62 protein-coding genes are annotated in these 48,050 nt (G+C 29.3%); 4 read left to right on the forward strand and 58 right to left on the reverse strand.

Annotated elements, in window-relative coordinates; all coding sequences use genetic code 11:
- Window positions 1–232: 232 nt before the first annotated feature.
- The 5 genes from buk to cdaA all read right to left on the reverse strand — a co-directional run bounded on the left by buk (window position 233) and on the right by cdaA (window position 6,176).
- The gene (buk, locus tag RGC78_RS11670) at window positions 233–1,300 is read right to left on the reverse strand and encodes a butyrate kinase (protein ID WP_252225108.1); all 1,068 of its coding nucleotides are present in this window, start codon (window positions 1,298–1,300) and stop codon (window positions 233–235) included.
- A 23-nt stretch (window positions 1,301–1,323) separates the two neighbouring features.
- Complete coding sequence (ptb, locus tag RGC78_RS11675; RefSeq protein ID WP_252225111.1) at window positions 1,324–2,232, reverse strand: phosphate butyryltransferase; 909 nt, start codon at window positions 2,230–2,232, stop codon at window positions 1,324–1,326.
- A gap of 173 nt (window positions 2,233–2,405) precedes the next feature.
- Window positions 2,406–4,001, reverse strand: a complete 1,596-nt coding sequence (locus RGC78_RS11680; RefSeq protein WP_252225116.1) for an NAD(P)/FAD-dependent oxidoreductase — start codon at window positions 3,999–4,001, stop codon at window positions 2,406–2,408.
- Window positions 4,002–4,119: 118 nt separating this feature from the next.
- Window positions 4,120–5,346, reverse strand: a complete 1,227-nt coding sequence (locus RGC78_RS11685) for a CdaR family protein (RefSeq protein ID WP_252215101.1) — start codon at window positions 5,344–5,346, stop codon at window positions 4,120–4,122.
- Window positions 5,316–6,176 carry a diadenylate cyclase CdaA gene (gene cdaA, locus RGC78_RS11690; protein ID WP_252215099.1) on the reverse strand — a complete coding sequence of 287 codons (861 nt, stop codon included), beginning with the start codon at window positions 6,174–6,176 and terminating at the stop codon, window positions 5,316–5,318. Before cdaA ends, RGC78_RS11685 begins: the two co-directional genes overlap by 31 nt.
- Window positions 6,177–6,360: 184 nt before the next feature.
- Between cdaA and RGC78_RS11695 the strand changes: the two genes are divergently transcribed.
- Together RGC78_RS11695 and RGC78_RS11700 are read left to right on the forward strand one after the other, a co-directional pair.
- On the forward strand, window positions 6,361–7,347 hold the full coding sequence (locus RGC78_RS11695) for a hypothetical protein (protein ID WP_252215097.1): 987 nt from the start codon (window positions 6,361–6,363) through the stop codon (window positions 7,345–7,347).
- Between the two features lie 69 nt (window positions 7,348–7,416).
- The gene (locus RGC78_RS11700) at window positions 7,417–8,046 is read left to right on the forward strand and encodes a cell wall hydrolase (protein WP_252225123.1); all 630 of its coding nucleotides are present in this window, start codon (window positions 7,417–7,419) and stop codon (window positions 8,044–8,046) included.
- Between the two features lie 100 nt (window positions 8,047–8,146).
- Here the strand turns inward: RGC78_RS11700 and iadA are convergent, their stop codons facing one another.
- The 10 genes from iadA to RGC78_RS11750 form a co-directional block, all read right to left on the reverse strand.
- Window positions 8,147–9,319 carry a beta-aspartyl-peptidase gene (gene iadA, locus RGC78_RS11705; RefSeq protein WP_309556692.1) on the reverse strand — a complete coding sequence of 391 codons (1,173 nt, stop codon included), beginning with the start codon at window positions 9,317–9,319 and terminating at the stop codon, window positions 8,147–8,149.
- Between the two features lie 46 nt (window positions 9,320–9,365).
- Complete coding sequence (locus tag RGC78_RS11710) at window positions 9,366–10,640, reverse strand: tetratricopeptide repeat protein (RefSeq protein WP_252225130.1); 1,275 nt, start codon at window positions 10,638–10,640, stop codon at window positions 9,366–9,368.
- A gap of 167 nt (window positions 10,641–10,807) precedes the next feature.
- Entirely contained in the window at window positions 10,808–11,332 is a 525-nt protein-coding gene (locus RGC78_RS11715) for a chromate transporter (RefSeq protein ID WP_252215087.1), read from the reverse strand.
- A gap of 3 nt (window positions 11,333–11,335) precedes the next feature.
- The gene (locus RGC78_RS11720) at window positions 11,336–11,869 is read right to left on the reverse strand and encodes a chromate transporter (protein WP_252225134.1); all 534 of its coding nucleotides are present in this window, start codon (window positions 11,867–11,869) and stop codon (window positions 11,336–11,338) included.
- A gap of 142 nt (window positions 11,870–12,011) precedes the next feature.
- On the reverse strand, window positions 12,012–13,631 hold the full coding sequence (gene ptsP, locus RGC78_RS11725) for a phosphoenolpyruvate--protein phosphotransferase (protein ID WP_252215081.1): 1,620 nt from the start codon (window positions 13,629–13,631) through the stop codon (window positions 12,012–12,014).
- Between the two features lie 192 nt (window positions 13,632–13,823).
- Window positions 13,824–14,858, reverse strand: coding sequence for a ribonucleotide-diphosphate reductase subunit beta (locus RGC78_RS11730; protein WP_252225137.1), 1,035 nt, complete (start codon window positions 14,856–14,858; stop codon window positions 13,824–13,826).
- Between the two features lie 73 nt (window positions 14,859–14,931).
- On the reverse strand, window positions 14,932–17,157 hold the full coding sequence (locus RGC78_RS11735; protein WP_252225140.1) for a ribonucleoside-diphosphate reductase subunit alpha: 2,226 nt from the start codon (window positions 17,155–17,157) through the stop codon (window positions 14,932–14,934).
- A gap of 201 nt (window positions 17,158–17,358) precedes the next feature.
- Window positions 17,359–19,215: a sensor histidine kinase gene (locus tag RGC78_RS11740; protein WP_252225143.1), complete on the reverse strand. Its 1,857-nt coding sequence runs from the start codon at window positions 19,213–19,215 to the stop codon at window positions 17,359–17,361.
- Window positions 19,187–19,879: a response regulator transcription factor gene (locus RGC78_RS11745; RefSeq protein ID WP_252215068.1), complete on the reverse strand. Its 693-nt coding sequence runs from the start codon at window positions 19,877–19,879 to the stop codon at window positions 19,187–19,189. Before RGC78_RS11745 ends, RGC78_RS11740 begins: the two co-directional genes overlap by 29 nt.
- 77 nt (window positions 19,880–19,956) lie before the next feature.
- Window positions 19,957–20,676, reverse strand: a complete 720-nt coding sequence (locus RGC78_RS11750) for a tetratricopeptide repeat protein (protein WP_252225164.1) — start codon at window positions 20,674–20,676, stop codon at window positions 19,957–19,959.
- A 274-nt stretch (window positions 20,677–20,950) separates the two neighbouring features.
- Between RGC78_RS11750 and RGC78_RS11755 the strand changes: the two genes are divergently transcribed.
- Window positions 20,951–21,808, forward strand: a complete 858-nt coding sequence (locus RGC78_RS11755) for a YitT family protein (RefSeq protein WP_252215065.1) — start codon at window positions 20,951–20,953, stop codon at window positions 21,806–21,808.
- A 134-nt stretch (window positions 21,809–21,942) separates the two neighbouring features.
- Here RGC78_RS11755 and RGC78_RS11760 read toward each other — a convergent pair whose 3' ends face one another.
- Window positions 21,943–22,500, reverse strand: coding sequence for a Fe-S-containing hydro-lyase (locus tag RGC78_RS11760; protein WP_252225149.1), 558 nt, complete (start codon window positions 22,498–22,500; stop codon window positions 21,943–21,945).
- A 27-nt stretch (window positions 22,501–22,527) separates the two neighbouring features.
- Complete coding sequence (locus RGC78_RS11765; protein WP_252215062.1) at window positions 22,528–23,370, reverse strand: fumarate hydratase; 843 nt, start codon at window positions 23,368–23,370, stop codon at window positions 22,528–22,530.
- A 134-nt stretch (window positions 23,371–23,504) separates the two neighbouring features.
- On the opposite strand from RGC78_RS11765, the gene RGC78_RS11770 reads away from it, so the two are divergent.
- Entirely contained in the window at window positions 23,505–24,275 is a 771-nt protein-coding gene (locus RGC78_RS11770; RefSeq protein WP_252225152.1) for a hypothetical protein, read from the forward strand.
- 97 nt (window positions 24,276–24,372) lie between these two features.
- Here the strand turns inward: RGC78_RS11770 and cwlD are convergent, their stop codons facing one another.
- From cwlD to RGC78_RS11975, 41 genes are all read right to left on the reverse strand, one after another.
- Window positions 24,373–25,038: an N-acetylmuramoyl-L-alanine amidase CwlD gene (gene cwlD / locus RGC78_RS11775; protein ID WP_252215058.1), complete on the reverse strand. Its 666-nt coding sequence runs from the start codon at window positions 25,036–25,038 to the stop codon at window positions 24,373–24,375.
- A 134-nt stretch (window positions 25,039–25,172) separates the two neighbouring features.
- The gene (locus tag RGC78_RS11780) at window positions 25,173–26,786 is read right to left on the reverse strand and encodes a Na/Pi cotransporter family protein (protein WP_434062237.1); all 1,614 of its coding nucleotides are present in this window, start codon (window positions 26,784–26,786) and stop codon (window positions 25,173–25,175) included.
- A 329-nt stretch (window positions 26,787–27,115) separates the two neighbouring features.
- Window positions 27,116–27,508 (reverse strand): 30S ribosomal protein S9, encoded by a 393-nt coding sequence (rpsI, locus tag RGC78_RS11785; protein WP_090090856.1) that lies wholly within the window; start codon window positions 27,506–27,508, stop codon window positions 27,116–27,118.
- Window positions 27,509–27,535: 27 nt separating this feature from the next.
- Window positions 27,536–27,970: a 50S ribosomal protein L13 gene (gene rplM / locus RGC78_RS11790; protein WP_252225154.1), complete on the reverse strand. Its 435-nt coding sequence runs from the start codon at window positions 27,968–27,970 to the stop codon at window positions 27,536–27,538.
- Window positions 27,971–28,128: 158 nt separating this feature from the next.
- Complete coding sequence (truA, locus tag RGC78_RS11795; protein ID WP_252215054.1) at window positions 28,129–28,863, reverse strand: tRNA pseudouridine(38-40) synthase TruA; 735 nt, start codon at window positions 28,861–28,863, stop codon at window positions 28,129–28,131.
- A gap of 16 nt (window positions 28,864–28,879) precedes the next feature.
- The gene (locus RGC78_RS11800; protein WP_252215052.1) at window positions 28,880–29,683 is read right to left on the reverse strand and encodes an energy-coupling factor transporter transmembrane component T family protein; all 804 of its coding nucleotides are present in this window, start codon (window positions 29,681–29,683) and stop codon (window positions 28,880–28,882) included.
- 85 nt (window positions 29,684–29,768) lie between these two features.
- Window positions 29,769–30,635, reverse strand: coding sequence for an energy-coupling factor transporter ATPase (locus tag RGC78_RS11805; protein WP_252215050.1), 867 nt, complete (start codon window positions 30,633–30,635; stop codon window positions 29,769–29,771).
- The gene (locus RGC78_RS11810; RefSeq protein ID WP_252215045.1) at window positions 30,620–31,471 is read right to left on the reverse strand and encodes an energy-coupling factor transporter ATPase; all 852 of its coding nucleotides are present in this window, start codon (window positions 31,469–31,471) and stop codon (window positions 30,620–30,622) included. Before RGC78_RS11810 ends, RGC78_RS11805 begins: the two co-directional genes overlap by 16 nt.
- A gap of 254 nt (window positions 31,472–31,725) precedes the next feature.
- Window positions 31,726–32,067, reverse strand: coding sequence for a 50S ribosomal protein L17 (gene rplQ / locus RGC78_RS11815; protein WP_252215042.1), 342 nt, complete (start codon window positions 32,065–32,067; stop codon window positions 31,726–31,728).
- Between the two features lie 12 nt (window positions 32,068–32,079).
- Complete coding sequence (locus RGC78_RS11820) at window positions 32,080–33,027, reverse strand: DNA-directed RNA polymerase subunit alpha (RefSeq protein WP_252215040.1); 948 nt, start codon at window positions 33,025–33,027, stop codon at window positions 32,080–32,082.
- A 111-nt stretch (window positions 33,028–33,138) separates the two neighbouring features.
- The gene (rpsD, locus tag RGC78_RS11825; protein WP_252215036.1) at window positions 33,139–33,759 is read right to left on the reverse strand and encodes a 30S ribosomal protein S4; all 621 of its coding nucleotides are present in this window, start codon (window positions 33,757–33,759) and stop codon (window positions 33,139–33,141) included.
- A 26-nt stretch (window positions 33,760–33,785) separates the two neighbouring features.
- Complete coding sequence (gene rpsK, locus RGC78_RS11830; RefSeq protein WP_252215034.1) at window positions 33,786–34,178, reverse strand: 30S ribosomal protein S11; 393 nt, start codon at window positions 34,176–34,178, stop codon at window positions 33,786–33,788.
- 19 nt (window positions 34,179–34,197) lie between these two features.
- Window positions 34,198–34,566, reverse strand: coding sequence for a 30S ribosomal protein S13 (rpsM, locus tag RGC78_RS11835; protein ID WP_003372942.1), 369 nt, complete (start codon window positions 34,564–34,566; stop codon window positions 34,198–34,200).
- A 205-nt stretch (window positions 34,567–34,771) separates the two neighbouring features.
- On the reverse strand, window positions 34,772–34,885 hold the full coding sequence (gene rpmJ, locus RGC78_RS11840; RefSeq protein ID WP_003373491.1) for a 50S ribosomal protein L36: 114 nt from the start codon (window positions 34,883–34,885) through the stop codon (window positions 34,772–34,774).
- Window positions 34,886–34,938: 53 nt separating this feature from the next.
- Window positions 34,939–35,157, reverse strand: coding sequence for a translation initiation factor IF-1 (infA, locus tag RGC78_RS11845; protein ID WP_002582630.1), 219 nt, complete (start codon window positions 35,155–35,157; stop codon window positions 34,939–34,941).
- 7 nt (window positions 35,158–35,164) lie between these two features.
- Window positions 35,165–35,446: a KOW domain-containing RNA-binding protein gene (locus RGC78_RS11850; RefSeq protein ID WP_252215031.1), complete on the reverse strand. Its 282-nt coding sequence runs from the start codon at window positions 35,444–35,446 to the stop codon at window positions 35,165–35,167.
- Between the two features lie 88 nt (window positions 35,447–35,534).
- On the reverse strand, window positions 35,535–36,284 hold the full coding sequence (map, locus tag RGC78_RS11855) for a type I methionyl aminopeptidase (protein ID WP_252215028.1): 750 nt from the start codon (window positions 36,282–36,284) through the stop codon (window positions 35,535–35,537).
- A gap of 3 nt (window positions 36,285–36,287) precedes the next feature.
- Window positions 36,288–36,935: an adenylate kinase gene (locus tag RGC78_RS11860; protein WP_252215026.1), complete on the reverse strand. Its 648-nt coding sequence runs from the start codon at window positions 36,933–36,935 to the stop codon at window positions 36,288–36,290.
- Between the two features lie 25 nt (window positions 36,936–36,960).
- Window positions 36,961–38,241: a preprotein translocase subunit SecY gene (secY, locus tag RGC78_RS11865; protein ID WP_252215024.1), complete on the reverse strand. Its 1,281-nt coding sequence runs from the start codon at window positions 38,239–38,241 to the stop codon at window positions 36,961–36,963.
- Between the two features lies 1 nt (window position 38,242).
- The gene (gene rplO, locus RGC78_RS11870) at window positions 38,243–38,683 is read right to left on the reverse strand and encodes a 50S ribosomal protein L15 (protein ID WP_252215022.1); all 441 of its coding nucleotides are present in this window, start codon (window positions 38,681–38,683) and stop codon (window positions 38,243–38,245) included.
- Window positions 38,684–38,706: 23 nt separating this feature from the next.
- Window positions 38,707–38,886: a 50S ribosomal protein L30 gene (gene rpmD, locus RGC78_RS11875; RefSeq protein ID WP_003372301.1), complete on the reverse strand. Its 180-nt coding sequence runs from the start codon at window positions 38,884–38,886 to the stop codon at window positions 38,707–38,709.
- Window positions 38,887–38,897: 11 nt separating this feature from the next.
- On the reverse strand, window positions 38,898–39,395 hold the full coding sequence (gene rpsE, locus RGC78_RS11880) for a 30S ribosomal protein S5 (RefSeq protein WP_003373238.1): 498 nt from the start codon (window positions 39,393–39,395) through the stop codon (window positions 38,898–38,900).
- 19 nt (window positions 39,396–39,414) lie between these two features.
- Window positions 39,415–39,774, reverse strand: a complete 360-nt coding sequence (gene rplR / locus RGC78_RS11885) for a 50S ribosomal protein L18 (RefSeq protein ID WP_003369785.1) — start codon at window positions 39,772–39,774, stop codon at window positions 39,415–39,417.
- An 18-nt stretch (window positions 39,775–39,792) separates the two neighbouring features.
- Window positions 39,793–40,335: a 50S ribosomal protein L6 gene (gene rplF / locus RGC78_RS11890; protein WP_252215020.1), complete on the reverse strand. Its 543-nt coding sequence runs from the start codon at window positions 40,333–40,335 to the stop codon at window positions 39,793–39,795.
- A 72-nt stretch (window positions 40,336–40,407) separates the two neighbouring features.
- Window positions 40,408–40,806 carry a 30S ribosomal protein S8 gene (rpsH, locus tag RGC78_RS11895; RefSeq protein WP_003372441.1) on the reverse strand — a complete coding sequence of 133 codons (399 nt, stop codon included), beginning with the start codon at window positions 40,804–40,806 and terminating at the stop codon, window positions 40,408–40,410.
- A 32-nt stretch (window positions 40,807–40,838) separates the two neighbouring features.
- The gene (locus RGC78_RS11900; RefSeq protein WP_003372253.1) at window positions 40,839–41,024 is read right to left on the reverse strand and encodes a type Z 30S ribosomal protein S14; all 186 of its coding nucleotides are present in this window, start codon (window positions 41,022–41,024) and stop codon (window positions 40,839–40,841) included.
- A 16-nt stretch (window positions 41,025–41,040) separates the two neighbouring features.
- Window positions 41,041–41,580 carry a 50S ribosomal protein L5 gene (gene rplE / locus RGC78_RS11905; RefSeq protein WP_003374539.1) on the reverse strand — a complete coding sequence of 180 codons (540 nt, stop codon included), beginning with the start codon at window positions 41,578–41,580 and terminating at the stop codon, window positions 41,041–41,043.
- A gap of 23 nt (window positions 41,581–41,603) precedes the next feature.
- Window positions 41,604–41,918, reverse strand: coding sequence for a 50S ribosomal protein L24 (rplX, locus tag RGC78_RS11910; RefSeq protein ID WP_252215018.1), 315 nt, complete (start codon window positions 41,916–41,918; stop codon window positions 41,604–41,606).
- Between the two features lie 15 nt (window positions 41,919–41,933).
- Complete coding sequence (rplN, locus tag RGC78_RS11915; protein ID WP_003373072.1) at window positions 41,934–42,302, reverse strand: 50S ribosomal protein L14; 369 nt, start codon at window positions 42,300–42,302, stop codon at window positions 41,934–41,936.
- A gap of 28 nt (window positions 42,303–42,330) precedes the next feature.
- The gene (gene rpsQ, locus RGC78_RS11920) at window positions 42,331–42,585 is read right to left on the reverse strand and encodes a 30S ribosomal protein S17 (RefSeq protein ID WP_252215016.1); all 255 of its coding nucleotides are present in this window, start codon (window positions 42,583–42,585) and stop codon (window positions 42,331–42,333) included.
- Window positions 42,586–42,608: 23 nt separating this feature from the next.
- Window positions 42,609–42,821 (reverse strand): 50S ribosomal protein L29, encoded by a 213-nt coding sequence (gene rpmC, locus RGC78_RS11925; protein WP_012423239.1) that lies wholly within the window; start codon window positions 42,819–42,821, stop codon window positions 42,609–42,611.
- Entirely contained in the window at window positions 42,821–43,255 is a 435-nt protein-coding gene (gene rplP, locus RGC78_RS11930; RefSeq protein WP_252215013.1) for a 50S ribosomal protein L16, read from the reverse strand. The genes rpmC and rplP overlap by 1 nt, the downstream gene beginning before the upstream one ends.
- A 17-nt stretch (window positions 43,256–43,272) precedes the next feature.
- Window positions 43,273–43,938, reverse strand: a complete 666-nt coding sequence (gene rpsC / locus RGC78_RS11935; protein ID WP_252215010.1) for a 30S ribosomal protein S3 — start codon at window positions 43,936–43,938, stop codon at window positions 43,273–43,275.
- An 18-nt stretch (window positions 43,939–43,956) separates the two neighbouring features.
- Window positions 43,957–44,292 (reverse strand): 50S ribosomal protein L22, encoded by a 336-nt coding sequence (gene rplV, locus RGC78_RS11940; RefSeq protein WP_252215007.1) that lies wholly within the window; start codon window positions 44,290–44,292, stop codon window positions 43,957–43,959.
- A 20-nt stretch (window positions 44,293–44,312) separates the two neighbouring features.
- Entirely contained in the window at window positions 44,313–44,591 is a 279-nt protein-coding gene (rpsS, locus tag RGC78_RS11945) for a 30S ribosomal protein S19 (RefSeq protein WP_003373804.1), read from the reverse strand.
- Window positions 44,592–44,658: 67 nt separating this feature from the next.
- Window positions 44,659–45,492: a 50S ribosomal protein L2 gene (gene rplB, locus RGC78_RS11950; protein ID WP_252215003.1), complete on the reverse strand. Its 834-nt coding sequence runs from the start codon at window positions 45,490–45,492 to the stop codon at window positions 44,659–44,661.
- Between the two features lie 58 nt (window positions 45,493–45,550).
- The gene (gene rplW / locus RGC78_RS11955) at window positions 45,551–45,847 is read right to left on the reverse strand and encodes a 50S ribosomal protein L23 (protein ID WP_012423941.1); all 297 of its coding nucleotides are present in this window, start codon (window positions 45,845–45,847) and stop codon (window positions 45,551–45,553) included.
- Window positions 45,847–46,467 carry a 50S ribosomal protein L4 gene (gene rplD, locus RGC78_RS11960; RefSeq protein WP_252215000.1) on the reverse strand — a complete coding sequence of 207 codons (621 nt, stop codon included), beginning with the start codon at window positions 46,465–46,467 and terminating at the stop codon, window positions 45,847–45,849. Before rplD ends, rplW begins: the two co-directional genes overlap by 1 nt.
- Window positions 46,468–46,492: 25 nt before the next feature.
- Window positions 46,493–47,122: a 50S ribosomal protein L3 gene (gene rplC / locus RGC78_RS11965; protein ID WP_252214997.1), complete on the reverse strand. Its 630-nt coding sequence runs from the start codon at window positions 47,120–47,122 to the stop codon at window positions 46,493–46,495.
- Window positions 47,123–47,192: 70 nt separating this feature from the next.
- Window positions 47,193–47,501 (reverse strand): 30S ribosomal protein S10, encoded by a 309-nt coding sequence (gene rpsJ / locus RGC78_RS11970; RefSeq protein WP_002582605.1) that lies wholly within the window; start codon window positions 47,499–47,501, stop codon window positions 47,193–47,195.
- Between the two features lie 476 nt (window positions 47,502–47,977).
- The coding region (locus tag RGC78_RS11975) for an EF-Tu C-terminal domain-related protein (RefSeq protein WP_491536911.1) at window positions 47,978–48,050 on the reverse strand (73 nt) is incomplete at its 5' end.

Consider the following 48,050-nt stretch of genomic DNA (forward strand, 5'->3'; position numbering starts at 1 on the left):
ACAAGCAGTAAATGTGACAATACTCATTAAGGATTCTCAAAGTCCAATTACAATGCCACTTTACCTATTGCATATATCAACACGCATTTAAAACAGAGTCAAATCTAAAATTATAATATGTACTGGATTTAATAGTATATTTCAAATATACATGCAATAGATAACACGGCATTCATATATATAAAAGAGGTCATATCAAAATTTCTTTTGATATGACCTCTTGGCATATATTCTAGTAAATCTTAGCTTTTTCTTCTCCGTCAAGTACTCTTATAGCACCTTGAGCTAATGCTAATAATTCATCTTCTCCTGGATATACAGTTACTGGAGCTATCCATTCTACATTTGACTTTAAATCTGGAACAAGTGTTGGTGAATATGCAATTCCACCTGTTAATAATATTTGATCAACTTTTCCATTTAATGCAGCTGCCATTTCTCCAATAGTTTTTGTTATTTGATAAAGGAATGCTTTATATATCTTTTCACATTCTTTATCTCCAGCTTCCATGTTGTCTATAACACCCTTAACGTCATTAGTGTTTAAGTATCCAACAAATCCACCTTTTCCAACTATCTTAGTATATACTTCAGATTCAGTATATTGTCCGCTAAAGCACATTTTAATTAAATCGCCTACTGGTACTGTTCCTGCTCTTTCTGGTGAAAATGGACCATCACCATCTAAAGCATTGTTAACGTCAACTACTTTTCCTTGTTTGTGAGCTCCAACAGAAACTCCACCACCCATGTGAACAACTATTAAGTTTAAGTTTTCGTATCCTTTTCCGCTATCTTTACCATATCTTTTAGCTACTGCTTTTTGATTTAAAGCATGGAATTTACTCTTTCTTGGAAGTTCTGGAACTCCTGATAATCTTGCTACTTCATCTAATTCATCAGTAACTACTGGATCTACTATAAATGATGGTATATTTAATTCGTCACCAATTGATTTTGCTATTATTCCTCCAAGATTTGAAGCATGAGGACCTTGTACTCCTACTTTTAAATCTTCTATCATTGCATCATTAACAGCGTAAGTTCCGCCTTCTACTGGTTTAAGCATTCCGCCTCTTCCAACTATTGCACTTAAAGTAGTTATATCGAAATTCTTTTCCTTAAGAATATTTAATATTACATCTTTTCTAAATTGAAATTGATCATATATAGTTTCATATCTCTTTATTTCTTCATTAGTATGTCTTAATGTTTCTTCAAATAATTCTTTTTCATTTTCGTAAACTCCTATTTTTGTAGAAGTTGATCCTGGATTAATAATTAATAATTTATATGACATTAAATAATACCCCCAAAATAATCTTATTTAGCGTTTTCAGCAACTAATGCTGCTAAAGCTATAGAATTTACCTTTGTTTCAAATTTATCAGCTCTTGAAGTTAAGATAACTGGTGCTGATGTTCCAACTAATAGACCACCACTCTTACTCTTTGATGTATAAGTTAAACATTTATACATTACATTACCTGTTTCTATATTAGGTAATAATATGATATCTGCTTTTCCTGCTACTGGTCCTGTAATACCTTTATGATGAGCAGCTTCTTCTGATAAAGCATTATCTAATGCTAGAGGTCCGTCTATTATACAACCTTTTATTTGTCCTCTGTTATTCATAGTAGTTAACAATGATGCATCTATTGTTGCTGGCATATCTGGGTTAACAACTTCAACTGCACATACAGGTGCTACCTTTGGAACTTCTATTCCACAAGCATGAGCTACTGTTACAGAATTATTTACAATTTGAATTTTAGCTTTTAAATCAGGGTAAGTATTAAATGCAGCATCTGTTAAGAATATTAATCTATCAATATCTTCAACTTCAAAAACTGCTACGTGAGACATAACTTTACCTGTTCTAAGACCAATTTCCTTGTTAAGAACACTTCTTAGGAAAGTTGCTGTGTCTACTAAACCTTTCATAACCATATCTGCTCTTCCACTTGATACTAATTGAACAGCAAATAATGCTGCTTTTTTAATATCTGGTTCATGAATTATTTCAAATTGAGTTAAGTCCATTTTTATTTTTTCTGCTATTGTTCTTATTTTTTCTTGATCCCCAACTAGTATTGCATCTGCTATTCCTTTTTCTTTAGCTGCCATTACAGCTTCTAAAACTGGTTCATCTTGTGCTACTGCTACTGATAACTTTTTCTTTTTAGTTGCCTTTAATTTAGATAATAAATCATCAAAGTTTTTACTCATTATACATGCACCTCTTATTCTAATAATAATTATTCTGTCTATATTTAACTTTAATTTTTCTTCTTGCTTTTTTAATTAAAATATATTTTTATTTATTATCTTTATTGTAACAAATAATAACTTAATATTGCCCTTTTTTAGAATATTGAGACTATTTAATTAAATCAACAAATTTAACAAGTAAATTGATTTATTATCATTTCCGCTACTTTAACTCCATCAACTGCTGATGAAACTATTCCTCCTGCAAATCCGGCTCCTTCTCCCACTGGATAAAGGCCTTGCACCGTTATGCTTTCAAGTGTTTTGCTTCTATGAATTCTAACTGGAGCTGATGTTCTAGTTTCTATTCCTGTTAAAACTGCATCTTCCATTCCGTATCCTTCTATTTTTTTTGAAAAATTTTGTATACCTTCTTTTATTCCTTCTACAACATAACTAGGTAAACAATCTTTTAATTCTTTAAATTCATATCCAGGTGAATAACTTGGAATAACACTTCCAAGTTTTGTACTAGGTCTGTCATTCATAAAATCTCCTAGTAATTGTATTGGTGCTTTATAATTTCCACCTCCTAATTTAAATGCTAAACTTTCATAACGTCTTTGAAATTCCATTCCTCTTAAAGGTGAATCTCCTTCAAAATCATCTGTAGATACCGTTACAACTAATGCTGAATTAGCATTGGCTAAGTTTCTAGCATGATAACTCATCCCATTGGATACAAGTCTTCCTTCTTCTGATGCAGATGCAACAACAGTTCCCCCTGGGCACATACAGAATGAATATACACCCCTTTTTAGTTTGTCACTTTGGTAAGTTAATCTATATTCTGCTGAACCTAATCTTGGATGATTATGGTATTCTCCATATTGACTAACATTTATTAATTCTTGAGGATGCTCTATTCTAACCCCTATTGCAAAAGGCTTAGCTTCCATAGAAACTCCTCTTTTATATAGCATTTCATATGTATCTCTTGGGCTATGTCCAATGGCTAAAACTAAAGCTTCACAATCTAGTTCCTTTCCATTAACAGTTATACTTTTTAATTTATTATTTTCATATTTTATATCTTCTAATTTAGAATTAAAATGAATTTCTCCACCAAGTTCCTTGATTTGCTCTCTTATATTTTTTACAACACCTTTTAAAATATCTGTTCCAACATGTGGCTTACCTAAATACTTAATTTCTTCTGGTGCTCCAGCATTTACAAGTTCATCTAATATATAAGCACATTTAGGGTCTTTTATTCTTGTTGTTAATTTTCCATCAGAAAATGCCCCTGCTCCACCTTCACCAAATTGAACATTTGATTCAATGTTCAACTTTCCAGTTTCCCAAAAGTTTTGAACTGCATTTGTTCTACTATCAACATCTTCTCCTCTCTCAAATACAATTGGTTTATATCCATTCTTAGCTAAAGTTAATGCTGCAAACATTCCAGCTGGACCAAATCCTACTACAACTGGTCTATGACTTAGCTTAGCATCACCTTTTTCAATTTGTAAGCCTTTGTCATCTTCTTTAAGCTTTACATCATTATCTTTTATTTTAGATACTATTTTCTTTTCATTATCGCACTTTATATCCACACAATAATTAAACTTTATTTCATTCTTCTTTCTTGCATCTAAACTCTCTTTTATTATTGTTAATTTTTTTATATCTTGATTAGATATTTTTAATTTTTTACATACTTTTTTTTCTAATACTTCTTTACTATCATCTATACCTAAAGTTAAATTATTTATTCTTATACTCATATATATTTTCTCCTATTTTGTTTTCAATAATTTATGTTTTATTAAAACACATCTCACTTACAAGTTTAACCGATTATAACATAAAAAATAGCCACAATTAAATAAGTTGTGGCTATTTTCATTGTTTATTTTTTAAAACTATTTGAACATCATCTACTGATAATATATTAAAATCAGTCCTATTATTAGCACTATTAACAGAAGGTTTATAAGTATAGGTACCTGCCTCACTTATATTTGATAAATCTACCGTAGCCTTAAGTTCTGTCTCCGTTATACTATTTATAACTGATTCCAATCCTGAGATACTTACATTAGCAGTGGATTTTGAAGAATCAATAATTAAATTAGGATTTAAGTTAGTATATTCAACTGCACATGAAATGTTCTTTGTTACCTCTTGTGCTTTTTTAACCGCAAATTTCACTTTAACATTTTGGCTATTCTCTTGTATAGTAACCCCTTCTGGTAAATTTAAATTTGTATTTACTTCAGCATCAGCAGTAATGTTACTTATATTAATTTCTTGTGTATCTATTGAATTTATACTATTTAATATTTTATCTTCACCTATAATATGAACTGATTTAGGTTCTACAACCATACTTTCTATAGATATACCCTCATTTGAATTTCCTATAGTTTTTATATTTATAGGTACTGTTTTCCCATTATTAATCTTTATATTTAATTCAGCTTCATTGGCATTAGAAGTAATACCTTTAACTTCTTTATTATCTTTGGTTATAAATTTAATAGGGAATTTTTTATTAATATCTTTTTCTAAATTTTCTATACTTCCTACAAGAATACCTCTATCAACTTTATTCACTTGACTTTCCGGACCAGATATAGTTGCTTTTTGTGGAGATACAGTTAAATCTTTTTTATAAATATTTTCTTTATAAGTGATATTAACTTGAGATTTCAATGAAACATCTTTTGTTATTAGTGTCTCTAGTTTTATCTTTATCCCTAAAAATCCATTGTTTTTTATATTTATATTTTGAGGATAACTTACTATTTGAATAGGGATTATATTTTCTCCATTTTTTAACGCATATGAACTCATATCCGCTGTTAATTTAAAGGAATCTTTTTTGGCTTTTGTTATTTCACTTGTGGCTCCCTCTAAAGTTAAATCAACTGTAAAACTTTCCTCTCCTACTATAGCTAAATTAGACTTTGAAATGCTTTCTTTATTTATAAGTTCTACTGGTACGCCCTTTAATTCATAGGTTCTTACTGGGTTCTCTACATTTGATATATACAGCCATAGACCAAAAGATAAAAGTAAACAAATAAGCTTCGCTATTAATGATTTATTTTTATTCCCCTTACCCATGATCTCACCCTCTCTTTAGCATCCTTTACATTCTTTTTATTTTTATTTCTATTTTCAATTATATTTGATAATATATTTCTTAATCTTTCTCTATCATACCCTCTACTTAATTTACCATTTATAGCTAATGAAACCACTCCAGTTTCTTCAGATACAATGATTATTAACGCATCAGAAACTTCTGAAAGTCCTAATCCTGCTCTATGCCTAGTACCTAACTTTTTATTAATATTATTATTATTAGTCAAAGGAAGAACACAACCTGAAGCTAATATTTTATTATTTCTAATTATTGTTGCTCCATCATGTAGCGGTGTATTCACTACAAAAATATTTTCTAAAAGATTTGAACTTACATTTGCATCTAATATTGTGCCTGATGAAACTATCTCTGCAAGACCTGTTTTTTGTTCCATTACTATTAGTGCTCCTGTTTTAGTTTCTGATAAATTTTGTACAGCATTAACTATTTCATTTATAGCAATATTTATGCTTTCCTTATCATTTGCATAGTGTACATCTTCAAAAGCTGATCTACCTATATGCTCTAGTCCTCTTCTAATTTCTGGTTGAAAAATTATAATTACAGATAATACCCCAATTGTAAGTGTCTTATTTAATATAAAATATAACATATCTAATTTTAATAAATAACTTATTGGTATTAACACTATAATTAATGCTATACCCTTTAATAATTGTTCCGCTCTTGTTTCTTTTATTAGCATATATCCTTTATAAAATATATAGGAAACTACCAATATATCTAGTATTGACCATAAAGACATATTACTTAAACTTTTTATTATTAGTGATATAAAATCTTGCAACACTATCACCTCCACCTTTTGTATATATATAAAATTATACATCAAAACATTAATTATTATATATAGAGAGAATTACTATTTTATTAAAAATTCATTATTTTTATAATAATTTTCTAATTAACATAATATAAGTAATATTAAGTAACTAAAAATATATTATTACTTGATAAGGGGGACTCTGATTATGATAAACTTTTCAATAGATAAAAAATCATTAAAAATCATAAGTTTATTATTTGGTTTATTTATATTAATACTTATATTATTAACGTTATTTTTTAAAAATACTGAACTAAATAAAATAAATAAAATTTCTAAGACAATAGTAAATATAAATTCATCATTAAAATTCGATGAAAACGATGCTAAACTTGATTTTAAAAATACAAAACAAATTTTAGATGAAAATTTAAATCTACTAAATGCATTAGATAACACCCTAACTAATTTAACTTTAAAAAAATCTAATTCTAATGAATTAAAAAACAATCTTTCAAATTATTTAAAACTAAATATTAATTTATATAACTCTATTATTTCTATAATAAATAATAAAAATAATGATAACTTTCAATCATTATATCAAGACCTAGTAAAAAACGAAGAAGCTTTTATTAAAGAAACTGATAAATTATCTGAATCTAAGATTAAAATTTCTACTCCCAAAAACTTAAAGACATTTTTTATAAGCTTAAATAAATTTTTAAATGAATCTTATAAATCAATTAGAGAAAATGATATTATAAGTGAGCAAAAAAGAGATTTTTTTATACAAATTAATGACTTACTAGATAAATTTTCTCAGCTAAAAAATGATGTCAAACCTGCTCTAGAAAAAATAAGAGAAGATAATAGAGATTTATCTATATTAATTTGTGATCTTAATGAAAAACGTTCAGATTTTAATGAAATAAAAGATGCTTCTATATCAATTTCTATTCCTGTTGATGGTAAAGAATGCTATGAAGCTTTAGAAGAAATTATTTCATCTTATGATTCTTATATTAATTCTCTAGAAAAAAGCATTAAAAATGAAATGAAATTACACGATAAATCTAAATTAATTTTAGATAATATTGATGAATTATATACTGATACTTTTGATAAATATGACTACTTTTTAAGTTGTTTTGATAATTTACAAAAAACCATATTATCATATAAATATTAATTTATGTATATAAGGCTCTTTTTGGGCAATAATATTATTGGTTTGAAATATACCAGAGGAGGATTTTTAATGAAAAAAATATATAGCCTTTTCATAATTAGTTTAGTGCTATATCTTTCCGTTATTAATAACAGTGTTGCTTATGCCCAAGTATTAGGTAACAACTTTCATACTAATCTTATTTCTAAAAAGGAAAATAATGAAACTTATTTAAATAATATAAACCTTGCAACTCAATGCAATGCAGAACTAAATGAAAATAATACAAATGAAAATATTGACGAGTCTACAATAGAAGTTTTTAGTTATGATACTCAAAAACTCTATATAACGGAAAATGATATTGAATTAATGGCTAAATTAGTTTATGCAGAAAGTATCGGTGAACCTTATGATGGAAAAGTAGCTGTAGCATCAGTTGTTTTAAATCGTGTCATAAATCCCAGCTTTCCAAATTCAATAAAAGAAGTAATTTTTCAGAAAAATGCATTTTCATGTGTTAAAAATGGAGATATTAAAGCTACTCCAAATCAAGCATGTTACAATGCGGTTTATGATGCTATAAGAGGATATGACCCTACAAATGAAGCTTTATTCTTTTATAATCCTAGCACGGCAACCTGCGCATGGATGCATCAAACACAAAAACAAGATATGAAAACAATAGGGCATCATACTTTTTTTAAAGTTAAATCTTAATAAAAATAATGACCAATCTAATTTAATAAGATTGGTCATTATTTTTAGATTTACTTTTATCTATACCTTAAATAATATTTCTAAAACTCATAATAATATTTTATTCAAATGTACCTCTTACTATGCATTTTCCATCTTGAACCATCTTTATTCCGTTGCATAAAACTATATCTATATCTAAAGAGTTTTCATCAACTATTACTAAATCAGCATCTTTTCCCTTTTCTATTCTTCCTTTATTATATAATTTTAATATATCTGCTACATTAGAAGTTATAACTTTTATAGCTGTTTCAATAGGAATCCCATATTTCTTTATGCCTTCTTTAACTTGCAAGTACAATGACTCAACAGAACAAATTCCAAGCCCTACTATCTTTTTATTTTCGTCGAATTTAGGCATACTTCCATTACCATCAGAAGAAAATGTTATATTCTCTATTGGTAATCCTGCTTCAATGTATTTGTTTAATCCTTCTGAAGCTGTAAGTTCACCTTTTTCTAAAAAGTTAACATCACTGCTGGTAGTTAAATCTATAATACCGCCTTCTTTTACATATTTTAAGCCTTCCATAAATAAATTAGTATTTCTATTAATATGAGTAGGTAATAATTGAGATGATGGTATATCTGACTCTTTAATTAATTTAAATAAATAATCAAGTCTTCTTCTTCCTTCGCCTATATGTACATTTACTACTCCAGCTTTACTAGATAATATTCCTCCAACTCTTGATTGAGCTACTAATCTTGCAAATTCTTCATAAGTAGGCTCTGAGCTTCGATTATCTGATAATGCTATTTCTCCAACACCTATTATTTCTTGTATTAGCATTATATCTCTTTCAACGACACCAGTTAATGTTCTTACTGGTATAGCATAAGATCCTGTATAACAATATGATGAAAGCCCCTCTTCTTTTAAAGATTTAACTTTAGCTATTAAAGATTTTATATTCCTACATTCACTATCAGTACCTATACATCCAACTACTGTTGTTATTCCACTTGATGTTAAATTAGATAATTGTAGTTCTGGTGTACGCGTTTTATATCCACCTTCACCACCACCACCAATAAGATGTACATGACTATCTATAAAGCCTGGAAAAATAATTTTATTTTTACCATCTATCACATTAACATTAATAAAAGTATTTGATATATCTAAGCTTTCATAGATCCCTTCTATCTTCCCTCCTGCTATTACAATATCTTTTATACCTATGTATTTTGGAGCATATACCTTAATATCTTTAATTACTGATATCATTGTTATCACATCCTATTATTGAATTTATTTTTTCTTATAATCTAAATTAACTATTTAATATTTGGTTAATGGTTTCATTAAAATAAATAGATCCAGAGAAGTTTTCTCTTAATTTATTGGCATAATAAATACTTTTCTCTTTATTCGTATTGTTGAGTATTAATGAAAGATTGTATAATGCATTATCAGCGTATGAACCAGTAGGATACTCTTCATAATATAATTCATATAATTTTATTGCTTCATCAGAATTATTTAGTTGCTCTAATGTTACAGCTTTATAAAATATAATATGTTCTTTTAGATAATTGCCATCACAGTAATCATATGCTTTACTAAATTCTACGTTAGCCTTTTCATAATTTTGTGTATTAAACTCTTCCATACCTTTTCCATAGAATACTTCTATTCCTGAAGTCTTTATTAAATTTATACATCGTCTATATAAACCTTTGTAATCATCTGGAACATCTTGTTCATTTACATTTTCTAAATCATAATAAATACTATTGACTTCACCATTTTCAAAATGCTCATTTAGTTTATTTATGTCTAATTCTACCTTTTTATTTTCTTCATTAATAGCTGTTTCTGCTGATTTCGGTTGCATTTCTTCTACTTGTTCAGTAACTGCATCTTCTGAAGTACTAGCATTATCTTCTGTTTTATTTAGTGATTCTAATGATTCATTACTATTTTTTTTATGAAAACCTTGAAAGGTATTTTTAAAGACATAGATAGCTCCACATATAGATACTATTATAACTAAAACCACAATTAACTTAATAATAATATTGTTAGATTCCTTTTTATACGCCTTTAATTCTATTAATTGCTTTTTTATTTCATTAGCTATCTTATAGTTTTTATCTATAACCAAAACTTTATTCATGTAATCTATACACTTATTTATTTCACCTTTTTTTTGATAACATAATGCTAAAGCAGTATTTACCTTTATGCAGTTAAAATCACTTTCTTTACACTTTTTAAATATTGTTATTGCTTCTTCTATCTTTAATTCTTTTAATTTCTTTTCTCCAAGCTCATATAAATCAACCCTAAATCTATCTTCATTAGCACTTTTTATATAATTCTGAGCTATAGTATTATTATTAAAATCTTTATTGATTTTCCATACTGTTATAGCTTCATCTAATTTACCTTGTTGATATAATATAAGTCCCTTTAAATTTAATATAGAAGGATTTTTCAAACTATAAGATAATGATTCCTCACATATTCTTAACGATTTGTCTATTTCTCCATTTTGATAATACACCATGGCTTTATCATAAAATTTTTTCTTTTTCTTTTTCATATTATTCCCCTTTATTGTATGCGATTAGAATTTTATGAATTTTTTTCAATTAACTTAAGTATAACATAAGAATAATATAGTATTCATTAATAAAAAATCGTCAACTTAAATATATAATATTAATTTAAGTTGTTTATAAATTCGACTTTATATAATTTTCTAAAAAATTAAAAACTCCAAAATACAATTCCTAATAGTGCTGATATAAGCACGCATATTATTGGATGTACCTTATGAGATAACAATAATCCACCAATTATTAACGTAACAATTATTGATTTTATATCTATATAAGATTCTTTAGCTAAATCAAAAAATGCTTGAAGTATAAGTGCTATTAATATTGGCCTCATTCCAAGTAATGCACTTTTTACTAAATTAGAGTCTTTAAACTTTTCTAATGTTTTTGAGCATATAGTGACTAATATAAATGATGTTGCTATTATTCCTATAGTTGCTGCTAGACTTCCCCAAATCCCAGATACTTTAAATCCAACAAAGGTTGCTGAGTTAATAGAAACTGGTCCTGGTGTCATTTGAGATATACCTATAATATCCATAAAATCACTTACTGTAAGCCATGAATTATTAGTTATTATCTCCTTTTGGATAAAAGGAATCATTGCATATCCTCCACCAAAACTGAATGCTCCAATCTTAAAAAATGCTGTAAATAATTTTAATAATATCATTCTCTATACCTGCTCTCTTAAAAATATCATTCCATATATTGCTGATACTAAAATAACAATTACAGGATGAATATTAAATACCATTAATGCTATGAGTGCAACTATTATCATAATTAACGTTCTTACATTTTTTTGTACACCCTTTGATAAACTTATTACACCAAATAAAACTAGCATAGGAACAGCTGCATTTATTCCCTTAAAAGCTAAATTTACAAAATAATTATCTCTAAACTGCATAAAAAAAGTAGCAATTAAAATTATTATAAAAAATGATGGTAATGTTACTGCTAGGATAGCTACTAACTCCCCAAGTATTCCCCCTATTTTTTGTCCAATAAACGCAGAGCAGTTAATAGCTAAAGCTCCTGGTAGACTTTGAGATACAATCAAAAAATCCATAAATTCTTCTTTAGTAAGCCAGTTCTTTTTATTAACAACTTCTTCTTCAATTAATGGAATCATTGCATATCCTCCACCAAATGTAAAAGCTCCAATTTTAAAAAATGATATAAACATTTCCAAAATTTTATTCATATATAAGCCTCCATCCATTATAAATTTCAATACTAATTATTTTATCACTAAATAAACTATATTATTAGTTTAAAAATTCCTATAATTTTCTATATAACAAAAAAGATGGAGTAAAACTCCATCTCTTTCATATATTAAAATATTATTCTTGTTCTAACATTATTTTCTTAGCATTTAAGATTGATGTAGCACTCATTGAGAACTCATCTAATCCATATTCAACTAATGTTGGGATAGCTGCTTCATCTCCAGCCATTTCTCCACACATTCCAACCCATTTTCCGTGTTTATGTGCACCATCTATAGTCATTTTTATTAATCTAAGTACTGCTGGATGCATTGGATTATAAAGATATGAAACTTTTTCGCTCATTCTATCAGCTGCTAATGTATATTGAATTAAATCATTTGTTCCTATTGAGAAGAAATCAACATGTTTAGCTAATTCATCAGCATAAACTGCTGCTGCAGGGATTTCAACCATTATACCCCATTGAATTACTTCTGAATATTCTTTTCCTTCTGCTTTTAATTCAGCTTTACATTCTTCAACTACTTCTTTAGCTTGTAAGAATTCTTCTAAACCTGAAATCATAGGGAACATAACACAAAGGTTACCATATATAGAAGCTCTTAATAATGCTCTTAATTGAACCTTAAAGATTTCTTTTCTATCTAAACAAAGTCTTATTGCTCTATATCCTAAGAATGGATTCATTTCTTCTGGTAATGGTAAATATGGAAGAGTCTTATCTCCACCAATGTCAAGAGTTCTTATAACAACTTGCTTACCTTCCATCTTTTCAAGAACAAATTTATAACTTTCAAATTGTTCATCTTCTGTTGGAGCACTATCTCTGTCCATGTATAAGAATTCAGTTCTGAATAATCCTACACCATCTCCACCATTTGATACAACACTAAGTACATCTTCTGGCTTACCTATATTTCCACAAACTTCTATTCTTCTACCAGATTTAGTTGTTGTCTTCACATCTATTAATTTCTTTAATTCTTCTTGTTCTGCTTTGAACTTTTCTTGTTTAGCTCTATATTCTACTAAAACGTCTTCTGAAGGGTTTAGAATTACATCTCCAGTTAATCCGTCAACTATAATCATATCTCCAGTTTTAACACTACTTGTAATATCACCTAAGCCAAGTACAGCTGGTATCTCTAATGTTCTAGCCATAATAGCTGCATGTGAAGTTCTTCCACCTATATTAGTAATAAATCCTACTACTTTACTTCTATCTAATTGAGCAGTATCAGATGGAGTTAAATCATGAGCAACGATTACAGTGTTGTTTTCATTAATTGCAAAAGCATCTCCGCCTTTACCTGCAAAATTAGATATTATTCTCTTAGATACATCTTTTATATCTGCAGCTCTTTCTCTCATGTAATCATTATCCATAGATTCAAATATAGTTACAAAACTATTTGTAACATTTTCTATAGCTTTTAACCCATTAGTACTATTCATTTCTATTTCACTCATCATTGCTCCAGTAAATTCTGGATCATCTAACAATGTAATATGAGCTTCAAAAACAGCAGCCTTTTCTGCTCCCATTTCTTTTTCAGCTTTATCTTTAATAGCTTCTAATTGTGATTTAGAATTATCTAATGCTTTTTGTAATTTTTCTTTTTCACTCACTATATCACTAACTGACGCGTCAGTTATAACTATTTCTTCATTTTCAGTTAAAAACACTTTTCCTATTGCATATCCCTTAGATGCAGCAATACCTCTTTTCATCTCTAAAACTCCTCCTCGATATTTAAAATTGTTGTTTTATAACTTAATCTATTATTGTTAATCTATTATGTTATTTTAGGATAACTTCTAGATTTAAAATTCTAACTTTAGTTATTATAACATAAGTTTTAAAATATTTAATAGCATATTGCTAACTTTCTAAAAAAATATTTCAAAAATTCACAAAATTTCTTATAAATCATCAATTAAAGTGGAAACTTTTGCGTAAGCTGTCGATTTAGCTTCGAAAAAATCAGTTTTTACAGAATTAGAATTGGCCACAACATCAACCCATGTAGCTGGATTGCTTTCATAGCCTTGAAATAGCACGTCTAAGCCTATTTCTTTTAGTCTCTTATTTCCTAAATATTTTATATAATCTTCAATTAATTTTTTATTTATTCCTTGAATTTTATCTCCTATTACGTAATGACCCCATAGTATTTCATTCTCAACACCTATACGCATCATTTCTCTAAGTTCATTTTTTAAATCAGCTGTAAAACTTTCTGGATTTTCACTTTGTAATTCTTTTATTATATTTCTAAATAACCATAAATGAGTATTTTCATCTCTATTTATGTATCTAATTTCTTGAGCTGAACCAGGCATCTTTCCATTTCTCTCTAAATTATAAAAGAACATAAATCCTGAATAAAAGTAAATACCCTCCAATATATAATTAGCCATTAACGTTTTTATTAAGTTATATTCACTAGGATTATTTATAAACTCATTATATAAATCGCCTATAAACTTGTTTCTCTTTAGTAAAATTTCATCATCTTTCCATTGATACAGTATTTCATTTCTCTCTTCTGGTGAGCATATGCTGTCAAGCATATAGCTGTAACTCTGAGAATGAACAGCTTCTTGGAAGCTTTGAATAGTTAAACATAAATTTATTTCACTTGCAGTAATATAACTATTTATATTACTTAAATTAGCTGTTTGTATAGAATCTAAAAATATTAAAAATGACAATATCTTATCATAAGCTGTTCTTTCCTCTGGTAAAAGTTTTTTATAATCTTTTAAATCTTGTGATAAATTTATTTCCTCTGGTATCCAAAAATTATTCATTCCTTGTCTATACCAATCAGATGCCCAAGTGTATTTCATATTATTAAAATCATTTAAATTAGTTGTGTTTCCATTTATCACTCTCTTTAATCTAGGATCTCTATCTCCAAATTCATTAAAAAGTGGTTTTTTCTTTACTTCCATATTCTTTTCTCCCATTTCATTAAATATAAGGCAAATTAAAATTTCTATACTTTCCTATACATTAAGAAAATTATTACGCTGAACAACTTTCACATTCTGTTACTTCTAGTGATTTTGATCTTACGTAATATATAGATTTAACTCCACATTTGCATGCTTTTATATATAAATTCATAATTTGTCTCATTGTATACTGAGTTGTTATATATAAGTTAAATGATTGACCTTGATCAATATGTCTTTGTCTAACACCATTCATTTCTACGCACCAACCTTGTTCTAAATTATAGGCTGTATTATAATACCAGTAATTGTCTTCAGATAGGTTTGGTGCAGTCTTAGGAATTATACTTCCTTTCTTTTCTTCTAAATAAAATCTAGCCATTATAGGATCAATTCCTTCAGAAGTTCCTGCAATTGTAGCTGTTGAGCCATTTGGAGCTACTGCAATTAAGTACCCATTTCTCATACCAAACTCTTTAACCTCTTGCTTTAAATCAATCCATTTTTCATCATTATAATCTCTTAATTCAAAGTAGTTTCCATTGTCCCAATCTGATCCTTCAAAGAGCTCGTATTTTCCTTTTTCTTTAGATAAATTCATACTAGCCTTTATTGAATAATAATTTATTTTTTCATATACTTTATCAACAAATGTTCTGTGCTTTTCTTCTGTCCAATGTATTTTATTGTTAGCTAGCATATGATGATATCCGCTAGTTCCAAGTCCAATTCCTCTATATCTTTTATTAGTTATTTCAGCAAATGGAACTGAATAATAATTTAAATCAATGACATTATCCATAGCTCTTATTTGTGTTTCCACAACACATTCTAATTCCTCATCATTAAGAACATCTATATTTCCAAGTACTAGAGATGATAGGTTACATACAACAAAATCTCCAGCTTCTATATTTTGTACTACATTGTATTTATCATTTTCCTTAATAATAGTATCTCCAGTAACTTTCATAGCACTCATGTTTTGCATAATTTCTGTACATAAATTTGAAGAATATATAATTCCCTCATGCTTATTAGGATTCATCTTATTTGCATTATCTCTAAAGAATGCAAAAGGTGCTCCTGTTTCTGCTGCACTTTTAATTATTAATCTTACTAAATCCTTAATTTTAATGATTCTTTTTTCTATTTTCTCATCTTTAACACATTCAAAATATTTTTCTTCCCATTCTTCACCATAGAAGTCTTCAAGAGAATATCCTTTTGCGTTTTTTATCTCATGTGGACACATCATATACCAATCATTATCTACATCTTCTTCTGCAAGTTTCCAAAATAAATCTGGATAACAAACTCCTGGAAATACATCATGTGCTTTTTTTCTATCATCACCATTATTAGTTCTAATTTGTAAAAATTCAGGTATATCTTTATGCCAAGCATCAAGCCAAATTGCAACTGATCCATTTCTAACACCTAATTGATCTACTGCAATTGCTGTATCATTAAATAATTTTACCCACGGAATTACGCCCCCTGATGCTCCTTTAAAGCCTCTAATAGGTGAGCCTAATGATCTTATTTTGCCTATATATATTCCCATTCCACCGCCAAATTTTGATACCTTAGCAAAATTATCTAATGACTTATATATTCCCTCTAAACTATCATCAACAGTATCAACAAAACAAGAACTTAATTGATAAAAAGGCTTTCTTGCATTTGACATAGTAGGAGTTGCCATTGTTGCTTTAAGCTCGCTTAAAACATTGTAAAATCTTTTTGCCCAATATACTCTTTTTTCTTTAACTTCTGGAATAGCAAGATGCATAGCAATTCCCATAAACATTTGTTGTGGAAGTTCTATAACTTTTCTATTAAAATCTTGAACTAAATATCTTTTAGCCACAAGATCTATTCCACTATAGTTAAAAATAAAATCTCTTTCTGGTTTAATTTCTTTTTCTAATTCTAAGATATCTTCCTTAGAATAATTTTCTAGAATATACTCCCCATAAAGATTTCTCTCTGTTAATTCTGTAATAAATTCATAGTAATTATCATATAAATTTTTACTTGCATATAAATTTCTATTTTTTCTTACTTTATCGTAAAGCTCGTGTATATATATTGTTGATGCTGCATACTGCCAATTAGGTTCCATATCACTTGTTAAGTCTAAAGAAACCTGAATTAAAGATTTTCTAATATCATTAACATCCATACCATCTCTTATTATATGTTCTAACGCCTTCAATAGTTTTTCTTTTGTATACGTACCATCATTATCTTTAATTCCCTCTATTGCTAAATCACAAAGTTTCTTTAACATCAATATTTCCGCTCCTCTACTATATATAGTGTACATCTATTTATTAATCAAATTTAATATACAACATATCGTTTTTCAATGTTTATAGTATAATTCCAAATATGATAATTGTAAAACGCCAAAAATCATATTTATTTATAAAAAAAGTGGTTAATCTCTAATTTACTATGAATTAACCACTTAATCAATAAATTTTATTTATTAACAACTTTTATTATTTAAAGGTAATATTATATATATTTTAAACATATCACCTTCTCTTTCTATTTTAGTTTTACCACCATGTAGTTCAACTATACTTTTTGTTATTGCAAGACCTAATCCTGAACCTTCAACACTTGAATTTCTAGATTTATCTGCTCTTGCGAATCTTTCAAATATCTCTTCTTCATCAAAGTCCATTTCATAATTTGCTATATTCTTAACTATAATTTCGACACGCTCATCATACTTTTCAATTTCTATATAAACTCTAGTATTGTCTAATGAATATTTTAAAGCATTAATTATTATATTTTCTAATGCTCTAGAAATTAGTTTTCCGTCCAACTCCATAAATATATCTTCTTCATTACTAATAACCTTAAAGTTTATATTCTTATATTCATAAAGAAAACTATATTCGCCTATGCCTTGATGTATCAGTGAAAGTATATCTAATTTATCTTTATTTAATGTTATTTTTCCACTATTTATTTTTGACATTTCAAACAAATCATCAATTAATGATTTTAATTTTAAAGATTTTGAATCAAGTATAGCTAAATAATCTTTTCTTTCATTCTCTGTTATATCTTTATTTTTTAATATATTTACATAATTTATTATTGAAGTTAATGGAGTTTTTAGATCATGTGATACGTTTGATATTAATTCTGTTTTTAGCTTTTCATCCTTAACTCTTTCATACAAAGAATTTTTATATCCTTCTTTTATTAAATTAATATTATTAATTAATTCTTTAATAGTTATTGAACCAAAAACAGGTATATCTTCATCTAAATTTCCTTCATTTAGCTTCTTAAGACCATCATTTATTATTGCAATATCTAATGTCTTTTTGACAGAAAATATCACCATTAATATAAGTCCTGTTATTATTAAAATAGTTCCTTTAAAAGGATATGTTTGAAAGAATCGTACGAACATATTATTTTCATATCCACCAGTGGCTAAGAAATAAAGATACGTAATTAATATTATTATTATTATTCCTAGAGATAATAACAATGTCTTACTTGTTTCTTTATATTTAAATCCATTTCTAATAACAAACACTATGCTGTTTAATATATTTGATTTTATTTTCTCTTCCTTATTTCCTCTTCTTGCTATTATTAATACTGTTTTTATAATTAAAAATACATAAACTAATAATAAAAGAGACAGACTAATTATTTCTTTTCTTATATTCATTAATTCTTGTTTATAGGTATCTGTAGATGTGTAGTAAACTTCTTCAAAATTTTTGATTGTATCATCTAAATAGTTTACTAATCCCTTACTTACCAAGTAATTATACTCTTTTTCATTATCAAATTTGATGCTTACTACACCTTGCTTCTTAAATCTATTGTTTAATAAATCATCTATTTGATTTTCCTTTATGTATTTAATAGATGAATCTAAGAAAGGATCATTTGTATATAATTCTTTAGTATGCTTATTTCTAATTATAAAATAAACATTATCTTTTAATTTAAAATGACTAGTATATTCCTCTACATCATTATTAAAATATTTCATTAACTGTCCTATTTTTTCTTTTATTTCATTACTTCCAGTTAATAAATCATACAATCCATCTGTAGTTTCATATATTATTTGAGAAAATCCTTTACTATCTTCATAAAGCTTTTTTGTTTCATATTCTTTCTCATTAAATATAGATTTAATTAAGCTTAAATTATTGTTTTGCTTCATAAAATCTTTATATTCTAAAACTGATGAAAACAACATTCCTGTTATTAATATCATTAATAGTATATCTATTAAATATATTCCCTTTAAATAGCTTTTTAAGTGAATTTTAAATTTCTTTTTCAATCTTATATCCAATGCCCCACACCACCTTAATATATTCAGGCTCTTTTGTGTTTATTTCTATTTTCTCTCTTATCCTTCTTATATGAACAGTAACTGTATTTTCACTCTTATAAAATGGTTCATCCCATACTTTTTCATATATTTCTTTTATAGAAAACACTTTGCCTAAATTTGAAGCTAATAAGTGCAATATTTTGTATTCTGTAGCTGTCACTTTAATTTCTTCACCTCGTACAGTAATACTCTTAGATACAGTATCTATAACTAAATCTTTCACCGTTAATACTTGTTCTTCATCTTCTATGTTTAATGGTTTATCATATCTCCTTAATTGAGACTTTACTCTAGCAACTAATTCTAGGTGATTAAATGGTTTTATTATATAATCATCAGCTCCAACATTTAAACCAAGAATTTTATCCGAATCTTCACCTTTTGCTGATAACATAATTATAGGTAAATTTTCTGTTTCCCTAATTTTTAAACATGTTCTTATTCCATCAAGTTTAGGCATCATCACATCTAATACAATGACATGTATTTTTTCATTATTAAGAATTTCTAATGCCTCTAATCCATCTGCTGCTTTAAAAACTTTTAAATTTTCTCCTCTTAAATATATTTCAATGGCATCTCTTATTTCCTTTTCATCATCTACAACCAATACGTTATACATAATTTATCAACTCCCAATATTAATATTATTTACACATAAGACTAAAAACTCTGCTCATATAGAACAAACTGAGTTTACTAATTATTAATTAAGTCTTGAAATTCTTTAGATTCTCTTACTGGATTAAAATCTGCTTCATCCTGTGCTTCTTTTTTTACAACTTCATCTATTTCTATTGCTTTACTTAAATATTTTATAGTATTTGGGGCATCTCCTCTTCTTCCATATATAGATGCTATCCCATAATAAGTCCATATGTAATTTTCTATCTCTAAATTTTTATTATACCACAATAATGCTTCATCTAGATTTCCATATAGTTCATAAGTTAAGGCCTTATTAAAAACTGCATACCCATATTGCGGTTCAAATTCCAAAGCTTTATCTATATCTTTCATACCAGATTCAAAACTTTCATTATAAGATTTAGCTATTCCTCTTATATTGTATCCTTTTGCACTACTTGGAAATTCGCTTATTATTTCATTTGATTTTTCAATAGATTTATTGTATTCACCTGAAAAAAACAAATTATATGCTTCATTATATAATTCTCGTTCTCTTTCATTCTCAACCTTACTTTTTCCCTCTTCCTTACTATCTTCATGTTCTTTATCTAAATTCACATTATTTTCATCTAAAATCTCTGCATTTTCTATACTTTCTTTGTTAATAACATCACCTTTCTTGTTGTTATTAATGCCTTCAAATACTAATATTAATAATGTTATTGCTAACAATATTATTAATGTTGTTAATTTAAGCTTTTTACTTCCTGGTAATTTCATTCCTATCATCTTTTTTCTCCTAGCTTTATATTTATAAGTGTATATTTTAAATAAATATTAATCTTTTAGTATAATAGTAAGATTACACTATATTAAAATGTTAATATTATTTTAAAACAAATTAATTTATAAAAACATTATCTATTATAATATATATGTTTTCAATTATTACTAAACATTATTGTAAAAAATATGTTATCTTATATAAATAACTTGATTTTTATTATAATAAAGTGTATTAATATTTATTGGACTTAATTATATATTTAAAGGAGTAATTTTGATGAGCAAAATTAGTAAATATAAGAACCTAATCATGGATACCTTAATTATTTTTTTAGGATGTTTTATAGCCTCTTTAGGCGTAAATTTATTCCTATCTCATGCTAAGCTATTAAGTGGAGGGGCTACAGGACTTGCTCTTATACTAGAATATACAATGGGATTACCATCAGGTATTGTTGTCTTTGTTATAAACATTCCACTTTTATTACTAAGTTATAAAAAATTAGATAGAAATTTCACTATATACACAACAATAGGAATGATTTCTCTATCATTGTCATTAATGTTAACAAGACCATTTACAAATATTATTTATGTAAATGATATTCTTCTTTATTGTATCTATGGTGGTGTTTTATGTGGAATAGGATATGGATTAGTCTTTCTAAGACATGGTTCTACTGGTGGAACAGATGTAATAACTATGCTTATAAGAAAAAAATACTCGAATTTTAATATTGGTAGCTTAGGTTTTGCATTAAACTGTATTATCATTATAATTGGAGCAATCATATTTGGATTACCTCAAGCACTTTATACACTTATATCATTATTTACTCAAAGTATTGTGTTAGATAAAATGTTAAAAGGATTTAGCAGTAAAAAATTACTTCTTATTTTAACTGAGAAAGAGCAAGAAGTTATAAACTATGTTATAACTGATTTGCATAGAGGGATAACATCTTTATTTGCTGAAGGAGAATATACTCATAATAAAAAGAAAATGCTTTACTGTATAGTTACAACTCGACAAATGCTTGATTTAAAAACATCTATTCATTACATAGATCCAGCTGCTTTTATTACTATAGTAGATATATCTGAAGTTAAAGGTAGAGGCTTTATAAATTTATAATATTAAATAGACAGGTTAAGTAAATTTGTTAATCCTGTCTATTATTTTTTATCTTAATATGTTTATAGTTGACTAAGTAATTAAACTTAGTAATACTAAAAATGCTTATAAAAACATTGTCTTAAAACAAATCCTTATTTCAAAGTACCTAAATAATCTTTTTGACCAATTTCGTAAAGATTATTTCCTTCAGAATCAATAATCACAACTAAAGGCATATCTTTAACTTCCATTTTCCTTATTGCTTCAGCCCCTAAATCTTCATACGCAATTATTTCTGACTTAACTATACTTTTAGCTATTAATGCAGCAGCTCCTCCAATGGCACCAAAGTATATAGCGTCATTTTTTTTAATAGATTCTATAACTTCTTCATTTCTTGCGCCTTTACCTATCATACCTTTTAATCCTAATTCTAACAGCCTTGGTGCATATGAATCCATCCTATAACTAGTTGTAGGTCCTGCTGATCCTATAACGCTTCCTGGTTTCGCTGGAGATGGTCCAACATAATATATTATTTCATTATCTATATTTAAAGGTAATTTCTCATCTTTATCTAATAATTCAATTAATCTTTTATGAGCAGCATCTCTAGCTGAATAAATTATTCCACTTAGCAAAACAGTATCACCTGCTTTTAATTTCAAAGTTTTTTCTGATGTAAGAGGTGTATGTAGTTTGATTTCCATATTTTTTCTTCCCCCATTATATAATATCTATATTATTATTTCTTTATGTCTTGTTGCATGACAATTTATATTTACTGCAACTGGAAGTCCTGCAATATGAGTTGGATATATTTCTATATTTAATCCCAATGCTGTAGTTCTTCCTCCAAACCCTTGAGGTCCTATTCCCAATTTATTTACTTTTTCTAATAATTCTATCTCTAATTCTTTATAATACTCATCATTATTTCTTACATTTATAGGTCTTAATAATGCTTTTTTAGCTAAATAAGCTGCTTTATCAAAAGTTCCACCTATTCCAACACCAATTACCATTGGAGGACATGGATTCGGTCCTGCCTGTTTAATAACTTCTAAAATAAATTTTTTAACACCATCTACTCCATCTGATGGTTTTAGCATAGCTATTTTACTCATATTTTCAGATCCAAAACCTTTTGGTGCAACAGTTATCTTTATTTTATTTCCGGGCACTATATCATAATAAATTACAGCTGGAGTATTATCATTTGTATTAATTCTTCTTAATGGATCATTTACTACTGATTTTCTTAAAAATCCTTCTTCATAGCCTCTTTTTACTCCTTCATTAATAGCTTCACTTAAATTACCTCCAATTAAATGAACATCTTGACCCAATTCCACAAAAACACATGCCATTCCTGTATCTTGACACATAGGCATATGTTCTTTATCTGCAATTTCTGAATTTATAATTATCTTGTCTAAAATATCTTCTGCTAGATTCCATGTCTCTTTATCTTTAGAGTCTTTCAATGCTTGTCTTATGTCTTCCCCAAGGAAATAATTTGCTTTAATACACAATTCTTTTACAGCTTCTCTAATGCAGCTTACATTAACTTCTCTCATAATCACAACTCCTATAAATCTTTTATTAATTATAAGTTTAATTTTATTTTTATTTATTTACAACAATAAAAATCTCATATTTTCAAATTTGCACTACTATAATTAAACATAATACTTTATTAAGGAGTTACAAAATGAATAATATTGATTTGAACAAAATAATCAGAAATGTTATTTATATTCTAACTATATTTTTAACTGGTCTTATTTTATACAATAGTATTTTATTGTTAAATGATATTTTTTTTCATAAAACTTCTTATAAAAATAGTCTCCGTGTTGAAAAAATAGTAACAGATGATGTTTATGATGTTTTTAACATCAATTCATCATATAAAATAAAATTTAAAGAGAATGATATAAATAAATTGCCTTCAATATCAAAATCTGAAATATTAATACTAAATTACGATCCAATAATTCATCAATCCAATTACTCTGCTATATTTTTTAATAATGACTTTATTAATGATTCATCCATGGAAATTATATCTTATGTTAATGAAAATGATTTTCCAAATATAACTTTTCTAGAATATGAAAAATTAAAGAATGAATTTAATAATAACTGCATTGATACTATATCAATAATAGATATTGACTTTAATTTTTCAAACTTCCTTTATTACAATAATGAATATCATCATTTTAATAATGGGACTCAAACTATTGATTCATCTACTAAACTTCCAATAACATATAAAAATATTGTAATAGATGCTAGTTCTCAAAAAGAAAATACTTTCTATGTATACTCTGGCGGATTATTCAAAGAATTTAAGAAAGACTCTTCTATATATTTAACAAAAGGAAAAACTTTTTGGATAACCTTAAATAACGATTCTAAAATCTCTTATAATTTTTCTGATGTAGAAAATAAACTAAAAAAAAGTCAGGATAACTAATAATATAATCACCATTTCCAAACTGTATACTTATTAAAGATTTACAAATACAATATCTCAAAATGACTATTTTATCATTTTGAGATATTCAATTTACCTACTTATTATCATTTTCAAAATAAGAATTAACTGAATCTAAAATACTCTTAGCTATTTTTTCTTGATGCTCATCACTTTTTAGATTTTGTTCCTCTTTATTGTTAGATAAAAAACCACATTCTACTAATACGCATGCTCCATCATAACCATCTCTTAAGATTCTATATTGATCTTTTGCAGCTTTAGCAACTCTTTTATTTCCGTCATCTATATTAGCTTTTAATGAATTTTGTATATTATCGGCTAAAAGTTTACTTTTTTCATTGTTTGAATACCATACTTGTGCTCCAAAACATTTAGGTTGTGGAAACATATTTTGATGAATAGATATAAATACTTCACAGTTCTTTTCTTTTTTCATTTTGCATCTTGCATTTAAATCATTTACCTTTTTCCTATCTAATTCTGAATCACTTTCCCTAGTTAAATAAACAGTATATCCTGAACTTTCTAATTGATCTTTTAGCTTTGAACTTATAGATAGATTTATATCTTTTTCAACAGTTCCATTTTTTGACTTTGCTCCACCGTCTATACCACCATGACCTGGATCTATTAAAATCACATGATTTGATTTACTACTCTCTTCTGCTAATACTCTTGTTGGCATTCCAACTATAAGAAATATTACACAAAAGATAAATAACATTCTTCTAATTTTCATAGATGATACCTCCCATTAAATAAAAACTCTTATACAGAGTATTATTTGTTACATGAATTTTATTTATTCAAATAATATAGAATAAAAAAACACACCAAATAATATTTAAAATTATTATTTGATGTGTTATAAAATTATTTATAATTTTCTATTACACTTTCAGCAATATTAGTTGAATGATCTCCTATACGCTCAAAATTATTAACTAAGTCTAAGAAAATAGCTCCTGCATAAGCATTACATTTTTCTTCATAAAGTCTCTTTATATGCTTGTCTCTATAAGTTTTTTGGTAAGTATCTATTTTTCTTTCAACTTCAATAATAGTTTTTGCTTTTTCGAAATCTCTTGTTGCATATGAATCAATTGCAATTTCTAATGCTTCAACTGTAGTATTATATATATCGTATAATTCTCCTATAGCTTCTTCACTGTACTTAAGCTTTTTATGTATTTTTTGGTTCGCTAATTCTGCAATATTTCTAGCATGATCACCTATTCTTTCAATATCTATAATTACATGGAATGTAGATGCTACTATACCTTTTTCTTTATCTGATAAATCACACTTAGAAAGTTTAACTAAATATGCAGTTATGCTTTCTTCCAAAATATTAATTATCTCTTCGTTTTCATAAACTTGTTTAACTAATGTATCATCATTATCAATAAATGATTTCATAGATAATTCTAAATTTTTTCTAGCCTTATTAGCCATTCTTATAGTTTCTTTTATAACTTGTCCTGCTGCAATAACAGGAGTTTCTAAAAGTCTATTATCTATGTATTTAGGTCCTTTTTTCTCTATTTCATCTTCACCTGGTATTATTTTATTTATAAGAATTATTATGTATTTATTAAGAGGTAATAGTATTGCTGTATTTACTAAATTAAAAACTGTATGAGCATTAGCAATTTGTCTACTTACATCAGTACTAGTTGTAGATACAAAATCTCCAAGTACTCCTAAAAACGGTAGGAATATAATTGTACCTGTAATATTAAATACCAAATGTAGCATTGCTGCTTTATGTGCTGTCTTGTTAGTTCCAACACTTGCAATCATTGCTGTTATACATGTCCCTATATTACATCCAAATATAATAGGTAAAGCTACTGTTATATCTATAGCATTTGCAGTAGCTAATGCTACTAATATTCCTGTTGTTGCTGATGAACTTTGAAGTATTGCTGTTATTGCTGTTCCCGCAATTACTCCTATAAACCAATTATCTCCAATAGATGCTATAGCATCTGAAAAGAAAGGAGTATTTGTTAATGGTTTCATAGAAGCACTCATTATACCCATTCCTGTAAATAGTATACCGAAACCTAAAACTATGTTTCCAATATCTTTTCTCTTTTTTCCTCTTGCAAACATAACCATAGCAGCTCCAATAAACACAAATATAGGTGCTATTTCATCTAATTTAAATGATACCAATTGAGCTGTTATTGTTGTTCCTATATTAGCTCCCATTATAATTCCTGCTGCTTGAGCTAAATTCATAAGTCCTGCATTAACGAATCCCACTACCATAACTGTAGTTGCACTACTACTTTGAATTACAGCTGTAACTACTGCTCCAATAAAAACAGCAGATATTGGATTACTTGTTACTTTTTCAAGAATGTTTTTAAGACCATCTCCTGCTGCATTTTCTAGCCCGTCACCCATTAATTTCATACCATAAATAAATAAGCCTAAGCCACCCATTAATTTTATTATAACCATTATTATAGATTCCAAATTATTTGTCCCCTTCACTTATTTTATTTATCAACATTTTTAGTGTACCTGATTTTTTACATTATGTTAATATTTTAGAGTGATTTTTAACCTAGTTTTAATATACAAATTGATTTTTTTATTAAATTTAGTATAAAATTTAATCTTTTTATATAATATTGAATCTTTTTGGAATTTTCAAACAAAGATATCTTATGTATATCATGATTTTTTATGACATACTTTCTTGCTATAAAATTTAATTGCAAATTTTAATTATAATTTATTAATGAAGATAAAAAAAAGGAAGAGAAATAATTCCTCCCCCTTTTTTTGCAAGATATAAATTCCTATCTCTTTGAGAATTGTGGAGCTCTTCTTGCTTTCTTAAGACCGTATTTCTTTCTTTCCTTCATTCTAGGATCTCTAGTTAAGAATCCAGCCTTCTTTAATTCTGGTTTTAAAGCTTCATCAGATTTAACTAATGCTCTAGTTATACCGTGTCTTATAGCTCCTGCTTGACCTGTAAATCCACCACCGTGAACATTTACTAAAACATCAAACTTATCTTTAGTTCCAGTTAAAACTAATGGTTGGTTAACTATTACTCTTAAAGTTTCTAAACCGAAGAATGTTTCGATTTCTCTTTTATTTATAACAACTTTACCGTTTCCTGGTACAAGTCTAACTCTTGCAACTGATTTCTTTCTTCTTCCAGTACCCATGTATTGAACTTTTGCCATTTTCTATTTCCTCCTCCCGAGATCTTATTAGTACTTTAATTCTAGTACTTCTGGTTTTTGAGCTGCATGATTATGTTCAGCACCTCTGTATACATTTAATTTCTTTAGCATTTGTCTTCCTAATACTCCCTTTGGAAGCATTCTTCTTACAGCTTCTTCAAAAGCGAATTCAGGCTTCTTAGCTAATACTTCTCTATAAGGAGTTTCCTTTAATCCACCTGGATAAAAACTATGCTTTCTTAACATTTTTTGATCTAACTTTTTACCAGTTAAAACAACCTCTTCTGCATTGATTACTATAACGAAATCTCCGCAATCAACATTTGGTGTAAATGTTGGTTTATTTTTTCCTCTTAAAATTGAAGCAACTTGGCTAGCAACTCTTCCTAGTGGCTTACCAGCAGCATCAACAACATACCATTTTCTTTCAACTTCTTGTGCTTTCGCAATGTATGATTTCATCTCTTTCCCTCCCTGAACTTACATTATGGCATACTTTTATTTTTGTACGCACTTTTATGTCAAGACCCGGGGCTAGTGGATCTTATATACATAAATCTTTTAACAAACAAACTTATTATAATACACGCTTACGGGCGTGTCAATGTTTTTTGCAATATTTAATAAAAAACTTTTTCTAAAACCAAACCATTAGGTGGCACACACATTCCTGCTCTCTTTCTAATGCCATCATTTATTATATTATCAACTTCTTCAAGTTTTGTTTTTCCTGTTCCAACATTAATTAATGTACCTACTATTATTCTCACCATATTATACAAAAAGCCATCAGCACTTATAAAAATTTTAATAATATTTTTATTTTCTTCTATGTAAAAATCAGTTATAGTTCTAACTGTTGTTTTGGCTGAACTTCCTGGTGACATAAAAGCCTTAAAGTCATGCTTACCTATAAAATATTCACAAGCCTTTTTCATATCTTCAACATTTAATTGTTTTCTAACATGATGTACATATTGTTTTCCAAAAGATAGCTTTTCATATCTATTAACAATAGTATAAGAATACATCTTTCCTTTAGAAGAATATCGTGCATGAAAGTCCATATCTACTTCTTCAGATTTTATTATTGCAATATCGTCAGGTAATTTAGTATTTAATGCTTCTCTAAACTTCTCACCTGGTATACTGCTATTCGTGAAGAAATTTGCTACCATAGCCTTAGCATGGACTCCACCATCTGTTCTAGAGCTTCCATTAGTTAAACTCTTTTCTCCTGTCATCTTCAAAATAGCATTTTCTAAGCAACCCTGGACAGTTCTATCTTTAACTTGCCTTTGCCAGCCACAAAAATTTGTACCATCAAATTCAATTATTAATTTTATATTTCTCATATATTTCCTCTTTAAATCATAAAATAAACCTAACAACTACACTCCATAATATAATTAATGAAAATACAACAAAAGCTATTATATCCTTAGATGTGAATTTTAATACTTTCATTCTTGTTCTTCCTGCTCCACCTCTATATCCTCTAGCCTCCATAGCCATAGCTAATTCATCTGCTCTTCTAAAAGAACTTATAAATAATGGAACTAATAACGGAACTAAGCTTTTAGCTTTATTTATTATATTTCCAGATTCAAAATCAGCACCTCTTGCTTTTTGTGCTTTCATTATCTTATCTGTTTCATCCATAAGTGTTGGAATAAATCTTAATGCAATTGTCATCATCATAGCAAGCTCATGTGCCATTTCTTTTCCTATAGGTCTTATTAACTTTTCTATTCCATCAGTTAATTCTATAGGTGATGTAGTTAATGTTAGAATTGATGTTCCAACTATTAGAAATATCAATCTTAATGCCATAAATCCTGCTAATCTAAGCCCCTCTGTATATACAGATAAAAATCCAACTTTAAATATTAATGTTTCTGAAGTACCTTTAATCATAAAAATATTTAGAACAGCTGTTAATGCAATTAATAAAAATACCGGTTTTAATCCATTAAAAATAAATCTTAATGGAATTTTTGCAATTAATATTATTGATGCTAAAAATAAAAATACAAAAGTATATCCAACAAATTTATTAATTATAAATAAACATACGATAAAAAGTATTGATATCAGTATCTTTGTTCTTGGATCTAATTTATGAATAAAAGATTCCCCTGGTATATATTGTCCTATAGTAATATCCTTTAACATACTAATTTAATTATTGCCAATAACCACTTAGTTGATATGTGCTTTGGCAAAATTCCTCCTCTCTTAATTTAAGAGTAATATTAATTTATAAATATTTATTTTTTTCTTTCAAGATTCTTAGTAATTCCTTTTTAGCCCCTTCTATTGTAAAAACATCATCTGATATTTTAAACCCTTTTTTTCTAAGTTCTCTTACCAAATATGTAACTTGAGGAACTCCTAAACCTATCTTTTCTAATTTATCTACTTCCTTGAATACTTCTGAAGGTTTCCCTTGTAATGCAACCTTACCATGATTCATAACAACTATTCTTTCAGCTATTTTAGCTACATCTTCCATACTATGACTAACCAATATAATAGTCATATTATATTCTTTATGAAGTTTAGAAATTTGTTCTAATATATCATCTCTTCCTTTAGGGTCTAATCCCGCTGTTGGTTCATCTAATATTAATGTAGTTGGCTTCATAGCAATAACACCTGCTATGGCTACTCTTCTCTTTTGTCCTCCACTTAAGTCAAAGGGAGATTGGTCTTTATATGTCTCATAATCTAATCCAACCATATTCATAGATTCAATTACTCTAGTTTTTATTTCATCTTCAGTTAATCCTAAATTTTTAGGTCCAAAAGCTATATCTTTTGCTATAGTTTCTTCAAATATTTGATATTCTGGATATTGAAATACAAGTCCAACCTTTTTTCTTACATCAGTTAGATTTATTTGTTTTTTTGTTATATCAAGCCCGTCAACGATTATAGTTCCACTTGTAGCCTCTAGCAGACCATTTAAATGTTGAATAAAAGTAGATTTTCCAGAACCTGTATGTCCAATTAATGCTACAAATTCACCATCTTTTATTTCTATATTAACATTATCCAAAGCAACTTTTTCAAAAGGTGTTTTAGGCATATATATATGTGTTAAATTTTCTACTTTAATTGACATATCGCATTCACCATCTCATCTACATTTAATATTTCTTTTGGAATGTCTATTCCTTCTTTTCTAAGTTCATAAGTTAACTCTGTAACTTGTGGTACATCCAATCCTATATTCTTCATCATTTCAACTTGTGGAAAAATTTCTTTTGGTGTTCCTTCCATTTTAACTTCCCCACCATCCATAACTACAATTCTATCTGCTTGAGCTGCTTCATCCATATAATGAGTTATTAAAACTATAGTAATACCATAATTTTCATTTATATCTTTTATAGTTTTTAAAACATCTTTTCTCCCAGATGGGTCTAGCATAGCTGTTGGCTCATCAAAAATTATACATTTAGGTTGAATTGCTAATATTCCCGCTATTGCAATTCTTTGCTTTTGACCACCTGATAAAAGATGTGGTGCATGTCTTTTATACTCACTCATTCCAACTTTTTCTAAGCTATCATCAACTCTTTTTCTTATTTCTTTTGCTTCTACGCCTAAATTTTCAGGTCCAAAAGCTACATCTTCTTCAACAATCGTTGCAACTAATTGATTATCAGGATTTTGAAAAACCATTCCCGCTCTAGATCTTATTTCCCATAAATTATTTTCATCACTAGTACTTAAACTATCTACTATTACAGTACCGCTACTTGGAGTAAGTAATGCATTCATATGTTTAGCTATAGTGGATTTACCTGATCCATTATGGCCTAATACTACTAAAAATTCCCCTTTTTTAACTTTAAGGTTAACATTTTTAAGTGCATATTTTTCTTCTCTTGAGCCTTCTTCATTTCTGATATATTTGAAGGATACATCAGTGCAATTAACCATTTCCTGATTCATTGTTTAACCTCCATAAATTATACTTACTAATACATTATACAAAACTTTAAATATAATCAAAACTTTACATAATATTACACCTTGATGTATATACATAAAATTAGCTAAGTTAATTATATAATAAAATATTGTAAGTTCAATAAAAAAATATGAAATTTTTTCTATGATTTTACAAAAAGTACTCTATAATATATTAGTTTTATATTTTTATATGTTAAAATGGGGACTAAGTTTAAACTTAATCCCCTTATTAGTTATACTAATTCAAGTATTACTACTTCAGCTCCGTCTCCTCTTCTAGGACCTTTTTTATACATTCTTGTATATCCGCCATTTCTTTCAGCGTATTTAGGAGCTACGTTATCAAATAAATTTTTAACAACTAATTCTTCTTGTATAAAAGCTAATGCCTGTCTTCTAGCATGAAGATCTCCTCTTTTTCCAAGAGTAATCATTTTTTCTGCAAGAGATCTAGTTTCCTTAGCTCTTGTTACAGTTGTTTCGATTTTGCCGTGTTTTAATAAACTTGTAACAAGATTTCTTAGCATAGCTCTTCTTTGGTCTGTAGGTAGACCTAACTTACGATAACCTGCCATGGATTTACCTCCTTACTCATCGTTTAGTTTTAAGCATAAACCTAACTCTTTAAGTTTTCTCTCAACTTCTTCTAAAGATTTCTTTCCTAGATTTCTGACTTTCATCATATCATCCATTGATTTAGTAGCAAGTTCTTGTACTGTGTTAATTCCAGCTCTCTTTAAACAGTTATATGATCTAACTGATAAATCAAGTTCTTCTACAGTCATTTCTAGTACTTTTTCTTTTTTATCTTCTTCTTTTTCTATCATTATTTCAACATCATTAGTATTATTAGTTAATGACATGAATAATTTAAAATGTTCTATAAGGATTTTAGCTGATAAACTTATAGCTTCATCAATCTTTATAGTACCATTAGTCCATATTTCTAAAGTTAATTTATCATAATCAGTAATTTGACCTACTCTCGTATTGTCAACTGTAAAATTAACTTTCTTTACTGGTGTATAAATCGAATCAACAGCTATTGCTGAAATCGGTAATTCATCACTCTTATTTTTATTTTGAGTAACATATCCTCTTCCTCTATTAACTGTTAACTCCATATAAAGTCTTCCATTATCATCTAAAGTTGCTATATGTAAATCCTTATTAACAACTTCGACATCTCCGTCAGTCTTTATATCTGCTCCAGTAACTTCTCCTGGTCCTTTAGCATCAATATAGATAACTTTAGGGCCTTCACCATTCATTCTTAAAGCTAAAGATTTAATATTAAGAATTAATTCTGTAACATCTTCTTTAACTCCTTGAACAGTAGAAAACTCATGAAGAACTCCATCGATCTTAACAGAACTAGTTGCTACTCCTGGAAGAGATGATAATAATATTCTTCTTAGGGCATTTCCTAATGTAATACCATATCCTCTTTCAAGTGGTTCAACAACGTATTTTCCATAAGTTCCGTCTTCACTAGCTTCGATACATTCTATTATTGGCTTTTCGATTTCTAACATCCACGAACCCTCCTTATATTATAAATGGCAACCTTATTTTGAGGGCAACTGATTCTATATTTGCATATCATTTGATAGATTTGCCTAACAAATATAACTTTATTCAATATATTATTTACTATATAACTCAACAATAAGTGTTTCGTTAACAGGCACATCTATATCTTCTCTTGATGGCTCTGTAACAACTTTTCCTTCATAGTTATCAACATTAGCTTCTAACCATTTTGGTAAAGTTTTTGGATTTTCTACGAAAGTCTTAAACTTTTCACTTGATCTGCTTTTTTCGCATACAGTAATTACATCATTAACTGAAACATGATATGAACAAATGTCAACCTTTTTACCATTTACTAAGAAATGTCCATGAGTAACTAATTGTCTAGCTTCATTTCTTGATGCACCATAACCTAGTCTGTAAACTACGTTATCCAATCTCATTTCTAGTAATCTAAGTAGGTTTTCACCTGTTATACCCTTCATGTGTTCAGCCTTTTCATAATATGTTCTGAATTGGCCTTCTAAAATGCCGTATATTCTTCTTGCCTTTTGTTTTTCTCTTAATTGAATGCCATAGTTTGACATTTTCTTCTTGCTTGCTCCATGTTGTCCTGGTGCGTAGCTTCTTCTAACAAAAGCACATTTATCTGTGAAACATCTATCCCCTTTAAGGAATAATTTCATACCTTCTCTTCTACATAATCTGCATGTAGCTCCAGTATATCTTGCCATTAAATTACACCTCCTATTACGTTAAATTAAACTCTTCTTCTCTTTGGTGGTCTACAACCATTGTGTGGAATTGGAGTAACATCTTTTATTAAAGTTACTTCTAACCCAGCTGCTTGTAAAGATCTTATAGCTGCTTCTCTACCTGAACCTGGACCTTTTACATAAACTTCTATACTTTTTAATCCATGTTCCATAGCTGATTTAGCTGCTGTTTCAGCTGCCATTTGAGCTGCAAATGGAGTGCTTTTTCTTGATCCTCTGAATCCAAGTGCACCTGCACTTGACCATGATAAAGCATTACCTGCTGCATCTGTTAAAGTAACTATTGAATTATTGAAAGTTGACTTTATGTGCGCTGCGCCATGCTCAACATTTTTTCTTTCTTTTCTTCTTCTAGTTTTCTTAACTTTTTGAGCCATTAGTTATTTTCCCTCCTTACTATTTCTTTTTATTAGCCATTGTTTTTTTAGGACCTTTTCTAGTTCTAGCGTTAGTTTTAGTCTTTTGACCTCTAACTGGAAGACCTCTTCTGTGTCTTATTCCTCTGTATGATCCTATTTCAACTAATCTCTTAATGTTTAAAGCAACATCTCTTCTTAAGTCACCTTCAACCATTAAGTTCTTATTTATATAAGTTCTGATTTCATTTACTTCGTCTTCTGATAAATCTTTTACTCTAGCATCAGGACTAATTCCTGTTGTAGATAAGATTTTTTGTGAAGTTGATAAACCTATCCCATAGATATAAGTTAAAGCAATTTCAACTCTTTTTTCTCTTGGTAGGTCAACACCTGCTATTCTTGCCATTAAAAATTACACCTCCTGATAATTGAAATGCATAAAAGTTTGATTTAAAAATTATATAAAAATTTTAGGCCAATAGACTTCTCTATTGCAGCCGCTCCTAAAAATCTATTGCAATTAATTAAACGACTATATAATCATATTTGACTTTTAAGAAAATGTCAATATTATTTAACCTTATAATGTAAGTTTATTGTAAAATTGATCATTAACCTTGTTTTTGCTTGTGCTTAGGATTTTCACAGATAACCATTACTCTTCCTTTTCTTTTTATTACTTTGCACTTTTCGCAAATAGGCTTAACTGATGGTCTTACTTTCATAGCTAACCCTCCTCATATTTCTGATGATAGATATAAAGTTAATTATCTCTATCTTATTTTGCTCTCCATGTAATTCTTCCTCTAGTTAAGTCATATGGAGAAAGCTCCACTGTAACCTTATCGCCTGGTAGAATTCTAATGAAGTTCATTCTTAATTTTCCTGATATATGTGCTAGAATTTTATGGCCACTTTCAAGTTCAACTTGGAACATGGCATTTGGTAAAGATTCTAGTACTGTACCTTGCATTTCTATAACATCATCTTTTGACATAAGGTAATCAACCCTCCTTAACAATGCTTCTAAGTTTTAGAAATCTCTTAATTTTTAAATCAGTACTTTTATCGCATACTTGTATAGATGATTTAAGTTGTTCATCTACTTTTTCTAATATATTTAAATGCTTAAGTTTTTTCTTCTTAGGCTTATTTACTGTTTTTGTATTTCCATTAGATAACAAAACATACTTGTCATCTAGTTGCCTAACAATAACATATAAATGTTCTATATCTCTTCCTGCTTTTGAAAGTACTATTTTCCCAATCAAGTCATTGCTTTGCAAAATTTTCACCTCGATGATTACCTTAGTAATAAATTAGCACTTAACTAAATGGTATCATGCAAATTTATAACTAAGCAACACTCTGTTTCTACTTAATAAGTGTTAATATCTCTGGTCCATCTGGCAAAATTGCAACCGTATTTTCATAATGTGCAGATAAAGTAGCATCTGCCGTTACAACTGTCCATCCATTACTTAAAGTTTTAACTTTACAGTTTCCCATATTAACCATAGGTTCTATGGCTAATACCATTCCATTAAGTAATTTAGTTCCTTTGCCTTCTCTTCCAAAGTTAGGCACTTCGGGATCTTCATGAAGTTTCCTTCCAATCCCATGACCTACGAAGTCTCTTACTACTGAGAAACCTGCTGCCTCAATGTAGTTTTGTATTTCGTGTGATATATTACCTAATCTATTTCCTTCTTTGGCATATTTTATACCTCGAAAGAAACTTTCTTTTGTTACATCTATTAATCTCTTAGCATCATTTGTAACTTCTCCAATTGGAAAGGTCCTTGCTGCATCTCCATGGAAACCATCAATGAAAGCTCCACAGTCAATACTAACTATGTCACCATCTTTTATTTTATAATTTCCTGGTATTCCATGAACTACTTGCTCATTCACAGAAATACATAGTGACGAAGGAAAACCGTATAATCCTTTAAAGGAAGGTTTCGCTCCATGCTTAGTTATAAATTCTTCTGCTACCCTGTCTAATTCTGCAGTAGTTATACCAGGCTTTATTTTTTCTTCCAATAGTAATAATGTTTCAGCTACTATTCTACCTGCTTTTCTCATTAAAGCAATTTCATCATCATTTTTGATAATAATCATGTTTTATTGCTCTCCTAATAATTTGCAAATATCTTCAAATACTTGATCAATAGCTTTTGTACCATCTACCATTGAAAGTAAATTTTTACTCTTGTAAAATTCAATTAGTGGTTGTGTTTGTTTATCATATACATCGATTCTTTCCTTTACAGTTTCAACTGTATCGTCTTTTCTTTGTACGATATCACTTCCACACAAGTTACATTTTCCATCAATTTTTGGTGGGTTAAATTTAATATGAAAACTTCCTCCACATGATGTACAAACTCTTCTGCCTGTCATTCTTTCTAATATAAACTCACTAGGTACATCAATTAATAATGCTGTATCTAATTGTTCGTTTCTATTTTCAAGGAACTCATTAAGAGCTTCAGCTTGTGCTACAGTTCTTGGGAAACCATCTAATAGATATCCTGATAAACAATCTTCTTGTTGTAATCTATCCTTAACCATATTAATTGTTACTTCGTCTGGAACCAATAAACCTTTATCCATATAGCTTTTTGCTTCCATACCAAGTGGAGTATTTTCAGAAATATTTTTTCTAAAAATGTCTCCAGTAGAAATATGGGGTATTGAATATCTATTGCTAATTGATTTTGCCTGTGTTCCTTTTCCTGCTCCTGGAGGACCTAGTAATACTATCTTCACGGGCTTCATCTCCATTTTACTTAATCTATTTTAGAAATCCTTTATAGTGACGCATTGTCATTTGTGATTCAACTTGTCTGTTGAAATCTAATGCTACACCTATAATGATTAAAAGTGCCGTTCCTGAGAAAGATATATTTTTAAATTCTGTATAATTTTGAACTATAGTTGGTGTTACTGCTAAAATAGCTGCTAATGTTCCACCTATTACTGAAACTCTATTAAGAATTCTTTCAAAATATCTTGTTGTAGCTTCTCCTGGTCTTACACCTGGTATAAATCCTGTAGATTTATGCAAGTTTTCAGCCATTTCATCTGGCTTAAACGTTATTTGTGTATAGAACCATGTGAAGAATAATGTAAGTATAGCGTATAACACTACATACATCCAACTTTCAGAATTAAAAACACATGTTTTATTAGTTAAAATCCACATTGCCCAACTTTTATTCGGAACAAAAGTAGCTATTGTTCTAGGGAAATCCATAACAGACATTGCAAATATTATTGCAATAACTGCTGACCCTATAATACTTAATGGTATGTGACTTGTTTGATTTCTCATCATTTTACTTCCGCCAACAGCTTTACCAGCATATTGAACTGGTATTCTTCTCTCAGCTAATGAGAAATAAAGTACAATAGCTAACAATGCAACAAAGAATGCTGCAAATAATGCGATCTCTATTATGCTCACATTTCCTGCTTGTTTAGAAGCAGCAATTGAACCCATAGTCATTGGAATTCTTGAAACTATATTAACAAAAATTAATATTGAAGTTCCATTTCCAATTCCATTAACAGTTAATTGATCACCTAACCACATACAGAAAGTTGATCCTACAACTAATGCAAATATTATAACTAACATTTCACTAGTCTTTATTCCTGCTGTAGCTCCACTATTAGAAATAGTTGCATATATTCCAAAAGCTAGAATAAATGATATTCCAAGTGATACATAACGAGTAGCATTCTGAATTTTCTTTCTTCCATCTTCACCCTCTTTAGAAAGTTGTTCTAATTGAGGGATGGCAACAGTTAATAATTGCATTATGATTGATGCATTAATATAAGGCATAACGCCTAATGCAAATATACTGAATCTACTAAAAGCTCCTCCTGATAATAAATCATAAAAGCTTAATAAACCGCCTGATTGGGATATGCTTTTTAGATAATCAGCATTGATTCCAGGAACAGGAATATGACTTCCCATCCTGAAAACTGCAACCAATAAGATTATCCAAAAAAATTTCTTCCTTAGTTCAGAAACCTTAAATGCGTTACGTAAAGTTTGAAGCACTTTAAATCACCTCAACTTTTCCTCCAGCTGCTTCGATCTTTTCTATTGCAGACTTTGAGAACTTACATCCTTTTACTGTTAAAGATTTTTCTAAATTTCCGTTACCAAGTATTTTTACTCCGTCTAATACCTTACTTACAACTCTTCTTTCAAGTAATACTTCTGGAGTTATCTCAGTACCATTTTCAAATATATTTAATCTATCAACATTAATACTAACGTATTTTTTAGCAAATATATTTGTAAAACCTCTCTTTGGAAGTCTTCTATATAAAGGCATTTGACCTCCTTCAAAACCCGGTCTTACTCCACCGCCTGATCTTGCATTTTGACCCTTTTCACCTTTACCAGCATTTCTTCCTAAACCAGAACCTGTACCTCTACCAACTCTTTTTGGAGCCTTCTTACTTCCAGCTGCTGGTTGTAATTCATGAAGTTTCATCTTAAGCACACCTCCTTATTTTCTTATATTTCTTCTACCTTTAATAGGTAATCAATTTTCTTTAACATACCTTTAATTTGAGGTGTTCCCTCATGTTCTACTGTAGCACGAATCTTTCTAAGACCAAGAGCATTTGCAGTAGCGATATGTTCTTTTTTTCTACCTATTAAACTCTTTACTAAAGTAATTTTTAGTTTAGCCATTGCAATACCTCCTAACCTAATATTTCTTCTACAGATTTTCCTCTTAATTTAGCTATATCTTCAGCTGTTCTTAAGCTTGCTAATCCGTTTATTGTAGCTTTAACCATGTTTTTAGGATTATTTGAACCTAATGATTTAGCTCTTACATCTTTTAAACCTGCTAATTCTAATACAGATCTTGCTGGACCTCCAGCAATAACTCCTGTACCTTGTTTAGCTGGCATTATTAGAACATTACCTGTTCCAAATTTTCCGTTGATTTGATGAGGAACAGTAGTTCCTAACATTGCAACTTCTACTAAGTTTTTCTTAGCATCTTCTATTCCTTTTTTGATTGCTTCAGGAATTTCGATAGATTTACCCATTCCAACGCCAACGTGTCCGTTTTCGTCTCCAACAACAACTAGAGCGCTGAATCTGAAGTTTCTACCACCTTTAACAACCTTAGTAACTCTGTTTATATCAACAACCTTTTCTTTAAGGTCTAGTGTACTAGGATCGATTCTCATGTATTTCCCTCCTTGTATATTAGAATTTTAAGCCTGCTTCTCTAGCGCCTTCTGCTAATTCTTGAACTCTTCCGTGGTATACATATCCACCTCTGTCGAATACTACTTCAGTAATTCCTTTTTCTATAGCTTTCTTAGCTACAGCTGCACCTACAAGTTTAGCACCTTCTTTATTTCCACCATTAGTTGAAAATTCTTTATCTAAACTTGAAGCAGCTACTATTGTAACAGCATTTACGTCATCTATAATTTGTGCGTATATATTCTTTTCACTTCTGAAAACTGAAAGTCTTGGTCTGTCAGGAGTACCAAAAACTTTCTTACGAACTCTAAGGTGACGCTTAGTTCTGCTTGCTTTTTTGTCTACCTTTTTGAACATACAGCTCACTCCTTCCTATTATTTCTTACCAGTCTTACCTTCTTTACGTCTGATCACTTCGTTTTCGAACTTGATACCCTTACCCTTATATGGTTCTGGTAATCTCCATTTTCTTATATCAGCTGCAGCAGCACCAACTTTTTCTTTGTCGATACCTTTAACAATTACTTTAGTTGCAGCAGGAGTTTCAAATGTGATTCCATCAATAGGTTCGATTTCAACTGGATGTGAATATCCAAGGTTCATTACAAGTTTCTTGCCTTGTAATTGAGCTCTATAACCAACACCAACTAATTCTAAAGTCTTTTGGTAACCTTCATTAACTCCGATTACCATGTTATTAATTAACGCTCTTGTTAAACCATGAAGAGCTCTATGAACTTTTTGATCACTTGGTCTAGTAACAATTACTTCATTGTTTTCAACTGCTATATTTATGTCTTTATGCATAGTTTTAACTAATTCACCTTTTGGACCTTTAACTGTAACAACGTTGTCTGGTGTTACAGTTACAGTTATGCCAGCAGGAACAGCTATTGGTAATCTACCAACTCTTGACATAAGTACACCTCCTGTATTATTTCTAAATTCTATATGTGAAACTATCTTGTGTTTATTTTCAAAATTTAAATACTACCAAACGTAGCAAAGAACTTCTCCACCTAAACCATCTTTTCTAGCTTCTCTATCAACCACTAGTCCTTTAGAAGTTGAAATTACTGCAACTCCTAATCCATTAAGAACCTTTGGTACTTCATCTTTTTTACAATATACTCTTAATCCTGGTTTAGAAATTCTCTTAATACCAGTTATAACTCTTTCATTATTCGCACCATATTTAAGACTAATTCTTAACATTGGTACTACTCCGTCGTTATATTCTTCAATATTCTTAATATAACCCTCTTGTAATAATATATTTGTAATTGCCTTCTTTACATTTGAAGAAGGTACTTCTACAACTTCGTGTTTTACAGCATTAGCATTTCTTACACGTGTAAGTAGATCTGCTATTGGATCTGTCATAACCATTTTTTGTGCCTCCTTTCATTACATCATGTCTATTACCAGCTTGCTTTTCTGCAACCAGGAATTTCGCCTTTATAAGCAAGTTCTCTAAAACAAATACGACATACTCCGTATTTTCTTAATACAGCATGTGGTCTTCCACATATTCTACATCTTGTATAAGCTCTAGTTTTGTATTTAGGAGTTTTACTCCACTTTTCAATAATAGCTTTACGTGCCAATATGTTTCCCTCCTTATTATTGAGCGAATGGCATTCCAAGAAATCTAAGTAATTCTCTTGCTTCTTCGTCTGTATTTGCTGTTGTAACGAAGATTATATCCATCCCTCTAACTTTATCAATCTTATCATATTCTATTTCTGGGAATATTAATTGTTCTTTTATTCCTAAAGAATAGTTTCCTCTACCATCAAATGCTTTAGCTGAAACTCCTCTGAAATCTCTTACTCTAGGTAATGCTATACTCATTAATTTATCAGCAAATTCATACATCTTTGCTTTTCTTAATGTAACTTTACATCCTAAAGCCATATTTTCTCTTATTTTAAAGTTAGCAACTGATTTTTTAGCTCTTGTTAATATTGGCTTTTGACCAGCTATTAAACTTAAATCACTAACTGCTGATTCTAAAACTTTTTGATTTTCCTTAGCTTCTCCAACACCCATGTTAATTACGATCTTTTCTAGCTTTGGAATTTCCATAACGTTCTTATATCCGAACTTTTCAATCATCGCTGGGATTACTTCTTTTGAATATTTTTCTTGAAGTCTTGTCATTTATAGTTACCTCCTTTCAGAATTTAGAATGTTTCTGAACATTTCTTACATACTCTAACTTTAGTACCATCATCTAATATTTTGTTAGCTATTCTTGTAGCATTTTTACATTTGTTACAATATAACATAACCTTAGAACTGTTAATAGCTGCTTCTCTTTCGATTATAGCACTTTCAACTTGGCTCTTATTAGCTTTTTGATGCTTTTTAACTATGTTAACTCCTTGAACAAGAACTTTTCCTGTCTTTGGATATACTTTTAAAACTTCACCAGTTTTTCCTTTATCTTTACCAGATATAACTACAACTGTATCGCTTTTTCTTACATGTACCTTCAAGTAAGACACCTCCTCTTATAGAACTTCTGGTGCTAATGATAGAATCTTGTTAAATTCTTTATCTCTTAGCTCCCTAGCAACAGGTCCAAAGATACGAGTACCTCTTGGTTGTTTATCGTCTTTAATGATAACTGCAGCATTTTCATCAAATTTAATATATGAACCGTCCGCTCTTCTTAATCCTTTTGCTGATCTAACTATAACAGCCTTAACAACCTCGCCTTTTTTAACAACTCCGCCTGGTGTTGCACTTTTAACGCTAGCTACAATAACGTCACTTATATTACCAAATTTTCTTTTTGATCCACCTAGTACTCTTATGCACATAATTTCTTTTGCACCTGAATTATCTGCAACTTTAAGTAAAGTTTGTGGTTGTATCATACAATTACCCTCCTTTCAGTATTAAAGCCTATTTAGCTTTTTCTACTATTTCAACAAGTCTCCATCTTTTATCTTTAGATAAAGGTCTAGTTTCCATTATTAATACTCTATCATTAATTTTAGCTTCATTATTTTCATCATGAACCTTAAACTTTGTAGTCTTGTTAACTGTTTTTCCGTATAGTGGATGTCTAACCTTAGTTTCGACAGCTACTACTACTGTTTTATCCATTTTATCTGAAACAACTCTACCAGTTCTTTTCTTTCTTAACGTTCTTTCCATTCGGGCTTACCCTCCTTCCAGATTTACTGTTCTAATGCCCTCATTTCGTCTTCTCTTAAGATGGTCTTTATTTGGGCTATAGATTTCTTTACTTCTCTAATTCTCATAGGATTTTCTAATTGTCCTGTAGCTAATTGAAATCTTAAATTGAATAACTCTGCTTTAAGATCTCCTAACTTTAATGTTAAATCTTGAGGATTGCTTGATCTTAATTCTTTTAATTCTCTAGCCTTCATTATTTTTCACCACCCATTTCCTCAAAATCTCTTCTTGTAACAAACTTAGTTTTTACAGGAAGTTTATGTGATGCAAGTCTCATTGCTTCTCTTGCCACATCTTCAGTAACTCCAGATAGTTCAAAAACTACTCTATCAGGTTTAACAACAGCTACCCAATATTCTGGTGATCCTTTACCTGATCCCATTCTTGTTTCAGCTGGTTTTTCTGTTACTGGTTTATCTGGGAAAATCTTTATCCAAAGTTTTCCTCCTCTTTTTATATATCTGTTGATAGCAATTCTGGCAGCTTCGATTTGATTGCTTGTTATCCATCCACAAGTTGTAGCTTGAAGACCAAAATCTCCATAAGCTAAGAAGTTACCTCTTGTAGCTCTACCTTTCATTCTACCACGTTGTACCTTACGATGCTTTACTCTTTTAGGCATTAACATGATCTATTCCTCCTTTCTTACGCGTTAGCTTCTTCCTTTTCTACTTTCTTTGTTGGAAGAACTTCACCATTATAAACCCAAACTTTAACTCCGATTTTTCCATATGTTGTATTTGCTTCAGCAAATCCATAATCGATATCAGCTCTTAATGTTTGTAGTGGGATTGTTCCTTCATGATAGTGTTCAGTTCTTGCTATTTCAGCTCCACCTAATCTACCTGAACAAGAAGTTTTTACACCTTTTATTCCATGTCTCATAGCTCTTTGCATTGTTTGCTTCATAGCTCTTCTGAATGAAATTCTCTTTTCTAATTGTGCAGCTATGTTTTCAGCCATTAATTGTGCTTCAGCTTCTACACTTTTAACTTCAACTATATTTATTAGTATATTTTTTCCACTAATATAATTAGTTAATTTCTTTTTTAAACTTTCAATTCCTGATCCACCTTTTCCTATTACGACACCAGGTTTAGCAGTATATATATTTAATTTAACTCTTTTAGCAGCTCTTTCGATTTCTATTTTAGAAATCCCAGCTGAGAAAAGTTCTTTTTTAACAAATTTTCTAATTTGGTTATCTTCTATAAGATTGTCAGCAAAGTCCTTTTTATTAGCATACCACTTTGCATCCCATCCCTTGATAACGCCTACTCTAAGACCGTGAGGATGTACTTTTTGACCCACTTAACTTTCCCTCCTTCTTTAAGCTCTTTCTTTTACAACTACTGTTACATGACTAGTTCTTTTGTTGATTCTGAATGCCTTACCGTGATCCATTGGTCTGAATCTCTTAAGTATTGGACCTTCACCAACAAAAGCTTCTGAAACATATAAGTTGTCAGCATTTAATTCTAAATTATTTTCTGCATTTGCAACAGCTGATTTTAAAACTTTTTTAATTACTACTGCTGCTTCTCTTGGAGTATATTCTAAAATAGCAAAAGCTTCTTTAACTTGTTTTCCTCTTATTAAATCAAGAATTACTCTAACTTTCATTGGAGACATTCTAATATATTTAGCTATAGCTCTAGCTTCCATTTATGTTCCTCCTTTCCAGGCTACTTTCTTTTTGATGTTTTATCTGCCACATGACCTCTATAAGTTCTAGTTAATACGAACTCGCCTAACTTGTGTCCAACCATATCTTCTGATAAATAAACTGGAACATGTTTTCTTCCGTCATGAACTGCAATTGTATGACCTATCATTTGTGGATAGATTGTTGAACTTCTTGACCAAGTCTTAACAACTTTCTTATCTCCACTTGCATTCATTTCTTCTATCTTCTTTAAAAGTCCTTCATGCACAAAAGGTGCTTTTTTTGTTGATCTACTCACTAATATTGCCTCCCTTCATAAACCTTAGTAACAATAAGCTAGAAGAGAATAAAAATTTCTCTTCAAACTACTTAGCGTTTCTACCCTTGATAATAAATCTATCAGAATATTTCTTATTCTTTCTTGTTTTGTATCCAAGTGCTGGTTTACCCCATGGAGTAACTGGACTTGGTCTACCAACTGGTGCTTTACCTTCACCACCACCGTGAGGGTGATCGTTAGGATTCATAACAGAACCTCTAACTGTAGGTCTCCATCCCATATGTCTTTTTCTACCAGCTTTACCGATATTAACTATATCGTTTGTTGGGTTAGACACTGTTCCGATTGTTGCTCTACATTCTATTCTTACATATCTCATTTCACCTGAAGGTAATCTTAAAGTTGCGTAGTTTCCTTCTTTAGCCATTAATTGTGCTGAATTACCAGCCGCTCTAACTAATTGACCACCCTTACCTTTTTGTAATTCGATATTATGAATAACTGTACCAACTGGTATGTTCTTTAATGGAAGAGCATTACCTGCTTTGATATCTGCATCTGGACCTGATACTATAACATCACCAACATTTAATCCTGCTGGAGCAAGTATGTATCTTTTTTCTCCATCTGTGTAAACAACAAGTGCAATATAAGCTGATCTATTTGGATCATATTCTATAGTTGCAACCTTTGCTGGAATTGAATCTTTATTTCTTTTAAAGTCTATGATTCTGTATTTTCTCTTAACTCCGCCGCCACGGTGTCTTACAGTAATCTTACCTTGAGCATTTCTACCTGCTTTACTCTTTAATGATACAAGAAGTGACTTTTCCGGTTGTTGTGAAGTTATTTCTTCAAATGTAGGCATAGTCATTTGTCTTCTTGATGGTGTAATCGGGTTAAACTTTTTAACTGCCATTACAATTCCCTCCTTTTTTCAGCTTTTCTGGCATTTCACCAATAATGGCCTTAATATACTATTGTAATCCGTCGAAGAATTCTATAGCTTTGCTTTCTTCAGTTAATGTAACAATAGCTTTCTTGTAGTCAGATCTCTTTCCTACATGTACGCCCATTCTTTTAGTTTTTCCTAAACCGTTTATAGTGTTAACGTCTTTAACTTTAACATCAAAAACTTCTTCCACAGCTCTCTTTACTTGAGACTTATTAGCATTTACGTGAACCATGAAAGTGTACTTTTTTTCTGCCATAGCAGCCATACTCTTTTCAGTGATAACAGGCTTTCTTATTATATCATGGCTTGTTAATTTCATTATGCGTACACCTCCTCAATTTTTGATACAGCATCTTTAGTTATGATTAATTTTTCAAATTTTAATAAATCATATACGTTGATGTTGTTTACTGGGATAACACTAACCCCTTGAATATTTCTTGCTGATTTATATACAGCTTCGTTTGATTCAGCAGTTATTATTAATGTTTTCTTTGCATTGAATGCATTTAACATTTCTATAAATTGCTTAGTCTTTGGAGCTTCAAAAGATAATGATTCTAAAACTACCATTTGTCCATCGTTAACTTTGCTAGTTAATGCTGACTTCATAGCAACTCTTCTCATGCTCTTTGGAATTGAAACTCTGTAATCTCTTGGCTTTGGTGCGAATACAATACCACCTTTGATCCATTGAGGTGCTCTAATAGAACCTTGTCTTGCTCTACCAGTACCTTTTTGTCTCCAAGGCTTGATTCCGCCTCCTCTTACCTCAGTTCTAGTCTTAGCTGATTGAGTTCCTTGTCTCTTATTAGCTAATAAAGCAACTACTACTTGATGTAATGCGTGTTTATTTACTTCCACTTCAAATACGTTTGCATTTAATTGGATATCTCCAACTTGTTTTCCTTCTTGATTAAATAACCCTACTGTAGGCATTATGTCTCCTCCTTTCCTTCAGAAATTAAGCTTTAACTGCGTTTCTTATTACTACTGTACCTTTGTTAGGTCCTGGGATTCCACCCTTTATTAATAATAAGTTCTTTTCAGCTATTACTTTAACTATTTCTAAGTTCATTACTGTTGTATTAACAGAACCCATATGTCCAGGCATTCTCTTATTTTTGAATGTTCTAGATGGGTCTGATGAAGCTCCCATTGAACCTGGTGCTCTTTTAAACTTAGAACCATGAGTCATAGGACCTCTTTGTTGGTTCCATCTTTTGATAACACCTTGGAATCCCTTACCTTTAGAAACTCCTGATACGTCAATTTTGTCTCCAATTTCAAATACATCAGCTTTGATTTCTTGACCAACTTCATATTGGCTTACATCTTCAAGTCTGAATTCTTTTAAAGTTCTCTTTAAAACAACTCCTGCTTTTTCAAAATGTCCTTTAGCTGGCTTGTTAACTAATTTTTCTCTTATATCACCAAAACCAACTTGTATTGCTTCATAACCGTCTTTTTCTACAGTTTTCTTTTGAACAACAACACATGGACCAGCTTCTACTACTGTAACTGGAATAACTTTTCCTGCTTCATTGAAGATTTGAGTCATCCCTATTTTCTTACCTATTATAGCTTTTTTCATGTATTTACACCTCCCAAACTAATTAGCGGACTGTTTCCAATCATAATAGTTCATTTTTTTATTTTCCAGCTTATAATTTAATTTCTATATCCACACCTGCTGGAAGATTTAATCTCATTAATGCATCAACAGTCTTAGGTGATGGATTAACTATGTCGATTAATCTCTTATGAGTTCTTATTTCGAATTGTTCTCTTGAATCTTTATATTTGTGAACCGCTCTTAATATTGTAACAACATCTTTTTCAGTTGGTAGTGGAACTGGTCCTACTACTTTAGCTCCTGATGTTTTTGCAGTTTCTACAATTTTCTCAGCTGATTGATCTAATATTGTATGATCAAAAGCTTTTAATCTGATTCTTATTTTTTGCTTTGACATTATGGTTTCCCTCCTTTTCATGTACGCTTTACTTCTAACGCACAACAGCGGTTATTCTATAAACTGCACCGGGTGTTTCATCACTCGCCACAAAATTATACAATCCCTGTCGTCGGATTCTAGATCCAAACTACTCATCAAGAATTACCCGGAAGTCCGGCAACCTCTTGATTCATCGCTGTATGCTATGCAACTTCTTCATTATACTATCATTAAAAATATTTTTCAAGTTTTTTTTATACTTTTCTTCAAGTTTTTACTCATTTAATATTTTTGCTTTTTTCGTTTTCGTTTCTTTTATTATTCTAATAGTATTTCTTATAAATTTCAATATATTTATTTTATTTATTTATTGTATTATATTACTTATATTAGTTTTTTTATTTTTTATCTTTAAATATAAAAATAAGGTAGAGAAAACGTCTTTTCTCTACCTTATTCATTATTCTAATTAGAATTTATAATAATTATTAAAATTAAGCGTTAATCTTAGTAACAACTCCTGAACCTACAGTTCTTCCGCCTTCTCTGATCGCAAATCTTAATCCT

It is taken from the genome of Clostridium aquiflavi, assembly GCF_031344075.1.
Classification (GTDB): Bacteria; Bacillota; Clostridia; order Clostridiales; family Clostridiaceae; genus Clostridium; species Clostridium aquiflavi.

Excerpts from the sequence above, each read along its gene's own strand:
- rpsQ (WP_252215016.1), bottom strand. The coding sequence starts at position 42,585 with ATGGAAAGAACGTTAAGAAAGAAAAGAACTGGTAGAGTTGTTTCAGAT.
- rplO (WP_252215022.1), bottom strand. The coding sequence starts at position 38,683 with ATGAAACTTCATGAATTACAACCAGCAGCTGGAAGTAAGAAGGCTCCA.
- RGC78_RS11710 (WP_252225130.1), bottom strand. The coding sequence starts at position 10,640 with ATGAAAAAGAAAAAGAAAAAATTTTATGATAAAGCCATGGTGTATTAT.
- RGC78_RS11735 (WP_252225140.1), bottom strand. The coding sequence starts at position 17,157 with ATGTTAAAGAAACTTTGTGATTTAGCAATAGAGGGAATTAAAGATAAT.
- RGC78_RS11805 (WP_252215050.1), bottom strand. The coding sequence starts at position 30,635 with ATGTCAATTAAAGTAGAAAATTTAACACATATATATATGCCTAAAACA.
- buk (WP_252225108.1), bottom strand. The coding sequence starts at position 1,300 with ATGTCATATAAATTATTAATTATTAATCCAGGATCAACTTCTACAAAA.
- rpsK (WP_252215034.1), bottom strand. The coding sequence starts at position 34,178 with ATGGCTCAAAAAGTTAAGAAAACTAGAAGAAGAAAAGAAAGAAAAAAT.
- RGC78_RS11755 (WP_252215065.1), top strand. The coding sequence starts at position 20,951 with ATGAGCAAAATTAGTAAATATAAGAACCTAATCATGGATACCTTAATT.
- RGC78_RS11810 (WP_252215045.1), bottom strand. The coding sequence starts at position 31,471 with ATGAATCAGGAAATGGTTAATTGCACTGATGTATCCTTCAAATATATC.
- rplW (WP_012423941.1), bottom strand. The coding sequence starts at position 45,847 with ATGAAATTAACAAGCCATGATATAATAAGAAAGCCTGTTATCACTGAA.
- rplF (WP_252215020.1), bottom strand. The coding sequence starts at position 40,335 with ATGTCAAGAGTTGGTAGATTACCAATAGCTGTTCCTGCTGGCATAACT.
- rpsI (WP_090090856.1), bottom strand. The coding sequence starts at position 27,508 with ATGGCAAAAGTTCAATACATGGGTACTGGAAGAAGAAAGAAATCAGTT.
- rplN (WP_003373072.1), bottom strand. The coding sequence starts at position 42,302 with ATGATACAACCACAAACTTTACTTAAAGTTGCAGATAATTCAGGTGCA.
- RGC78_RS11685 (WP_252215101.1), bottom strand. The coding sequence starts at position 5,346 with ATGGGTAAGGGGAATAAAAATAAATCATTAATAGCGAAGCTTATTTGT.
- ptb (WP_252225111.1), bottom strand. The coding sequence starts at position 2,232 with ATGAGTAAAAACTTTGATGATTTATTATCTAAATTAAAGGCAACTAAA.
- rplE (WP_003374539.1), bottom strand. The coding sequence starts at position 41,580 with ATGACAAGACTTCAAGAAAAATATTCAAAAGAAGTAATCCCAGCGATG.
- RGC78_RS11695 (WP_252215097.1), top strand. The coding sequence starts at position 6,361 with ATGATAAACTTTTCAATAGATAAAAAATCATTAAAAATCATAAGTTTA.
- RGC78_RS11765 (WP_252215062.1), bottom strand. The coding sequence starts at position 23,370 with ATGAGAGAAGTTAATGTAAGCTGCATTAGAGAAGCTGTAAAAGAATTG.
- rplQ (WP_252215042.1), bottom strand. The coding sequence starts at position 32,067 with ATGGCAGGTTATCGTAAGTTAGGTCTACCTACAGACCAAAGAAGAGCT.
- RGC78_RS11720 (WP_252225134.1), bottom strand. The coding sequence starts at position 11,869 with ATGAATAAAATTTTGGAAATGTTTATATCATTTTTTAAAATTGGAGCT.
- map (WP_252215028.1), bottom strand. The coding sequence starts at position 36,284 with ATGATTATTATCAAAAATGATGATGAAATTGCTTTAATGAGAAAAGCA.
- rpmJ (WP_003373491.1), bottom strand. The coding sequence starts at position 34,885 with ATGAAAGTAAGACCATCAGTTAAGCCTATTTGCGAAAAGTGCAAAGTA.
- infA (WP_002582630.1), bottom strand. The coding sequence starts at position 35,157 with ATGTCAAAAGATGATGTTATAGAAATGCAAGGTACAGTACTAGAATCT.
- rpsD (WP_252215036.1), bottom strand. The coding sequence starts at position 33,759 with ATGGCAAGATATACTGGAGCTACATGCAGATTATGTAGAAGAGAAGGT.
- rplC (WP_252214997.1), bottom strand. The coding sequence starts at position 47,122 with ATGAAAAAAGCTATAATAGGTAAGAAAATAGGGATGACTCAAATCTTC.
- rplD (WP_252215000.1), bottom strand. The coding sequence starts at position 46,467 with ATGCCTACAGTAGGGTTATTTAATCAAGAAGGAAAACAAGTTGGAGAT.
- cwlD (WP_252215058.1), bottom strand. The coding sequence starts at position 25,038 with ATGAAAATTAGAAGAATGTTATTTATCTTTTGTGTAATATTTCTTATA.
- iadA (WP_309556692.1), bottom strand. The coding sequence starts at position 9,319 with ATGATATCAGTAATTAAAGATATTAAGGTATATGCTCCAAAATACATA.
- rplR (WP_003369785.1), bottom strand. The coding sequence starts at position 39,774 with ATGTTCAAAAAGGTAGACAAAAAAGCAAGCAGAACTAAGCGTCACCTT.
- rplM (WP_252225154.1), bottom strand. The coding sequence starts at position 27,970 with ATGAAATCATACATTGCGAAAGCACAAGAAGTTGAAAGAAAATGGTAT.
- RGC78_RS11760 (WP_252225149.1), bottom strand. The coding sequence starts at position 22,500 with ATGGAAATCAAACTACATACACCTCTTACATCAGAAAAAACTTTGAAA.
- RGC78_RS11680 (WP_252225116.1), bottom strand. The coding sequence starts at position 4,001 with ATGAGTATAAGAATAAATAATTTAACTTTAGGTATAGATGATAGTAAA.
- rpsJ (WP_002582605.1), bottom strand. The coding sequence starts at position 47,501 with ATGTCAAAGCAAAAAATAAGAATCAGATTAAAAGCTTTTGATCATACA.
- rplV (WP_252215007.1), bottom strand. The coding sequence starts at position 44,292 with ATGGAAGCTAGAGCTATAGCTAAATATATTAGAATGTCTCCAATGAAA.
- RGC78_RS11730 (WP_252225137.1), bottom strand. The coding sequence starts at position 14,858 with ATGGAAGTAAAGAAAAAACCACTTTTTAATGAATTTGGAGATAGAGAT.
- RGC78_RS11820 (WP_252215040.1), bottom strand. The coding sequence starts at position 33,027 with ATGTTAGAAATCGAAAAGCCAATAATAGAATGTATCGAAGCTAGTGAA.
- RGC78_RS11770 (WP_252225152.1), top strand. The coding sequence starts at position 23,505 with ATGAATAATATTGATTTGAACAAAATAATCAGAAATGTTATTTATATT.
- RGC78_RS11745 (WP_252215068.1), bottom strand. The coding sequence starts at position 19,879 with ATGTATAACGTATTGGTTGTAGATGATGAAAAGGAAATAAGAGATGCC.
- rpmC (WP_012423239.1), bottom strand. The coding sequence starts at position 42,821 with ATGAAGGCTAGAGAATTAAAAGAATTAAGATCAAGCAATCCTCAAGAT.
- rpsM (WP_003372942.1), bottom strand. The coding sequence starts at position 34,566 with ATGGCAAGAATAGCAGGTGTTGACCTACCAAGAGAAAAAAGAGTTGAA.
- rplP (WP_252215013.1), bottom strand. The coding sequence starts at position 43,255 with ATGTTAATGCCTAAAAGAGTAAAGCATCGTAAGGTACAACGTGGTAGA.
- truA (WP_252215054.1), bottom strand. The coding sequence starts at position 28,863 with ATGAGAAATATAAAATTAATAATTGAATTTGATGGTACAAATTTTTGT.
- ptsP (WP_252215081.1), bottom strand. The coding sequence starts at position 13,631 with ATGAAAAGAGGTATTGCTGCATCTAAGGGATATGCAATAGGAAAAGTG.
- RGC78_RS11700 (WP_252225123.1), top strand. The coding sequence starts at position 7,417 with ATGAAAAAAATATATAGCCTTTTCATAATTAGTTTAGTGCTATATCTT.
- rpsH (WP_003372441.1), bottom strand. The coding sequence starts at position 40,806 with ATGGTTATGACAGATCCAATAGCAGATCTACTTACACGTGTAAGAAAT.
- rpsE (WP_003373238.1), bottom strand. The coding sequence starts at position 39,395 with ATGAGAATCGATCCTAGTACACTAGACCTTAAAGAAAAGGTTGTTGAT.
- RGC78_RS11715 (WP_252215087.1), bottom strand. The coding sequence starts at position 11,332 with ATGATATTATTAAAATTATTTACAGCATTTTTTAAGATTGGAGCATTC.
- RGC78_RS11750 (WP_252225164.1), bottom strand. The coding sequence starts at position 20,676 with ATGATAGGAATGAAATTACCAGGAAGTAAAAAGCTTAAATTAACAACA.
- RGC78_RS11800 (WP_252215052.1), bottom strand. The coding sequence starts at position 29,683 with ATGTTAAAGGATATTACTATAGGACAATATATACCAGGGGAATCTTTT.
- rplB (WP_252215003.1), bottom strand. The coding sequence starts at position 45,492 with ATGGCAGTTAAAAAGTTTAACCCGATTACACCATCAAGAAGACAAATG.
- rpmD (WP_003372301.1), bottom strand. The coding sequence starts at position 38,886 with ATGGCTAAACTAAAAATTACTTTAGTAAAGAGTTTAATAGGTAGAAAA.